Source organism: Gilvimarinus algae, from assembly GCF_030518215.1.
Lineage (GTDB): Bacteria > Pseudomonadota > Gammaproteobacteria > Pseudomonadales > Cellvibrionaceae > Gilvimarinus > Gilvimarinus algae.
Genome location: NZ_JAULRT010000059.1, coordinates 1 through 57671 on the forward strand (window position 1 = coordinate 1; position 57671 = coordinate 57671).

53 protein-coding genes and 1 other RNA gene (1 of these 54 running past the window's edge) are annotated in these 57671 nt (G+C 54.9%); 40 read left to right on the forward strand and 14 right to left on the reverse strand.

Going from position 1 to position 57671, the window contains the following annotated elements:
• Nucleotides 1–474: 474 nt before the first annotated feature.
• Genes otsB through QWI16_RS11335 form a run of 3 tightly spaced genes read left to right on the forward strand, consistent with a single transcriptional unit; the run spans nt 475 to nt 4404 of the window.
• Entirely contained in the window at nt 475–1245 is a 771-nt protein-coding gene (otsB, locus tag QWI16_RS11325) for a trehalose-phosphatase (RefSeq protein ID WP_302713234.1), read from the forward strand.
• Nucleotides 1208–3004 (forward strand): glycoside hydrolase family 15 protein, encoded by a 1797-nt coding sequence (locus QWI16_RS11330; RefSeq protein ID WP_302713236.1) that lies wholly within the window; start codon nt 1208–1210, stop codon nt 3002–3004. Before otsB ends, QWI16_RS11330 begins: the two co-directional genes overlap by 38 nt.
• Nucleotides 3001–4404 carry an alpha,alpha-trehalose-phosphate synthase (UDP-forming) gene (locus tag QWI16_RS11335; protein ID WP_302713237.1) on the forward strand — a complete coding sequence of 468 codons (1404 nt, stop codon included), beginning with the start codon at nt 3001–3003 and terminating at the stop codon, nt 4402–4404. Before QWI16_RS11330 ends, QWI16_RS11335 begins: the two co-directional genes overlap by 4 nt.
• An 18-nt stretch (nt 4405–4422) precedes the next feature.
• On the opposite strand, the gene QWI16_RS11340 is transcribed toward QWI16_RS11335, so the two are convergent.
• From QWI16_RS11340 to QWI16_RS11360, 5 genes are all read right to left on the reverse strand, one after another.
• Nucleotides 4423–4947 carry a response regulator transcription factor gene (locus QWI16_RS11340; RefSeq protein WP_302713238.1) on the reverse strand — a complete coding sequence of 175 codons (525 nt, stop codon included), beginning with the start codon at nt 4945–4947 and terminating at the stop codon, nt 4423–4425.
• Complete coding sequence (locus QWI16_RS11345; protein WP_302713240.1) at nt 4940–6217, reverse strand: ATP-binding protein; 1278 nt, start codon at nt 6215–6217, stop codon at nt 4940–4942. The genes QWI16_RS11340 and QWI16_RS11345 overlap by 8 nt, the downstream gene beginning before the upstream one ends.
• 70 nt (nt 6218–6287) lie before the next feature.
• Entirely contained in the window at nt 6288–6791 is a 504-nt protein-coding gene (gene rimI, locus QWI16_RS11350) for a ribosomal protein S18-alanine N-acetyltransferase (RefSeq protein WP_302713242.1), read from the reverse strand.
• Complete coding sequence (locus QWI16_RS11355) at nt 6781–7560, reverse strand: hypothetical protein (protein WP_302713244.1); 780 nt, start codon at nt 7558–7560, stop codon at nt 6781–6783. The genes rimI and QWI16_RS11355 overlap by 11 nt, the downstream gene beginning before the upstream one ends.
• 4 nt (nt 7561–7564) lie before the next feature.
• On the reverse strand, nt 7565–9112 hold the full coding sequence (locus QWI16_RS11360; RefSeq protein ID WP_302713245.1) for a 2-isopropylmalate synthase: 1548 nt from the start codon (nt 9110–9112) through the stop codon (nt 7565–7567).
• Nucleotides 9113–9331: 219 nt separating this feature from the next.
• Between QWI16_RS11360 and QWI16_RS11365 the strand changes: the two genes are divergently transcribed.
• The 15 genes from QWI16_RS11365 (at nt 9332) to QWI16_RS11435 (ending at nt 25532) form a co-directional block, all read left to right on the forward strand.
• Nucleotides 9332–10672, forward strand: coding sequence for an MATE family efflux transporter (locus tag QWI16_RS11365; protein WP_302713246.1), 1341 nt, complete (start codon nt 9332–9334; stop codon nt 10670–10672).
• 33 nt (nt 10673–10705) lie between these two features.
• Nucleotides 10706–11323, forward strand: coding sequence for an adenylyl-sulfate kinase (cysC, locus tag QWI16_RS11370; RefSeq protein WP_302713247.1), 618 nt, complete (start codon nt 10706–10708; stop codon nt 11321–11323).
• Between the two features lie 20 nt (nt 11324–11343).
• Entirely contained in the window at nt 11344–12138 is a 795-nt protein-coding gene (cysQ, locus tag QWI16_RS11375; protein ID WP_302713248.1) for a 3'(2'),5'-bisphosphate nucleotidase CysQ, read from the forward strand.
• A gap of 671 nt (nt 12139–12809) precedes the next feature.
• Complete coding sequence (locus QWI16_RS11380) at nt 12810–13487, forward strand: methyl-accepting chemotaxis protein (RefSeq protein WP_302713642.1); 678 nt, start codon at nt 12810–12812, stop codon at nt 13485–13487.
• A 9-nt stretch (nt 13488–13496) separates the two neighbouring features.
• Nucleotides 13497–13778, forward strand: a complete 282-nt coding sequence (locus tag QWI16_RS11385; protein ID WP_302713249.1) for an STAS domain-containing protein — start codon at nt 13497–13499, stop codon at nt 13776–13778.
• Between the two features lie 5 nt (nt 13779–13783).
• Complete coding sequence (locus tag QWI16_RS11390) at nt 13784–15472, forward strand: ATP-binding SpoIIE family protein phosphatase (protein ID WP_302713251.1); 1689 nt, start codon at nt 13784–13786, stop codon at nt 15470–15472.
• Complete coding sequence (locus QWI16_RS11395) at nt 15469–15834, forward strand: response regulator (RefSeq protein ID WP_302713253.1); 366 nt, start codon at nt 15469–15471, stop codon at nt 15832–15834. Before QWI16_RS11390 ends, QWI16_RS11395 begins: the two co-directional genes overlap by 4 nt.
• A 21-nt stretch (nt 15835–15855) precedes the next feature.
• The gene (locus QWI16_RS11400) at nt 15856–17805 is read left to right on the forward strand and encodes a chemotaxis protein CheA (RefSeq protein WP_302713255.1); all 1950 of its coding nucleotides are present in this window, start codon (nt 15856–15858) and stop codon (nt 17803–17805) included.
• The gene (locus QWI16_RS11405; RefSeq protein WP_302713257.1) at nt 17802–18293 is read left to right on the forward strand and encodes a chemotaxis protein CheW; all 492 of its coding nucleotides are present in this window, start codon (nt 17802–17804) and stop codon (nt 18291–18293) included. The genes QWI16_RS11400 and QWI16_RS11405 overlap by 4 nt, the downstream gene beginning before the upstream one ends.
• 42 nt (nt 18294–18335) lie before the next feature.
• The gene (locus tag QWI16_RS11410) at nt 18336–20684 is read left to right on the forward strand and encodes a methyl-accepting chemotaxis protein (protein ID WP_302713259.1); all 2349 of its coding nucleotides are present in this window, start codon (nt 18336–18338) and stop codon (nt 20682–20684) included.
• 3 nt (nt 20685–20687) lie between these two features.
• Nucleotides 20688–21542 carry a CheR family methyltransferase gene (locus QWI16_RS11415; protein ID WP_302713260.1) on the forward strand — a complete coding sequence of 285 codons (855 nt, stop codon included), beginning with the start codon at nt 20688–20690 and terminating at the stop codon, nt 21540–21542.
• Nucleotides 21539–22147 (forward strand): chemoreceptor glutamine deamidase CheD, encoded by a 609-nt coding sequence (gene cheD, locus QWI16_RS11420; RefSeq protein ID WP_302713261.1) that lies wholly within the window; start codon nt 21539–21541, stop codon nt 22145–22147. Before QWI16_RS11415 ends, cheD begins: the two co-directional genes overlap by 4 nt.
• Before the next feature lie 2 nt (nt 22148–22149).
• On the forward strand, nt 22150–23199 hold the full coding sequence (locus tag QWI16_RS11425; protein WP_302713644.1) for a protein-glutamate methylesterase/protein-glutamine glutaminase: 1050 nt from the start codon (nt 22150–22152) through the stop codon (nt 23197–23199).
• A 71-nt stretch (nt 23200–23270) separates the two neighbouring features.
• Complete coding sequence (prfC, locus tag QWI16_RS11430) at nt 23271–24854, forward strand: peptide chain release factor 3 (protein WP_302713646.1); 1584 nt, start codon at nt 23271–23273, stop codon at nt 24852–24854.
• A 126-nt stretch (nt 24855–24980) separates the two neighbouring features.
• Nucleotides 24981–25532: a hypothetical protein gene (locus QWI16_RS11435; protein WP_302713263.1), complete on the forward strand. Its 552-nt coding sequence runs from the start codon at nt 24981–24983 to the stop codon at nt 25530–25532.
• A gap of 27 nt (nt 25533–25559) precedes the next feature.
• On the opposite strand, the gene QWI16_RS11440 is transcribed toward QWI16_RS11435, so the two are convergent.
• Complete coding sequence (locus QWI16_RS11440) at nt 25560–26687, reverse strand: TonB family protein (protein WP_302713264.1); 1128 nt, start codon at nt 26685–26687, stop codon at nt 25560–25562.
• 384 nt (nt 26688–27071) lie between these two features.
• On the opposite strand from QWI16_RS11440, the gene QWI16_RS11445 reads away from it, so the two are divergent.
• The 3 genes from QWI16_RS11445 to QWI16_RS11455 all read left to right on the forward strand — a co-directional run bounded on the left by QWI16_RS11445 (nt 27072) and on the right by QWI16_RS11455 (nt 29473).
• On the forward strand, nt 27072–27764 hold the full coding sequence (locus tag QWI16_RS11445) for a cyclic nucleotide-binding domain-containing protein (RefSeq protein WP_302713266.1): 693 nt from the start codon (nt 27072–27074) through the stop codon (nt 27762–27764).
• A gap of 154 nt (nt 27765–27918) precedes the next feature.
• A complete protein-coding gene (locus tag QWI16_RS11450) occupies nt 27919–28623 on the forward strand; it encodes a flagellar brake protein (protein ID WP_302713268.1) in 705 nt (234 codons plus the stop codon).
• Complete coding sequence (locus tag QWI16_RS11455; protein ID WP_302713270.1) at nt 28610–29473, forward strand: hypothetical protein; 864 nt, start codon at nt 28610–28612, stop codon at nt 29471–29473. Before QWI16_RS11450 ends, QWI16_RS11455 begins: the two co-directional genes overlap by 14 nt.
• Nucleotides 29474–29543: 70 nt before the next feature.
• On the opposite strand, the gene QWI16_RS11460 is transcribed toward QWI16_RS11455, so the two are convergent.
• Nucleotides 29544–30311 carry a hypothetical protein gene (locus QWI16_RS11460; protein WP_302713272.1) on the reverse strand — a complete coding sequence of 256 codons (768 nt, stop codon included), beginning with the start codon at nt 30309–30311 and terminating at the stop codon, nt 29544–29546.
• A gap of 298 nt (nt 30312–30609) precedes the next feature.
• Between QWI16_RS11460 and dinB the strand changes: the two genes are divergently transcribed.
• Together dinB and QWI16_RS11470 are read left to right on the forward strand one after the other, a co-directional pair.
• Nucleotides 30610–31671, forward strand: coding sequence for a DNA polymerase IV (gene dinB / locus QWI16_RS11465; protein ID WP_302713274.1), 1062 nt, complete (start codon nt 30610–30612; stop codon nt 31669–31671).
• A 212-nt stretch (nt 31672–31883) separates the two neighbouring features.
• Nucleotides 31884–32312, forward strand: a complete 429-nt coding sequence (locus QWI16_RS11470; protein ID WP_302713276.1) for an ExbD/TolR family protein — start codon at nt 31884–31886, stop codon at nt 32310–32312.
• A 130-nt stretch (nt 32313–32442) separates the two neighbouring features.
• Here QWI16_RS11470 and QWI16_RS11475 read toward each other — a convergent pair whose 3' ends face one another.
• The 7 genes from QWI16_RS11475 to QWI16_RS11505 all read right to left on the reverse strand — a co-directional run bounded on the left by QWI16_RS11475 (nt 32443) and on the right by QWI16_RS11505 (nt 39958).
• Nucleotides 32443–33720, reverse strand: coding sequence for an aspartate aminotransferase type Ic (locus QWI16_RS11475; protein WP_302713277.1), 1278 nt, complete (start codon nt 33718–33720; stop codon nt 32443–32445).
• A gap of 61 nt (nt 33721–33781) precedes the next feature.
• Nucleotides 33782–35728, reverse strand: coding sequence for a M48 family metallopeptidase (locus tag QWI16_RS11480; RefSeq protein WP_302713278.1), 1947 nt, complete (start codon nt 35726–35728; stop codon nt 33782–33784).
• A gap of 87 nt (nt 35729–35815) precedes the next feature.
• On the reverse strand, nt 35816–36412 hold the full coding sequence (locus tag QWI16_RS11485) for a LemA family protein (protein ID WP_302713279.1): 597 nt from the start codon (nt 36410–36412) through the stop codon (nt 35816–35818).
• Between the two features lie 23 nt (nt 36413–36435).
• Nucleotides 36436–37014: a BON domain-containing protein gene (locus QWI16_RS11490; protein WP_302713281.1), complete on the reverse strand. Its 579-nt coding sequence runs from the start codon at nt 37012–37014 to the stop codon at nt 36436–36438.
• Nucleotides 37014–37601: an SIS domain-containing protein gene (locus QWI16_RS11495; protein ID WP_302713282.1), complete on the reverse strand. Its 588-nt coding sequence runs from the start codon at nt 37599–37601 to the stop codon at nt 37014–37016. Before QWI16_RS11495 ends, QWI16_RS11490 begins: the two co-directional genes overlap by 1 nt.
• 15 nt (nt 37602–37616) lie before the next feature.
• Entirely contained in the window at nt 37617–38000 is a 384-nt protein-coding gene (locus tag QWI16_RS11500) for a YraN family protein (RefSeq protein ID WP_302713283.1), read from the reverse strand.
• Nucleotides 37997–39958, reverse strand: coding sequence for a penicillin-binding protein activator (locus QWI16_RS11505; RefSeq protein WP_302713284.1), 1962 nt, complete (start codon nt 39956–39958; stop codon nt 37997–37999). The genes QWI16_RS11500 and QWI16_RS11505 overlap by 4 nt, the downstream gene beginning before the upstream one ends.
• A gap of 76 nt (nt 39959–40034) precedes the next feature.
• On the opposite strand from QWI16_RS11505, the gene rsmI reads away from it, so the two are divergent.
• The 17 genes from rsmI to ftsZ all read left to right on the forward strand — a co-directional run.
• A complete protein-coding gene (gene rsmI, locus QWI16_RS11510) occupies nt 40035–40874 on the forward strand; it encodes a 16S rRNA (cytidine(1402)-2'-O)-methyltransferase (protein WP_302713285.1) in 840 nt (279 codons plus the stop codon).
• Between the two features lie 46 nt (nt 40875–40920).
• Nucleotides 40921–41265, forward strand: an RNA gene (gene rnpB / locus QWI16_RS11515) — RNase P RNA component class A.
• A 318-nt stretch (nt 41266–41583) separates the two neighbouring features.
• Nucleotides 41584–42024 carry a division/cell wall cluster transcriptional repressor MraZ gene (mraZ, locus tag QWI16_RS11520; protein WP_302713287.1) on the forward strand — a complete coding sequence of 147 codons (441 nt, stop codon included), beginning with the start codon at nt 41584–41586 and terminating at the stop codon, nt 42022–42024.
• An 8-nt stretch (nt 42025–42032) separates the two neighbouring features.
• Nucleotides 42033–42965 carry a 16S rRNA (cytosine(1402)-N(4))-methyltransferase RsmH gene (gene rsmH / locus QWI16_RS11525; protein ID WP_302713288.1) on the forward strand — a complete coding sequence of 311 codons (933 nt, stop codon included), beginning with the start codon at nt 42033–42035 and terminating at the stop codon, nt 42963–42965.
• Nucleotides 42966–42967: 2 nt separating this feature from the next.
• Entirely contained in the window at nt 42968–43255 is a 288-nt protein-coding gene (gene ftsL / locus QWI16_RS11530) for a cell division protein FtsL (RefSeq protein ID WP_302713289.1), read from the forward strand.
• Nucleotides 43256–43322: 67 nt separating this feature from the next.
• On the forward strand, nt 43323–45017 hold the full coding sequence (locus QWI16_RS11535; RefSeq protein ID WP_302713648.1) for a peptidoglycan D,D-transpeptidase FtsI family protein: 1695 nt from the start codon (nt 43323–43325) through the stop codon (nt 45015–45017).
• The gene (locus QWI16_RS11540; protein WP_302713650.1) at nt 45017–46525 is read left to right on the forward strand and encodes a UDP-N-acetylmuramoyl-L-alanyl-D-glutamate--2,6-diaminopimelate ligase; all 1509 of its coding nucleotides are present in this window, start codon (nt 45017–45019) and stop codon (nt 46523–46525) included. The genes QWI16_RS11535 and QWI16_RS11540 overlap by 1 nt, the downstream gene beginning before the upstream one ends.
• On the forward strand, nt 46522–47898 hold the full coding sequence (locus tag QWI16_RS11545) for a UDP-N-acetylmuramoyl-tripeptide--D-alanyl-D-alanine ligase (protein ID WP_302713290.1): 1377 nt from the start codon (nt 46522–46524) through the stop codon (nt 47896–47898). The genes QWI16_RS11540 and QWI16_RS11545 overlap by 4 nt, the downstream gene beginning before the upstream one ends.
• Nucleotides 47899–48981, forward strand: a complete 1083-nt coding sequence (mraY, locus tag QWI16_RS11550) for a phospho-N-acetylmuramoyl-pentapeptide-transferase (protein WP_302713291.1) — start codon at nt 47899–47901, stop codon at nt 48979–48981.
• A 34-nt stretch (nt 48982–49015) separates the two neighbouring features.
• Entirely contained in the window at nt 49016–50338 is a 1323-nt protein-coding gene (murD, locus tag QWI16_RS11555) for a UDP-N-acetylmuramoyl-L-alanine--D-glutamate ligase (RefSeq protein ID WP_302713293.1), read from the forward strand.
• Nucleotides 50331–51533 carry a putative lipid II flippase FtsW gene (ftsW, locus tag QWI16_RS11560; protein WP_302713295.1) on the forward strand — a complete coding sequence of 401 codons (1203 nt, stop codon included), beginning with the start codon at nt 50331–50333 and terminating at the stop codon, nt 51531–51533. Before murD ends, ftsW begins: the two co-directional genes overlap by 8 nt.
• Nucleotides 51530–52600: an undecaprenyldiphospho-muramoylpentapeptide beta-N-acetylglucosaminyltransferase gene (gene murG / locus QWI16_RS11565; protein ID WP_302713296.1), complete on the forward strand. Its 1071-nt coding sequence runs from the start codon at nt 51530–51532 to the stop codon at nt 52598–52600. Before ftsW ends, murG begins: the two co-directional genes overlap by 4 nt.
• Nucleotides 52593–54020 carry a UDP-N-acetylmuramate--L-alanine ligase gene (gene murC, locus QWI16_RS11570; RefSeq protein WP_302713298.1) on the forward strand — a complete coding sequence of 476 codons (1428 nt, stop codon included), beginning with the start codon at nt 52593–52595 and terminating at the stop codon, nt 54018–54020. The genes murG and murC overlap by 8 nt, the downstream gene beginning before the upstream one ends.
• Before the next feature lie 32 nt (nt 54021–54052).
• A complete protein-coding gene (locus tag QWI16_RS11575) occupies nt 54053–54967 on the forward strand; it encodes a D-alanine--D-alanine ligase (protein WP_302713299.1) in 915 nt (304 codons plus the stop codon).
• Entirely contained in the window at nt 54967–55785 is an 819-nt protein-coding gene (locus QWI16_RS11580; protein WP_302713301.1) for a cell division protein FtsQ/DivIB, read from the forward strand. The genes QWI16_RS11575 and QWI16_RS11580 overlap by 1 nt, the downstream gene beginning before the upstream one ends.
• A 45-nt stretch (nt 55786–55830) precedes the next feature.
• On the forward strand, nt 55831–57066 hold the full coding sequence (gene ftsA / locus QWI16_RS11585) for a cell division protein FtsA (RefSeq protein ID WP_302713302.1): 1236 nt from the start codon (nt 55831–55833) through the stop codon (nt 57064–57066).
• A gap of 39 nt (nt 57067–57105) precedes the next feature.
• Nucleotides 57106–57671 carry the beginning of a cell division protein FtsZ gene (gene ftsZ / locus QWI16_RS11590; RefSeq protein WP_302713303.1) on the forward strand. The gene runs 592 nt beyond the window's last position, so the window shows 566 of its 1158 coding nt (coding positions 1–566); the start codon lies at nt 57106–57108; its stop codon lies off the right edge, out of view.

The following is a 57671-nucleotide window of genomic DNA, read 5'->3' on the forward strand; positions in this document are numbered from 1 at the left end:
CCAGCACATTGGTCAAGCTTCTAATTGAAACGCCCTGTAGGTAATTACTCGCTCATCCCTGAGCTCGGCCTTCGGTCAGCTACCGCTGCGCTAATCGGCTCCCGGCCGATTAGTCCTGCAGGGCGTTTTTCTTGTGGGTTATTGTCCACGCTAGGGGGGGCTTGCCGATGACAGATAACCGCTCCTGCGTAGTTCTACTACGCCACATCCATGTAGTTAACCGTGTATCAGGGGCGTCCTACTCTTGACCCTACGGAGCGCGAAGCTGCGCCAACCTTTTCCTGAAGGATTGGTCGAGTAGCCTACGGCTATCCCAATTTGTTCCGCAGACCTCGGTCAAGCTTTTAAATAAATAAGGCTATCCTAAATAGGATGGCCTTATTTATTTAAAAGGCTCTGCGCAATTCGTGAATTTTCGTCATTGGTGAGCTCCTGTTATAGTTAATGCTCAAATGGCAGGAGACTATTTTCCCTATGCACATCAGCAATCCAGAAAAATTAGCATTATTTTTGGACTTTGACGGCACCCTGGTCGATTTTGCCTCTACACCTGAGGGCGTCGTGGTGTCGCACGAGTTGAGGCGGCTACTGGGAGAGTTGGCCTTGCAGCTTGAAGGTGCACTTGCCCTAGTCTCTGGGCGGTCTATAGGTTCTCTTAGTGAGTTGGTAAAACTGCCTCTGACAATGGCCGGAAGTCATGGCGCTGAGTGGCGCTACCGGGACGGGCCATTGAACCACGCGGATATAGCCTTTGGAGAATTCAATAATATCAAGTCCAGGTTGTTAGAGTTCGCCGAGCTTCAGAGCTTGATCGCCGAAGATAAAGGGCATGCTGTGGCGTTGCACTACCGCGGCCAGGAAGACAAAAAGTCTATACTGGATGCACTGATTGACGATGAGCTGATGCTGGGAGCGCGTACGGACGTTCGCGTGATCCGCGGCAACTGTGTGCGGGAAATTCAGCCGGTGGGTGTTGATAAAGGGGGCGCCATTGCACAGTTTATGAGCAGAGAACCCTTCGCGGGTCGGCAACCCGTCTATATTGGTGACGATACCACCGATGAGGACGCATTCGCCTGGGTCAATGATCATGGGGGGGTGTCCATCAAGGTGGGTGAGGGGGATACCTGTGCAGGGGTGCGTTTTACAGACACTGGCGAGGTTCTTGCATTTTTGCAGTTACAACTGGATAAGTTGAGGCAATTGAATGAAAGAACGCAATTTGGAACTGGCGCTGATCGGTAACTGCGTTATCGGTGCTCTGGTCGATAAGAAAGCGGAAGTTGTTTGGTGCTGCTTACCGCGATTTGATGGGGAACCTGTATTTTGCTCGCTACTGAAAACAGATGGTCCTGAAACTCTGATGGGGACCTTTGCCATTGATTTGGATGGGTTTAGCCACAGCGAGCAGCACTACGAAAAAAATACAGCCATTTTGAAGACGACACTCTATGACGACCGTGGCAACGGTGTGGTCGTCACTGACTTTGTCCCCCGTTTTACCCAATACGGCCGGATGTTTCGGCCAATGATGCTCAATCGGAAGCTCAAGCCCATTGGATCGCCCAAAATACGTGTGCGTGCTCGCCCGGCTTGTGACGATGGCGCTCAAGGCTATAACAAAATTCAGGGCAGCAATCATATTCGCTACATTGGCAGTGATAAGGCGTTGCGCCTCACGACCGGGTTGTCCGTGACCGCCGTGATGGACGAAACCTGGTTTATCCTCGATGGTGAACACCACCTGGTCTTTGGGGATGACAAATCGATTAAAGAACCAATAAAGCAGCTCAATGATCGGTTCTTGGCCGAAACGGAGTCCTATTGGCTCGAATGGTCACGCTATCTTGCGATTCCCTTTGAGTGGCAGGATGCAGTGATTCGTGCTGCGATCACTTTGAAGCTCAGCGCTTATGAAGATACCGGCGCGATTATTGCGGCCATGACAACGTCTATCCCGGAAGCGAGTGATACCCAGCGTAACTGGGATTACCGTTTCTGCTGGCTGAGAGACAGTTATTTCACCGTCCATGCGCTCAATCGTCTGGGGACGACGCGCACTATGGAGCAATATTTACAATATCTTGTAAATATCGTCGCCGATATGAAGGAGGAGCACCTTCAACCCGTATTCTGCATAAACGGTACCAAGCAGATGACGGAGCGCATCGCCCACAGCTTGCCAGGGTACCGCGGTATGGGGCCAGTGCGCTTTGGCAACCAGGCCGCTGAGCAAATTCAGCACGATGTATACGGAGCGATTGTCCTGTCCGCTACGCAGATGTTCTTTGATGAGCGCATACGCCGCCCCGGTAGCAAAGAACTGTTTGAGCTGCTGGAAACCATCGGCGATAAGGCTTTCTCCTATTACAATCAGCCAGACGCGGGGCTTTGGGAGTTGAGGGGCTCGCAGCATGTTCACACTTTTTCCAGCATGATGTGCTGGGCTGCGGCCGATCGCTTGGCAAAAATTGCCCGCAAGCTCAATCTAACCGATCGTTACCACTATTGGCATGAGGCATCCCACACCATTCGCGAGGCTATTGAAGAGCGAGGGTTTAACGCCGAGCTGAACGCCTATACCGCTACTTGGGATGGCGACACCATGGATGCCAGCTTGCTGCTTGCCTGTGAGCTGGGCTTTGTGAATGGTAAAGATCCCCGCTTCCTGGGCACGATTGCCCAGATAGAGGACAAGTTGATGCCGGAGGGCAGTAAATATTTGTTCCGCTATGTTGTGGAAGATGATTTTGGCACGCCGGAAAATGCCTTTACGATTTGTTCCTTCTGGTACATCGACGCACTGGCATCGGCTGGGCGGACGGATGAGGCTCGGGAATTGTTTGAAGAGTTGTTGGCAAAGCGCAATCATCTGGGTCTGATGTCTGAGGACTTGGACCCGAAAACCGGTGAGCTGTGGGGCAATTTTCCGCAAACCTACTCCATGGTGGGTATTATCAACAGTGCACGTGTTTTGAGTAAGAAGTGGGAGCAAGAACTATGAGCCGATTAATTGTCGTGTCAAACAGGGTGGCGAAAAGTGACGGCACCAGCAAAGGCTCAGAGGGTGGGCTGGCCGTCGGTGTCATGGCGGCAATGGAAAAAGACGGCGGCATATGGTTTGGTTGGAGTGGTAAAGTCGATAACAAAGGCGAAGCGCCTAAGCGAGAAACGCGCGGCAACATCGAATACATCACCGTGAATCTCAAACAGTCGGAATACAACCAGTATTATAAGGGTTACGCCAATAGCGTGCTCTGGCCGCTCTTTCACCAACGCCCCGAGTTGATGCAATACAGTGACGCAGATTTAAGCGGCTATTTGCAGGCCAACCGGAAATTTGCCGACGAGCTGCTCAACGTTATCCAGCCTGGCGATACCATATGGATTCATGACTATCACCTGATCCCGCTTGGGAAAATGCTGCGCGATGCCGGTATTCGCAATGCAATTGGTTTTTTTCTGCACACGCCCTTTCCCTCCCTCGATCTTCTTCGTACAGTTCCTGGGTACCAGAAGATTCTAAAGGCGCTTTTGCACTATGATCTGGTTGGTTTCCAGACCATTGCCGATCATATGGGTTTTTGTATGGGCGTATCTCAGGGCCTTGGCGGTGAGATACTGAAAAATGATCGCCTGCGTCTCGGTGATCGACACTGCACGGCGAGAGTGTATCCAATCAGCGTCGAGACCAGTGCGCTCGCTGGAGTGGCCCAAGCCGGAGAAAACACTCAGGAGTACAAGCGACTCTACAGTAGCCTGAACGATAGGAAGCTGATTATCGGAGTCGACCGGCTGGATTACTCCAAAGGGTTAGTGCAGCGGTTTCAGGCCTATGATCGCTTACTGGGTCATTACGAAGAGTTCATTCGTCAAGTTGTCTATCTGCAAATTTCACCCACCTCGCGCGGTGATGTTCAAGCTTACGGAAATTTGGCAAAGCGTATAGATCGCGAGGCCGGCCATATCATTGGCACTTACGCCGACTTTGACTGGATGCCATTGCGTTATCTCAACCGGGGCTTTCGTCGGCGTACAGTGTTGGCAATGTACAGGCTTGCCAACGTGGGCCTAGTCACACCGCTTAAAGACGGTATGAATTTGGTGGCAAAGGAGTATGTCGCCGCGCAAAATCCTGAAAATCCGGGTGTGTTGGTGCTCTCTGAAATGGCCGGAGCAGCCGATGAGCTGGACGCTGCAGTGATTGTGAACCCTTACGATGTAGGGGCCATTACAGGCGGCTTGGCGAAAGCCTTAAACATGCCTTTGGACGAGCGCATTGATCGTTGGCGCAAAATGATGGATGTTCTTGAGCAGCACGACATCCACTCCTGGCAGAGTCAGTTTCTCGAAGATCTGAACTTTGTGACGGCCCCCAAACTGGCCACGGCTGTTAATGACTAAAGCCCGTTCGTGCGCGGTTCACTGGCGCACCGGGCGCTTGTTTAGTTTTCGTTGCAGGGTACGCCTGTGCATGCCGAGAGCCCGCGCCGTGGCAGATATATTGCCATCGTGCGCGGCCAGGACTTTCTGAATATGCTCCCAAGCCATACGATCTACCGATAGCGGCTGATCCGGTATCGCCATGGGCTGCGGCCTGTCCTCGGCAAAAGCAGCGAGAATTTCGTCGGCGTCAGCCGGTTTGCACAGGTAATTGCGCGCACCTGCTTTGATGGCCTGTACAGCGGTGGCGATGCTTGAGTAACCGGTCAACACCACCACCTCAAGGTCCGCCTGGCGCGCTAGCAACTCGGCGACGACGTTCAGACCCGACTCACTGCCAATTTTAAGATCCACAATGGCTTTTTCGTAGTGATTGTTTTCCACCTGTTGGTAGGCCTGAGAACTGTTGTTGGCGACATCCGCCGTAAAGCCCCGGCGTATTAATGAGCGCTGCAATATTTCACAGAATGTCAGGTCGTCATCCACAATCAAAAAATTACTCATCGTTGCTCTCCAGAGGAAGGGCGATGGTTGTCAGGGTACCGCCTTGCTCACCGGGGGCGATATTGACCCTCCCACCATAGCGCTGAATGCTGGCGTGGGTGAGAAACAGACCTATACCCAAGCCGTCAGGCTTGGTGGTAATCGGTCGCTTCCCCAAGACTGCCGAGGTGCTTGGGGGAATCCCAGCGCCGCTATCGGCAATGAACCAGACCAGCTCACTGCCTTCGCAGCAAACCCTAACCCGTAAGTGCTGTTCACTGGCATCGGCGGCGTTATTCAATACATTGATGATGGCTTGTTCAACAGTTGGATGCAGGCGTACTTTACGGTGCGCCAGCTTATCGTCCAGCTCAATCAGTGTGCGCGCCTCCGGGCGCAACAGCTGCCAGCGCTCCAGCAGTTGTTCACAGTAGGTTTTGGCCCCTACCAGTGCTGGCCGGGTCAGCTGATCAATGTCGGCGCGTAGGCGCAGGCGCTGTAAAATGCTCGCACATTCGTTTACCTGATTCTTTAGCAGGGTGAGATCATCACCCAGGAGTTCACGCGTCTTTGCGTCCTGCGCCAGGTCGGTGAGCAGTACTTTTATGGTGGAAAGCGGCGTGCCCAGCTCGTGGGCGGTACCGGCTGCCTGGGTCGCTACTGCGAGTAATTGTTCATCGCGCAGATCGTCTTCGCGCCTAGCGTTCAGTTCATCTTGCTGTTGACGAACGGCGGCCGCCATTTTCACGACAAAATAGCTGATCAAAGTAGTGCTTAGAGCAAAGTTGAGCCACATACCGAGCACATGCAGGTTCACCCCAGGGCTGTGGTGAGCGTGCTCATGGGCGGGAGGTGCCAGAAGGTTGAGCGGTTCGTGCCAGATGAGCAAGAGGCCGTAAAGGCAAACGGCGACCAGGCTCAAACCCCAGGCATGAATGCCTGGTAGTACGGCGGCGGCTATACAGACGGGTACCAGGGTATAAGATAAAAACGGGTTGGTAGCTCCGCCGGTGAAATAGGCGATAGCCGCGACAGCCAGTATGTCCACCAAAAGTTGTGCGGCCAGCTCCTGGCTGCCGACTGACAGCGGCCAACGCAGGCGCAATGCAGACAGACCGTTGACGATAACCAGTACCAGAATGATGGCGCTGACTGGTGCAAGGGGGTAGCTGGCAATCATGTCTGTGAGCCAGGCGCCTACAGACAGCGCTGTAATCAGCAGCGTGCGAATAACAATGAGCTGGCGCAGATGGCCTGAAGGTGCTTTGAGCGTGGTAATGTGGCTGGTCATAGCCCGGATTATATCGGATATCCCAGACGCGAGATGCGACATTTGGTCGCAGCGAGTTGTACCCTGCGAATTATTCTGTCTCTAAAGTGTAGGCCATGATCACCGCATCCTCCCGCCCGCCATTTGCCGGGTAGTAGCCTGTCCTGAGGCCGACCTCGACGAAACCGATATGATCGTAGAGGGCGATGGCGCGGGTATTGGATTCGCGCACCTCGAGGTAGAGGGTATCGGCAATCCCGGTTAGCTTGGTAATTAAGTGTTCCAGGGCGCTTCGGGCTATGCCCCGGCGTTGAAAGGCGGGGCTGATGGCGATGTTGAGAAGCTCGGCATTGCCCGCCGCCGCGCAGACAATCAAGTAGCCGGCGATATCGTCGCCGTGCTTAACCACCAGGCAAGACTGGCGGCTACCGATACAGTCCTCAAACAGCGCTCGACTCCAGGGGTGTGACTGAACACTGCGCTCAATGCCCCATACGCTATCTACAAGCTCTGCCTCTAGGGGCACTAACTCATACGGCCCTGTGCTTTGGAGATAGCCGCTCAGGTCTTCGATCCTGAGGGGTTTAAAGGCCATTGAGTGCTTTCCACATAGGCCGCTTTAGCGCTGGCTGCTCAAGCATGTCCGTCAGGCTCGGGGCGATCAGCGCTTTTACTGCTGGTGAGTGGGCGCTGAGCGAGAGCTGGGGCCAGGTGAACCTGACTTCCAAGGGATTGTTATCTGGCGGGATGAAGCAACGCGCGAGCTCCCCGCCCATCAGCCAAAGCTCAGTCTCGGGCTGTTGCGCCAGTGCTTCAGCGAGCCAGGCCTGCAACTCTTCGCGCAGGTCTGCGTGACTGTAGATCTGTGCGAGTTGGTCGTTGAGGGGGCAGCGCATCCGCTCTGCCGCCCCAAGTGGCTTTTGTTGCGAACGGCAGGCAAGCAAAATGTTGAATAACAATGTCTCTGTCGGTAGGGCAGAGCCCGGTTTGTGCTCATCCAGTATCAGAAGGTTGGATTCTGTGCGCCACACATGCAGGTGCAGGGGCGTGACTCCCTGACGCGCCTTGGGCGCCGCAAGACTCACTGGGACTTTTCTGACCGGTTTGCTCGAAGCGGGGATGCCCATATCGCCGAGTACATCACCCACCGATGCTGAGGCCCCGGCCGCCTTTACGTGCCTTTTCGCGGGGGCGTTATCGAGTGGCGTGTCGCTCAGGCGCGGGCGGTTTGCGGTATGAGCTTCTTCAATAATCTCGGGTAGGGGGCAAAGCCTCGGTTGTGGGGCCCACGGCAAGATCACCCTCGGAACGAAGCTGTCGATTCCGAGAGCAGACAGATATTTCTGACGCGCGCGCTCATTCATGCGCTCAAATGCCCTCTCGCTGCGGATGTGAACGGCCGGGTGCGCTGAGTAGGTTGAGTGCATGCAGGTAGGCTTTGGCAGAGGCAACCACTATGTCGGTATCCGCCCCCACACCGTTGACGATATGGCCGTCTTTTTCCAGGCGCACGGTGACATCGCCCTGAGAGTCTGTGCCCTGCGTGATGGCATTGACCGAATAGAGCTTCAGGGTTGCGCCGCTATTAACCGCGCTTTCGATGGCTTTATAGGTTGCATCCACCGGGCCACTGCCCGTCGCAGAGCAGGTGTGACGGCGACCGTCGATGCCGAGCTCGAGCGTGGCTGAGGGGGCCTGTCCGGTACGACATAGAATTTCCATGGTGCCCAGCTCGTAGACTTCGGGAGCTTCGTGCGCGACCACATCGCTGACCAGCGCCTGCAGGTCTTCGTCGAAGATTTCATGTTTTTTATCAGCGAGGTCTTTAAACCGTTCGAAGGCAGCGTTGAGACTTTCTGGGGAGTCGAAGGTGATGCCCAGAGCTTCAAACCGCGCCTTCACCGCCGCTCTGCCGGAGTGCTTACCCAGCACCAGCTTGTTGGTGTGCCAGCCGACATCCTCGGCGCGCATAATCTCGTAGGTCTCGCGGTGTTTGAGCACGCCGTCTTGGTGAATGCCGGATTCGTGAGCAAAGGCGTTGGCCCCGACAATAGCCTTATTGGGCTGCACCGGAAACCCGGTGATGCTGGAGACCAGTCGCGAGGTGGGGACAATGTGCGAGGCATCAATGCCCGTTTGCACCGGGAATACGTCCTGGCGCGTGCTCACTGCCATAACAATTTCTTCCAGAGCCGCGTTGCCGGCGCGCTCACCCAGGCCGTTAATGGTGCACTCCACCTGACGGGCGCCGTGCATGACCGCGGACAGTGAGTTTGCCACAGCAAGGCCCAGGTCATTGTGGCAGTGCGTCGAAAAAATAGCTCTGTCGGCATTGGGAATAGCGTTGATCAGCCGGCCGAAGAGAGCTCCGTACTCGCCGGGTTCGCCGTAGCCCACGGTGTCAGGCAGGTTGATGGTACCGGCACCGGCCTCAATGACGGCCTCAATGATTTTGCACATGAAGTCGAACTCGCTGCGGCTGGCATCTTCCAGCGAGAACTCCACATCGTCAGTATAATTTCGCGCCAGCTTTACCGCTGCTACCGCCTGCTCCAGCACTCTAGGGGGCTCCATCTTCAGTTTGTACTGCATGTGGATGGGGCTGGTGGCGATAAAGGTGTGAATGCGACCCCGGTTAGCGGGTTTGATCGCCTCGGCGGCTCTTTCTATGTCGCCGGGAACGGCTCGGGCCAGGGAACAAATAGTGCTGTCTTTGACGGCTTTGGCGATGGCTTGAATGGACTCAAAATCCCCTTTGCTGGCAATGGCAAAGCCGGCCTCGATAATGTCGACCCGCATTTTCTCCAGCATCTTGGCGATGCGGATTTTCTCGTCCCGGGTCATAGAGGCGCCGGGGCTTTGCTCACCGTCGCGCAAAGTGGTATCAAAAATATAAAGCTTGTCTTTGTCTGTCATGGTCTTGCTCAGGGAGTAAAGCGCCCACTGAGTGAATAGGCGGTTAAGGGTAAAGCGATAGTATAAAGTTTAGCGCTCCAAGAGGACACACCCACAGGTGCATTTGCCGGGCTGAGCCCTGTCCGCTCCCGAGTGGCCCATCTGGTATAATGCGGACCCCGCCGTATGGCGCCATCCACCCGCACAAAGGTTGTGTTCATGCCTCCCATGCAGGCGACAATGACAGAAGGGCACGTGCCGGCCCAATTGCGAGTTTTGGCGCTGCCCATGGTGTGGGGGCTGATGGCGACCATGTCCTTCAATGTGGTGGACACCTTCTTCGTCGCGCAGCTTGGCAATACAGCGCTTGCGGCCATGAGTTTTACTTTCCCTGTGGTTATGGTGTTAACCAGCATTGGTATTGGCCTGGGGGCGGGGACTTCCTCAGCGGTAGCGCGAGGCATTGGCGCCGGCGACTCTCAACGGGCTCGCCGTCTGGCGACCGACTCGGTGACGCTGACACTGTTGATCTCGGTGACCGTTTGCCTGATCGGCTGGTTCACGATTGACCCTTTGTTTACGCTGCTCGGGGCATCCCGTGAGCTGATCCCGCTCATTCACGAGTACATGAGCATTTGGTACTTCAGTGCCCCTTGTCTGCTGGTGCCTATGGTCGCGCTGGCGTCCCTGAGGGCCATGGGTATGAGCCAGGTGCAGGGCACTTTGATGAGTGTTGCGGCTGTGTTTAATGCTCTACTCGATCCAGTGCTGATTTTTGGCCTTCTGGGGGCGCCCGAGTTGGGGTTGGCTGGCGCCGCCTGGGCAACGCTGATTACCCGCGGTCTTACCCTCTTGGTGGCTCTGTATATTTTAAAAGCCAGGGTCGGGTTATTGGTGAGCCCGTTGGCGCCCCTGCGGCGTATTTGGCGCTCTTGGCAGGCGATTGTTCATGTTGGCCTGCCCGCCATGGCGTCCAATGTGATTATTCCGCTGGCCAGTGGCATCGTGGTCATGATGGTTGCCAGCTACGGCAATGACGCGGTGGCGGGGCTGGGTGTGGCCGTGAGGATCGAGCCGCTCGCCTTGATCGCCTTCTACGCGCTTTCAGGCGTGATTGGCCCGTTTTTTGGTCAGAACCACAGCGCCTGTTTATACCCCCGCCTGCACGAAGCGGTGCGCGTAATTGCTGTCTTTTGCCTCGGATTCGGTGTCATTCTAACGCTGATCATGTGGCTCTTTGCTGAATCCATCGCCGGGGTGTTCAGTGAGCATGCGGAGGTGGTCGCCGTTGCGGTCCGCTACTTGAGTATTGTGCCCCTAAGCTATGGTGCGTATGGCCTGGTAATGTCAGTGAACGCGGCGTTTAATGGCTTGGGACGACCATTACCGGCCATGTTGTTGTCCGTCAGCCGGGTGCTACTGGTGTTTTTGCCTCTGGCCTGGGGCTTTCAGTGGTTCTGGGGGCTCGACGGTTTGTTTGCCGCCACAGCACTGACCAATCTGGTTGTGGGGGGGTGGGCTTGGTGGTGGCTTCGCAGGCAGGTCGCCGCCAGCGAGCTTGGAGACTCGCCAGCCCCATAGGGTACAATGCCCGCTGAGACGGAGACAGACGCAATGAGCAAATCCCCTTACGAGTTAAAAGACATTGACCTTCCTTCCAATGCGGTGTGGCACCGCTGCACGGTCAGCAGCGCTGACAGGGCGGAGCTTATGCAGCAGACGCCGCGGTGTATCTGGTTGACTGGCTTGTCCGGTGCGGGTAAGTCGACCATTGCAAATGCTCTGGATGCGACGCTCCATGCCAATGGCATCAAGTCCTTTCTGCTGGATGGCGATAATGTGCGTCACGGTTTGAACAAGGACCTTGGAATGACCGAATCCGACCGCGCGGAAAATATTCGCCGGGTCGGTGAAGTAGCGAAGTTAATGGTGGACGCCGGTTTGGTGGTGATTTGCGCATTCATTTCACCCTACAAGCGCGACCGGCAAATGGTGCGCTCTGTGTTTGATCACGGCCAGTTTATCGAGGCTTATCTGGACACGCCCTTGTCGGTTTGCGAAAACCGCGACCCCAAGGGGCTCTATAAAAAAGCACGCGCCGGAATGATCAAGCAGTTCACAGGTATCAGTGACCCCTATGAAGTACCTGAGAACCCTGAAGTGGTTCTCGATACCAGCAAAAACTCCGTGGCAGAGAGCGTGAAAGTAATATTGGGCGCACTGTCGCACTGACAGGAACCGTGAGACTTATAATGAGTGATAAGACTATTCCCCACCGCGAGGTCGTTGAGGTCGCACGCCAGGCCGGCGACCGAATCATGGATATCTATCAGCGTGACTTTGCCGTTGAGGAAAAAGCCGATAGAAGTCCGCTGACTGAGGCGGATCTGGCGGCCCACCAGCACATTCAACAATCCCTCTCAGCACTGACCCCTCATATACCGATTTTGTCCGAGGAAAGCGGTGGTATCGACTGGGAGACTCGACGTCACTGGAGCGAATACTGGCTGGTCGACCCACTGGATGGCACTAAGGAGTTCATCAAAAAAAACGGTGAATTTACGGTAAACATTGCCCTTGTCAAAAACGGGCAGCCCATATGGGGCGTGGTTTTGGCGCCGGCGCTTGGCTGGGCTTACTTCGGCGGAACGGCCGTGGGCGGCAGCGTTAAGCAAGCTGCCGGAGTTGAGCAGGCCATAAGTGTGGCCGTTTTGCCAAAGAGCAAAAATGGCTGGTGCATCATTGGCAGCCGGTCGCACCAAAGTGATGCTTTCTCCGCCTTCATCAGCCAGTTCGATCAGCCCGAAATCACCGCCATGGGAAGCTCACTGAAGATCTGTTTGATCGCCGAAGGCCGCGCTCATCTGTATCCGAGACTGGGGCCTACCTGCGAGTGGGACACCGCCGCTGCTCACGCTGTGCTAAACGGCGCGGGCGGTAAAATTGTCAGCGCTGACGATCACCGGGTGCTCAGGTACAACGCTCAGGAGAGCTTGCTTAACCCCTTCTTTATCGCCGCTCCGCGCGATTACGCTCCGGCTGACTGATTAGGCCGCCTAAAGGTGCTCGCTTAGGGCGGAGGGCTAAGCTCTCCGTCAATCTGACTTTTCCGGCAGCTCTGCTTTTTCCTATTTGTCGTGGCGCGTTTTGCATTACGTAAAACCTGGTCTACGCTTTTGGTGTACAAGACCATTACGGCAATATGGATATGAGCCCAAGCCTCAAGCCCTACACACCATTATTTATAGCCCTTTTGCTGCTGATTTTGTTGATTTCGGCGTCAGCATCCTATTGGGTGAATCCCTATGTGGGGTTGATTCTGGCCTTGGGGGCGACGACCTTTCTGCATACCTGGTCGGCCAAAATGGCTCGCCTCGCCGGCACTAGCCGCTCAGCAATGCTGGAGGCCGAGCAGCAGGAGAAGCGGGAGCGCTTTAAACAGTTGATGGGGCAGCTAGGCCAGTTGCTTGAGCGGGAGCACACCTTTCTTCATTCCCAGCTTTTGGATATGAACGGTGTCCAGCAAGATGCCGTCGAGACGCTTGAGCGTGCGTTTTCCAATATTCAGTCGCTGCTGCGCAGCCAGCAAGAGAACATTGGCCACATACTCGCGTTTGAGGAAGACGATGCCCAAATGAGTATGGAGCAATTTGCGCACGACACCTCAGGTATGCTAGACAGCTTTGTCAAAACCACAGTGACGATCAGTACCGAAACCATGGAGCTGGTGGACAAGGTCAGCGCCATTGATCAGAAAATGCCTCAGGTGATGAAAGCCTTAAAGGAAATTGACTCCATCGCTGAGCAAACCAATCTACTGGCGTTAAATGCGGCTATAGAAGCGGCCAGAGCCGGTGAGGCCGGGCGCGGTTTTGCCGTTGTAGCGGATGAAGTTCGCGCGCTGTCAAATCGCTCCACGGGGTTCAGTAACGATATTCAGTCGCAGTTAAATCAGATTGACGCCGCCATCAAGGCACTTAACAAACAAATTGGCAGTGTCGCCGCCACGGATATGACCTATATCTTAAAAGCCAAATCAGAAGTGGAGGCCGCCATCAATCACCTTGCGAAAAAAGCTGAAAGTGACAAGGTAACAACAGTACAAATTGACGAAATTGCGTCCTCCTTGGTCGATGCATCCAACACTGCCGTTCGTGGGTTGCAATTCGGTGATATCAGTCGGCAAGCCATTGAGTATCAACAGGAGCGATTGCGGTTGCTGGAGCCTCTAGTAAGTGTTTTGCAATCGCTATCAGCCGAAAGAGGGGCCATCGAAGGCTCCACACTCGAGCTTGTCGAGAAGGCGGTTGTTAGCGCCGAGAATTCGATTTCGCAGTATAGGCATAACCCGGTAAGCGCAACATCTATGGGGCGTGGCGAAGTTGAGCTATTTTAAGGTGAGAGCATGAGTACTTTTCAAGTAAAGCTACCCGGGCGATTTGACTTTAGCTTTCACGGGAGCTTTAGCGAGCAGAGCAAGGCTGGGCTGGAAAACGATAGCTACAAGCTTCTGGTATTGGACTTTGCGAGCGTTGCCTACTTAGACAGTTCCGCGCTAGGAATGATAATAATGTTGCAGAAAAAATGTAACAAGTCGGGGAAATCACTAAAAATTATTAATGCCCACGGAACGGCAGATGCGTTACTGAGGTTGGCAAACATTGATCAAATGGTCGTCATTGAGTAGCGATTATGTACCGCTTGCAAAAACCTGAATATCGCATACTTGTGATTGACGACGATGAGATGCTTCTGGCTCTGTTCGAAGACGTGCTCCGAGAAAATGGCTTTCTGGTGACAACCTGCGCTTGTGTGGATGAGGCAGAAAAAGCCCTATTCTCTACCGACAAATTTGATTTAATTGTATTGGATCAATACTTGGATGATGGGTTGGGAACCGATTTTTTGCGTATAAAACAAGATTACACTCATCTTAAAGCTATTCCGGTTCTTATGGTTGGCGTTGACGATGACGTTGAACTTCTAGAGGAGTGTTTTGATCTGGGGGTGGCTGACTACATTGTTAAACCCGTCCACTGGAACCTTCTCGTTCTCAAAGTTGAAAGATTGCTGAACGAGCAGCGGATGGCTAGAGAGCTTGAAAACAATAACTCTCGTCTGGAAAAGTTGATACATAGCACAGATCAAGATCAAGAGATGGCCCATTTTGTGTATGAGCACCTTCAGCAGCGCTATCACCAGCAGTTGCCTGGAGTGAAATTCAAAATCATTCCTCACTCGGTCTTCTCTGGAGATATCGTGCTGACTGTTCAATCTCCAAACGGTAATACTCTGGCAATCGTAGCGGATGCCACAGGCCATGGATTGGCAGCCGCGTTGTCAATGATTCCTGTTATCCCCACTTTTGCCAGTATGGCGAGAAAAGGCATTACGCTTCCCCTTATTGTACAGGAGTTAAATCAAAAGCTACTGCTGGAAGTCCCGGATAATAGGTTTGTAGCCGCAATATTGGTTGAGTTGGATGTTCATAGGCGATGTTTGAGGGTTTGGAATGGTGGTATGCCGAATGCATATTGGATTCCTGATGGCGATCATAGACCTATAAAATTTCCCTCAGTTCATATGCCTCTTGGCGTTTTGGAGGTTGAGGATTTCAGCTCTGCAGGCGAGGTTCTTAGAGATATAGGCGCTGGAGAGTTGTTGTTAATGAGTGATGGGTTGACGGATTTATTGCACCCCGAGCTAGAAAAATCCTTGAGCTCAATAGAGTCTGTCTTAAACAGTTCTAACGTTGGTGATCGCTTTGATGACATTCTCGGGCTGGTTGAGGCTGCGCCCGCCGAGCCTCATGACGATGTCAGTATATTCTCTCTCATATTTGATCCGGAAAGATCGTATCCTTTCATTGAGGATGTACAGAACTTGGCAGGCATATCCCCTTTTGAGTTCACAGTTAGTCAAAAGGGTGAAAACCTCAAAAACAATTCTTTGATTGGATCTGTCGTAACGCTTCTTGCGAATGCAAATCTTCCACCTGACAAGCAACAGGTGGTTTTTACAGTTCTAACAGAGCTGGTTACCAACAGCCTGGATCATGGGTTGCTGAAGTTAAGCTCAAACTTGAAAGAAAAGCCTGAAAATTTTGACTTATACATACTAGAGCGAGACAGGGCCCTAAAAGGTGTGACGGATCGCGATAAAATTCAAGTCAACGTTGTTCTTGAGTCGCACAAACTAACAATTACTGTGAAGGATACAGGGCCTGGCTATAGCGTCCATCAAACTGATGTGAGCAATGAGAAATTGTCAGGTCGTGGGATTATGCTAATTGAAAAGCTTGTGGACAAGTTTTCGGTAACGCCTCCTGGAAATGAAGCCAAAGCCGAGATTATTCTGAATAGAAAACAGGAGCTAAAATGAGCAAGCATGTACTGGTTGTCGATGACTCAGCATCCATTCGGCAAATGGTTGAGTTTACCTTAAAAGGGGCCGGCTATTCTGTGACCGCCGCTAGGGACGGCGAGGAGGCGCTGTCTCTATGTAAAAGTAACACCTATGACTGTGTGCTGACTGATCAAAACATGCCCAAAATGGACGGCATTACTCTGATTAAGTCCTTAAGAACTTTACCTGCCTACTCACGCAAACCAATTCTTGTGCTAACGACAGAGGCGGGCGACGCCATGAAGGCACAAGGGAGGGCAGCTGGTGCTACAGGATGGATGGTCAAGCCGTTCGATCCGAAAAGCCTATTGGATGTGGCTGCCAAGGTAATGGCCTAACGCTAAGTTCGGAGAGGCGCTATGAGTGTCGATCTAAAGCAGTTCCACCAAGTTTTCTTTGAGGAAAGTCAAGAGCATCTTGACACTATGGAACAGCTCCTGATGACTCTAGATCTTCAGCAGCCAGACGCTGAGGAGCTTAATAGTATTTTCCGGGCAGCACACTCTATTAAAGGTGGTAGCGGTATCTTCGGCTTTGACGCGCTTGGAAGCGTGACTCATGTTATGGAGAATCTGCTCGATCGCTTGCGCAAAGGGCTGCAACAGCCAGATACAGAGTTAGTGGATGGTTTGCTGAAGGCGGTAGATCATCTTGGAGTCCTTTTGCTGCAATATCGGCAAGATGAAGTGATTGACTGGAACTTTGTTGCGCAGGCGACAAGCCACGTGGAAACGCTTTTGGCCGACGGAGTTTCCCAAGGTTCGGATAAAGATAAAAGTGCGCCTTATGGGCTATTTGAAGATCCCGTTCTGCCTGACAGGGCAGAAGAAAAATGGGGTTTGTTTGAGGGTATTGAGTCCGGGCCTGAAAAATCTGAAGCTTTTGGGTTTTTTGAACCTTTGCCAGGGGCGATTGATGGCGCGAAAGAATCAGCTGAGTCAGAGGCGGGCGACTCTGCTTTTGGCTTTTTTGACGAGCCAGCTTCTGGTGTTGTCGCTGAAGAACTTGGCTCGAGTTCCGGCGAGAAGAGTGGTCTAGTCGCCGCTCCCGGAAAGCCACCAGCTCCGAAATCCGTGGCTGGAAAGAAGATGCCTGGTGTTTCGCCCACAAAGATGGTGGCAACAGAGAGTACCTCGATACGAGTGGACGTAGATAAGGTTGATAAGCTCATCAATCTGGTTGGTGAGTTAGTAATCACTCAGTCAATGCTTGCAGTACTAGGCAAGGATCTGGATGAGCAGCAGGCAGAGCGCATGCAGAATGTTCTCGGAGAACTCGAGCGCAACACGAGAGAAATTCAGGAGTCGGTGATGTCCATAAGAATGTTGCCGGTCTCCTTTGTGTTCAATCGTTTTCCTCGGGTAGTGAGAGATTTATCGGCAAAGTTGGGAAAGGATATTGACCTCCACATTGAAGGCGGCAACACCGAGCTGGATAAAAGCCTGATCGAGAAACTCGTAGATCCACTGACTCATCTAGTGCGCAACAGTATTGATCACGGTATAGAGTCACCAAAAGCAAGAGCCGCTGCCGGTAAGCCAGCCACGGGCCGGGTGACTCTTACGGCCGCTCAGCAAGGAGGCAATATCATTATTGGTATCCACGATGATGGGGGTGGACTTAATCGCGACAGGATCCTTTCTAAGGCCGAAGAAAATGGCCTTTCTGCATCAGATACCATGAGTGATGAAGATGTTTGGGCATTGATTTTTCAGCCCGGCTTTTCAACGGCTGAAGTGGTTACCGATGTCTCAGGTCGGGGGGTTGGTATGGATGTTGTTCGTCGCAACATTAGCTCATTAGGTGGCCGTATTGAAGTATCTTCAACGCCCGGTCAAGGCTCAGTGTTCACAATTGTATTGCCACTAACCTTGGCTATAGTTGATGGAATGGGCGTTCGCGTGGGCGATCAGACCTACATTATACCCTTGGTGAATATTGTCGAGTCCATGCAGCCGCCTGAAAAAAGCGTGAAAACGCTTGGTAAGGACGTGCTCTTACATGTGAGAGACTACTACTGGCCAGTGTTACCCTTGTACCAGAAAATGAATGTCAAGCCCGATTGCGTTGATCCAGAAAAAGCTATAGTGGTTCTGGTGGAGACCAGTAAAAGGCGTTTTGGGTTGATGGTCGATGAGCTCGTAGGACAGCAACAAGTTGTTATCAAAAGCCTGGAAAAACACTATCGACGCATACCGGGTGTCGCAGGAGCAACTATTATGGGAGATGGCAGTGTGGCCCTCATATTGGATGTGGAGTCGCTGGCATCGTCCGTTGTGGATCCTGTGAATTTGGAGGAAATCGCGTGACATCAGAATCTTTTGGCGGCCAGGAGAAAGAATTTCTATCATTTACTCTGGGTGATGAGCACTACGCCGTAGATATTATGCAGGTTCAGGAAATTCGGGGCTGGGAAAAGGCGACTAAAATTGCAAATGCTCCCGATTTTATTAAGGGGGTAATCAACCTACGTGGAGATATAGTCCCGGTTGTGGATTTGCGTATCAAGTTCAATGTGGGAAAGCCTGTCTACAATGAGTTTACGATTGTTATCGTTCTACAGATACGCCAACGTGTGGTGGGTATTGTGGTCGATAGTGTCTCTGACGTCATTCGACTAACGCCTGACATGATCCGACCCGCTCCAGAGTTCGGCGTTGCTTTTGACAGTCGCTACTTGAAAGGGCTTTCAAATGTTGAGGATCATATGGTCATCCTGGTGGATATTGACGAGTTGATCACCAGTAAGGAATTGGCGCTCTTTGATCAGGCCGATAATAAAAGCATAGATCATTAAATATTTTGGGATATCGTAGCCGCTCGCACGGAGGAGCTGGACATGTTGGATTTTTTGAAAAGTAAATCCGCCTTAAAAGAGTTGCAGGATAAGTTCGATGCTGTCAGTAAGGCCCAAGCGGTAATTGAGTTCAAACCCGACGGAACCATTTTGCACGCTAATGGAAATTTTCTTTCGGTAATGGGTTACTCCCTTGATGAAATTGTAGGTCGTCATCACAGCATGTTCGTGGATGACAAGGACAAAAACAGTGGAGAGTATCAGGAGTTCTGGCGATCTCTCAATCGTGGGGAGCACTTTGTCAATGAATATCGGCGCTTGGGTAAGGGGGGGAAGGAGGTCTGGATACACGGTTCCTATAATCCACTCAAGAATGAAGAAGGAAGTGTTTATAAGGTTATAAAATTCGCTACAGATGTAACGCAGAAGCGACTTAAGGAGTTTTTCAATGCAGCGCTTAATGGTGCTGTGAAAAGCACCAGTGCCAATATTATGGTGGCCGATCCCGACCGTAATATTATTTATATGAACGAGGCTGTAACTAAGCTTTTATCGGATGCAGAGTCCGATATTCGAAAGGACTTACCCCATTTTTCAGTAAGAAATGTGGTCGGCAGCTGCATGGATGTATTCCATAAGAATCCAGGCCATCAAATGCGGCTCCTCGATGAGCTTAAAAGCACTTATCGCGCTGAGATCAGTGTTGGTGGAAGAGTGTTCGGACTTATTGCAAACCCGGTATTCGAGGCGGAGCGACGGCTCGGAACTGTGGTTGAGTGGCTGGATCTCACCAAAGAGAAGGCGGCCGAAGAAATCGCCGAAAAGGCAAGAAAAACAGCGATTTTTAATACGATTATTAAAGAGGCTGTAGACAATACCTCAACCAATATCATGATTGCCGACGCCGATCGTGTGGTTATATACATGAATAAAGCAGTAAAAGGAATGCTTCGGCGAGCGGAAAGCGATTTACGAAAAGCTCTGCCAGACTTTTCAGTCGATACAGTGCTGGGAAGCTGCATAGATAGGTTCCATAAGAATCCTGCCCACCAGATGGGGCTATTGGATAAACTCACCACAACTTACAGAGCTCAAATTGTAGTCGGAGGCCGGACTTTTGGGTTGGTGGCGAATCCGATATTTTCTGAGGAAGGAAATCGTCTTGGATCCATTGTCGAGTGGATTGATCGAACCGACGAATTGGCTACCGGACGCGATGTCACAAAATTGGTTGAGGCTGCTGGGCAGGGGGATTTTTCAGCTCGAATTGCGACAGATGGAAAAGAAGGGTTTTTCCTCGAGCTTGCCGAAGGGTTGAACTCGCTGGTGCAGACTTCAGAGAAGGGGCTTAATGATGTGGCTCGCGTATTGAGCGCCATGGCGGATGGTAACTTGACTGAGCGTATCGATGATGACTATCAGGGGACTTTTGACGAGATTAAGAATTACTGTAATAAAACCACTGACAGTTTGACATCAATGATCGGCGATATACGAAATGCTGCTGATACTATTTTTACTGCATCGAGCGAAATTGCCTCCGGAAACGCTGACCTGTCGGGTCGAACAGAGCAGCAAGCATCCAGCCTGGAGGAAACCGCTTCCAGTATGGAAGAGCTCACCTCTACGGTTCGAACAAATTCAGACAATGCTAAACAGGCGAATGTTCTGGCCGATCAGGCGACAACAATGGCGAGTCAAGGCGGTGATTTGATCAAGCAAGTGGTCAACACTATGGCGGCTATTAACGAGTCTGCGAAGAAAATTGAGGATATCATCGGTGTCATTGATGGAATCGCGTTCCAAACCAATATTCTCGCGCTCAATGCGGCGGTAGAAGCTGCTCGCGCTGGCGAGCAGGGGCGTGGCTTTGCGGTAGTGGCGTCGGAGGTTCGTACTTTGGCCCAGCGATCAGCAAATGCAGCTAAGGATATTAAAGCTCTGATTTCCGATTCGGTTAGCAAAATTGAAAGCGGAAACTCCCTTGTGGGCCAGTCGGGCGAGGCTATGGGCGATATCGTCACCGCAATCAAGCGAGTAAATGACATTATGGCTGAAATTGCAGCTGCCTCTGTTGAGCAGTCTTCCGGCATTGAGGAGGTTTCTAATGCTGTTAGTCAAATGGATGAAATGACGCAGCAAAACGCCGCGCTCGTGGAGCAGGCGGCAGCAGCGGCAGAGAGCTTGCAGTCGCAGGCTGATCAACTTAATAGATTTGTCAGTCTTTTCAAACTCAGCGAAGAGGCTTCATCAGTCCTGCAGCCTTCAACCCCTGCCAAAGCGCCGCAGAGAGACAAGTTGGAGTTGCCAAGCCGCTTTGCTAAAGAGAAGCCCTCTAGTAGGCTCGCCAAGCCTAGTGCCTCGGATGAAGATGATTGGGAAACATTTTAATTTATGGCCTCAGGAGGAGTTGTACGAGAATTTGAATATACCGATAACGATTTTGAGAAAATTCGTCGGTTAATCTATGACGCTGCAGGGATTCGTCTGCAAGACAGTAAGCGTCAGTTAGTGTATAGCCGCATCGCACGGCGTATTCGAGCGCTAAATCTCAAGCGATTTAGCGAATACTTAGTGTACTTGGAAGGTCATGATAACGAACTTGAGCAGTTTATTAATGCGTTAACAACGAACTTGACGTCTTTTTTTCGGGAGTCGCATCATTTCGATTACTTGAAAGCCTATTTCAGGAAGAATCACCTTTCCGGAAAAACATTTAAGATCTGGTGTGCCGCTGCGAGCACGGGAGAGGAGCCCTATACGCTAGCAATAACCGCGATGGAAGCGTTTGATACATTAAAGCCTCCAGTAGAGATTGTGGGAACAGATATCGATAGCCAGGTTTTGTCCCAGGCGAGGATCGGAGTGTATAGCGAAGAGCGTATTGAGCGTTTGGAGGCTGCCAGAAAAAAGAGGTTTTTTCTCAAGGGAAAGGGGGCAAATTTAGGGAAGGTGAAGGTAAGGCCTGAGGTCAAGGCGCTCGTTACGTTTGAACAACTTAACTTGTTGAGCCAGAGCTGGAACCTTTCTCCCCCCTATGATGCAATTTTTTGCCGAAACGTAATGATTTACTTTGATAAGCCCACCCAATATCGATTGCTGGAGCGGATGCTCCCTCTATTGGGCCCGAATGGTATTTACGTGGCGGGTCATTCAGAAAGCTTTAGCGAGGCCAGTGGGTTGTTGCGGTCGCTTGGGCGAACCATCTTTTGTCGTGCCGAGAGCACTTTAGCTCGGTGGCGAATGTGAGTTACGACGCAGATGTACACTTGGCCCCCAATACATACTTTGATCGCCATTTCGGTTGTCAGGCAGTCAAAATTCTACCAGGAGAGTACTTTGTAACAGCCAAGGACCAGCTGATTGTAACGGTTCTCGGTTCATGTGTCGCTGCTTGTGTTTTTGACGCAGACCGGGAGATTGGCGGAATGAATCATTTTTTGTTGCCCAACGACGGCGCGGTAGATGCAGGAATGGTAAATGAATCTGCCCGCTACGGCGTCTACGCCATGGAGTTGCTGATCAACCACTTGCTTAAGCTGGGTGCTCGTCGGAGCCGATTGGCAGCCAAGGTCTTCGGCGGTGGTAACGTGTTGCAGGGTATTACCTATACTAACGTTGGTGAGCGTAATGCTGAGTTTGTACTGGAGTTTTTACGCAATGAGCGAATTCCCTTGCTTGCTCAAGATTTGCTTGATCGCTTTCCACGCAAGGTTTACTACTTTCCAAGCACCAGCAAGGTAATGGTTAGAAAGCTCAAAAATATGCACAATACCACCATCATTGACCGCGAGAGTGAGTACCGTATGCGGATGAAGGCCGCCCCCAAATCTGGCGAGGTGGATCTGTTTTGACGATGAGCATCTCGGTGCTGGTGGTGGATGATTCGGCGCTAATCCGTACCCTGCTGAGCGAAATAGTGACAGGTGCACCCGATATGCGGCTTGTGGGGGCAGCGCCCGATGCTTATGTGGCAAGGGATTTAATCAACCAGCACTCGCCGGATGTAGTGACGCTGGACATTGAAATGCCACGTATGGATGGGCTGACGTTTCTCGATAAAATGATGCGCGCCCGCCCGACGCCAACGATTATGATCTCCACTTTGACGGAGGAGGGCGCCGAGGCCACACTCCGCGCCCTTGAGCTAGGAGCAGTGGATTTTGTGCCCAAGCCCAAGCTGGGTATTCGCGAGGGTATGGCAGAATACAGTGCTCTGATTTTGGAAAAAATCAGGGTGGCTGCCAAGGCACGCGTCCGGAAACCGCCGGCGGCAGGCCAAAGGCCCACGGCCGGGTCTTTACAGATCTCTGGAACCGAGCAGTTACTGGCAATAGGCGCCTCAACGGGTGGCACAGAGGCCATTAAAGAGCTGCTGATGCAGCTGCCAATTAATACCCCAGGGACGGTCATTACTCAGCATATGCCAGCGGGATTTACCAGTTCCTATGCTCAGCGTCTGGACCGGCTCTGTGCCATGCGGGTGCAGGAGGCGAGAGGCGGAGAGCGTATTCTGCCCGGTCATGCCTATCTGGCTCCCGGCAATTGGCACCTTCTGGTGGAGCGCCATGGCTCGGACTATGTGACGCGCTTGTCCGACGCTGAGCCAGTGCAGCGGCATCGGCCCTCTGTCGATGTCATGTTTCAGTCCGTAGCCCGCGCAGTAGGAGCCAATGCCTCAGCGGTCATTTTAACGGGCATGGGCAAAGATGGCGCTGAGGGAATGTTGTCCATTCGCACAGTGGGCGGTCATACCCTCGCGCAGGATGAGCAAAGCTGTGTGGTGTTTGGCATGCCTAAGGAGGCTATAGGGCGTGGTGGCGTGCAGACCGTTGCCCCCTTATCAGAGCTGGGGGGGCACCTGCTGGATCACTTCCAACGGCGCGGCCGAGATAACCGGGTTTAAGCGGGCTGTGATTGTGAAAGCGGGTCTTTTCATGGACAATAGCGCCTGCATCAAACCGGTTAAGCCTGAAAATTATGTCCTCTGCTCTGTCTAAAAATATCGACAAACGTCGTACTTTTGCCATTATTTCGCACCCGGATGCGGGTAAAACCACCATCACAGAGAAATTGCTGTTGTTCGGCAATGCCATTCAGGTGGGGGGCTCGGTCAAGGGTAAGCGAGGCCCTCATGCCAAGTCGGACTGGATGAGCATGGAGCAGGAGCGCGGTATTTCCGTTACCTCCTCGGTGATGCAGTTTCCCTACAAGGGCCGCATCGTCAACCTGTTGGACACTCCTGGGCACGAAGATTTCTCCGAGGACACTTACCGCACCCTGACCGCCGTGGATTCCGTGCTGATGGTCATTGACGGCGCCAAGGGTGTGGAAGACCGCACCATCAAGTTGATGGATGTCTGCCGCTTAAGAGATACACCGATTCTGTCTTTTATCAACAAGATGGACCGCGATAGCCGCGATCCGATTGAGGTGATGGACGAAATTGAAGACGTTCTCAAAATTTCTGCGGCGCCGATCAACTGGCCGCTGGGAATGGGTAAGCACTTTAAAGGCGTGTACAACCTCTACACTGATACCATCCACGTCTATCGCTCTGGCCAAGGGCATACCATTCCTGAAGACGAGCAGATCAAAGGCCTGGACAGTCCGGAGGCGGCAGCCCTGTTGGGCTCTGATGTGGATGATATCCGCGAAGAGATTGATCTGGTGCGTGGAGCCACCAACGAGTTTTCTCTGGATGAGTACCTGGCCGGTCGTATGACACCCGTGTTTTTTGGTACTGCGCTGGGCAATTTTGGTGTGCGGGAAATGCTCGATGGGTTTGTCGAGTGGGCGCCCAAGCCTATGGGGCGGGACACTAGCGAGCGCTTTGTCGAGGCCAGTGACGGCGCCTTTTCTGGATTCGTTTTTAAAATTCAGGCGAATATGGACCCCAAGCACCGCGATCGCATCGCCTTTATGCGGGTCTGCTCTGGGCTCTATACCAAGGGCATGAAAATGCGGCATGTTCGCATTGGCAAGGATGTGAAAATCTCCGATGCTGTGACGTTTATGGCCGGTGATCGCGAGTCAGTGGAAGAGGCTGTGGCTGGTGACATTATTGGCCTGCACAACCATGGCACCATTCAGATTGGAGATACCTTTACCGACGGTGAGTCGCTGAAATTTACCGGTATTCCCCACTTTGCCCCTGAGCTGTTTCGCCGCATTCGCTTGAAGGACCCGTTAAAAACCAAAGCGCTGCAAAAAGGGCTACAACAGCTCTCGGAAGAGGGGTCCACTCAGGTGTTTTTTCCCCTCGCCAATAACGATATCGTGGTCGGCGCAGTGGGTGTGCTCCAGTTCGAGGTGGTGGCCTACCGGCTGAAGGACGAGTATAAGGTTGAGGCCATTTACGAGCCGGTCAATGTGGCTACGGCCCGTTGGGTGGAGTGTGATGATGCGAAGAAGTTTGAGGAATTCAAGCGTAAGTGCAATGACAACCTCTGCATCGATGGCGGCGGGCACTTAACTTACCTGGCCCCGACTCGGGTGAATTTATCGCTGGCCGAAGAGCGCTACCCCGACGTTCGCTTCCGGGCGACCAGAGAGCACTGATGGTCTCAGTGCGGATTTGCTGACCGAGTCCGCGAGCAAACTCTTGAGCCCCGGGCCTTCAGGGCTTCATCTTGCCCCGGTGCCACTCTGAGGTATACTGGAGCGAGAGGGGACAGGGGAGCCGGTGTGGATCTAGCCAACGATAATAAAGACTTAGTCTGGGATCTGGATGCGTTTAATCAGCGTCAGCGAGCCGTTTCGTTTGTGATGGGCTTTGAAAACAAGTTGTGCGTCTACTCCCACTCCGTAGAGCAGCTCTACACCAACTACAATATCTTTTTTCCCAAAGAGGAGTCACGCAAGCTCGTGATTCTTCCCAACCCATTTGCACCTCACGATACCTTCAATGGCATTCCTGCAAATTCGGTGACGGCGACGGGCTTGAATATCATCCCAGCCGAGGATGGTTCCTTGCAGATGACTTTGCCCTTAAAGCGCGGTGAAAAGGCCTACCGTAAGGTGCCCTTGCGTGTTGGGTTACGAATGGTGGATCAGCGCCTGCCGGAGGGAAAGGTCTTTTTGCCGGTGCTGGTCAAGGGGGATCTGCGCGAGTTGGACGCCTCAACGCCTTGCTTGCACCTGCACTTTATTCATTTGGACCGTTTGGAGGATCACTCGGTGCTCGAGCGCAACGGTATCCGCAAGGTCATCGAGACTCACCTCAACGGCCTTTGCTAGCTCGCTGAGGTGGTCTGCACAAGCGTTTTACTGCTCGAGAGCGAAGGTGATCGGGATAGTGAATTCGTGGGTCAGGCCGCCGATAACGCCGGGTATTTCCGCAAAGGGCGCCGCGTCCTCCACCGATTCCATGGCCTCATCGTTGAGTATGCCGTGTTCCGACTCTTCAAGCATTTCTGCCCCTAACAGGTTGCCGCTTCGATCCAAAGTGACGGCAATACGGATAAAGCCTTCGTAGCCGCGCTGCAGGGCGCGCCGCGGATACTTGATCTCTAGTTGAACTTTGCGCACCAGCGTGGAAAAGTAGCGCTGGCTCGCCAGCAGAGACTCGGCCGTGAATGTGGGCACATAGTCCTCGTCGGTCTCATCTTCAGGCTCGGGCTCCGGGGCAGGCAGTGGAGCCGAACTGCTTGCAGCGGCGACGGAGCTGCTTTGGGCACTGGATGTCGTGCTTAGCGGCTCGGGCTCGTCGGCTACAGCGGAGGCGACACTGCTGGATGCGGCTGGGGGCAGCTCAATTTTGGGCGGTTCAATGACTGGCGCGGCAACCGCCACGTTTGGTTCATCAGAGACGGTGGGCTCAGGTTCGGGCTCTTGGGTAACGGCAGGCGCTGGCTCCGGCGCTGGTGGCGGTGCAGTCCACGCTGCCACCTGATCCTTACGTTCGGGGGAAGGCTGAATGGATTGGTAGCGGGCTACCAATGATTCAGTGACCTCACCGGCGGCCAGCAATTGATCGCGGAAGCTGGATGATAGCGGTACTCTCCCCACCCAGGTACTGACAAGCAGTGAGAAAAACTCATCGTCATCAATTTGCCCCAGTTCAATACCGTTCACACTAATGGCAACGCCTTCTCCGGGCGTCAGCGCAAAGACCACCCGGTCATTCTCTAGCAGCCGCTCTTTGAACATGTTGGTGAAATCCACCATGTTGTCCGCCTGCGCGGTCAGGGCATCGGAGCGGATGTTGATAGCCATCCCCTCAATCCACATGCGGCTGAAGCGTCGGGCGGCCATGCCGCGGTCAGCGGTTATCTTCATTTCCATGCGCATTGGAATATCCGCAGCGAGCAGCACACCGGCATCGCTGGTCAGCGTTTCACTGTATATCGCGCCGATAAAGCGGTCTTTGCCGAGCTCCTGATGAACCGCCATACCATTGAGGAGGGGGGCGGCCTGAGCAGCGGCTGACAGGCACAACAGACATGTGGTAAAAAGCGCCAAGCATGATCGGACAGGTAAAAGGGCTCGCATAAGTGGCTTCGCTTTGGTGTTAGAGTTATGGGCATTATGACCTAAGGTGCTGAGTACAGCCCTTTGTCGGTTGTTTTTTTACTATGACTCTTTACTCTACCGAAAAAATGTGCCTCGGAAAAGTGAGTTAACCTTTAATTTATCAGACAATTAGGAAAAAACGGGCAAATTTGCCCTGAGCTGCCTGACCGGCTATAAAGTGTAAAGAACTGCTATGATGTCCGGTGTCTTGAGTTTGGCTTAAGCCAGCCAGATAGATTCTGACAATAAACGAGTTGGCGTGGTATGGAAATAAAACTGATCGAGAAATTTCAACGGCAAACCATCGAGCAACTGCTCTCTGCCATACCCTTTTTTAAGGCGGTAAAACAACTCGATCCGGCGCAGTTTGACACTCTCCTGCAGTATTCGCGCATTATTACCTATCGACCGGGTGAGGTGGTTTTGCACCGAGGAGACGGAGATCAGTGTCTTTATTTCCTGCTGAAGGGGCGTCTGGCGGTTTACCCCAGTGAAGCGCTGACCGGCGAGCCGGTCAATTATGTGACCCCCGGAGAGGTCTTTGGCGATCTCGCGCGGCTTATGCACAGCCCGCGTTCAGCGACCATAGTCGCGGATACGAGTAGCCGCGAAATCATGGTCTTTTCGGCTGATTTCAGTGCATTTGGGGAGCTGGAGTCCACACACCCCATTAGCCTGCCGACTAAGCTGCTGTACTATCGCAACACGGTACACAACTTGCGCTGGAAGTTAGAGGTCTATCGCTCCCTTCATCCCAAGGACGAGCTGGCCAACCGCCACAGGGCGGTCAAGCTGTACCTGGGCCCAAAGGACACCCTCGAGGAGTTACGCTCTCTACACGAGCAGGCGCGCACGCTGGCGAGCCTTCTGGTCGCCTGGAATGATCGCTTTGGCTCTATCGCCCCCTCCTCGGGACAATCACCCGACCGCGAGTTGCTCAAGGCCCTTGAACACTGACGCAGTGCTGAGGCCACGGCGCCTGCTGTTTGCGCCTTGCAGTTGTCAGTGAAGAGCATCTCTTGCGATACTTCTTACGGCTACCGCCTTTTCCAATCCCTTCAGGCCAATCTTGGATAGAGAATGCCAGCGCGGGCGCGGAGACTAAAACAACTTGATTGGGCTGTCAGAGTCTATGGAGTTTGAAGATTTAAAATTGCCGCAGGGCACGGCCTTGCAGCTTCAAGTGACCAACAGTGCCGGTCAGCCCGAGCGCTTCTCCTGTCGGTTTGTCGGTGCCGTGCCCGGTCGCAGCCTGATTTTCTCCGTGCCTCGCAGTAGCGGTAAGCTTGCCCGTTTTCGCCCGGGCCAGAAAATGGCGGTTCGCTTGATGGTGGCCAACGGTATTGGCTTGTTTGCCTCGGTGGTAGAGGCTCAGGGCACTGAGCCCTACCCACTGCTGTACGTCAGTTATCCCGAGAGTGTCACTTTCAAGGGTATACGCAGTGCAACCCGCGTCGCCATTGATCAGCCGGTTGAGGCGGAAAACACGAGCTCTCTGCATGGCTCTCAAACCAGCGGTATAATTGCTGATATCAGCATTACGGGCGCCCGTCTAGAGCTGCGTGACGCCATCGCCGAAATCGGCGATCAGCTAACCTTGAGCGCGCGCGTGCGGATTGTGGATATCGAACTCGATCTTGTGGTGGCGGCGGTGGTTCGTTCTCGTGTGGAGAGAAGCACTCAGGAACAAAACCAGCAGTTACCGGCCATTTATGGAGTGGAATTCACGGAGCGCAACCCGGAGGCCGTACTGGTGCTTTATGCCTATGTGTTTTCGCAAATTGTCGAAGAGCAGACGCCTGGTGAGTCTGCCTAGTCGCTTATTCCTGCTCGGCCTCCTCTCGGCTCAGGTTCAGGCCGTGCAGCTCGACCAGCTGGAAGTGCCGCGTACCTACCTGCGTTACCTGCCACAGCTGCTCGATGGCGCCAAATTGATGGCCGCGAGTGAACAGTGTGTAGTGTTTATTTCAGGCAAGGTCAAGGTAGATGACAGCCGCGAAGATCAGCCCGTGTTCAGCTACACCTGCCGCGATGCCCAATCTATGACGTATCGCTGGCGGGTGGATGGTTTGACCCTGGAAATACTGGATGAGACCCGCCCCGAGGGGCGGATTAGCTTTGCGCAATTGCAGGCTGAGATTGACGCGCGGCGCGAACGTGAGCGCGAGCTGGAAGCGCAGCGCCAAGCGCAGATCGCGCAGATTCAGGCGCAGCGGGCGCAAGTGGAGCAACAGCGAGAAGCCGAACGCCAGCGCAAAGCAGAAGAAGAGGCCCGGCGGCGGGAAGCGCAGCGCCGCGAGCGCTTGTGGGGCGTTTGCCAAGAGACACTGCAGCGCCAGACTCGCACCATGAATGACTTGGTTTGGGTTACGACAGAGCAACCCGAAGCGCTCGAGCTCGAGCTAGCAGCGCTTCCCTCGCCCGATCCAGGGGCGCTGGAGCAAGAGTCAGGGAGTATGCCGCCTTCACAAGAGGAGCAAGGAGAGGGGGCAGAGGCCGCTGAAATGCTCCAGCCCTTGCGCTTTACCATCGACTTTAATGCGTCGGATTATTTTGGTGAGGCGCTCGAGTATCGTGCCTATTGCGATATCGACGAGCAGGAAGTGGTGCAGGTCAGTATTCACCCCCGCCGTTTGGAAGAGGCTGAAGCGCCAATTGCGCCTTGATGTCTTTACGTCATAAAAAACCGCCGCAACTTTCGTTGCGGCGGTTTTTGTTTTCTGGCCTGAGCCGGATTTACTTAGCCTTTGGCTTACGACCGCGCTTGGCAGGAGCTTTCTTGGCCGCAGCACGCTTGGCGGGAGCTTTGCGTTTAGCGGTGGTTGCTTTGGCCTTGCGTGGAGTAGAGGCTTTTTTTGCCTTGGTTTTCGCTTTGGCTTTGGCGGCGGCTTTCTTAGCAGCGGCGCGGGCTTTAGCAGCGGCTTTCTTCTCGGCGGCTTTTTGCTTGGCAGCGGCCTTTTTGGCAGCAGCTTTGGCTTTGGCAGCAGCTTTCTTGGCCGCTAGCTTTGCTTTAGCAGCGGCTTTTTTCTCGGCGGCTTTTTGCTTGACGGCAGCCTTTTTAGCAGCGGCTTTGGCTTTTGCAGCCGCTTTGCGATCAGCGATTTTCTGCTTTTTGGCCAGCTCACGCTGAGCTTTGCTCATGGCTGCATCGTGCTGGCTAGCCACTTTGTTGGCAGACTTGATGGCAGCAAGCTGCTGCTTGGCTTCAGCCAGAGCGGCACGGGCGCCGGTCACTTCAGTCTGCGCTTTACGCACAGCGGCATTGGCTGCCGTTACTTGCTTGGCGGCAGCAGGGGTTTTCTTCTTCTTCGCAGCGGCCAGCTTGGTTCTGGCTGCTTGCAGAGTTTTTGTGGCTTTGGTTACAGCTTTCTGTTGGGTGTCAACGGTCTTCGCAGCGTCTTTCTCTTCCGCAGTGCGAGCCTTGCTCAATTGATCCTGCAACTGAGACAGTTGTTTTTCCAACTGAGCAACTGTATTTACAGCTTTGGTTTTACGAGCAGCCATGGTGAGCTTCCTTTATTGTTGTGAACAAAAAAGTAAACGGATTAGATCCGGCGGTTAATACGTTAAAACTTTACCGGCGAATTTCAAGCATTTTACGACATTTTTATTGAAAAAAACGCGCTTTTTAGAAAAAACATAGAAAAATCCCACCGTTTTTTCAGCTATCGCCACATTTTTAGCGAAAAAAATCCGTTAGGCACATTAAAAAGAATTTTTGTTGGGAAACTTTTCTGTTCCCTGTGCCTACATTATACTGACTGTATATACAGTATTTATTGGCTTGAGCGGAGGGTTTGTTTTGTCGCGCATCATTATGCATGTCGATGCAGACTGTTTTTTTGCCGCGGTGGAAATGCGTGAGCAACCCCTCTTTCGTCATCGCCCCATGGCCGTGGGCGGTAGTGCGGACAGACGAGGCGTGATTTCAACCTGCAATTATCCGGCGCGTGTGTTTGGTGTACGTTCTGCCATGGCAAGCGCTCATGCGTTGCGGTTGTGTCCCGGGCTTACGATTTTGCCACACAGGATGAATCTTTACCGCGAGACATCCAGCCGCATGATGGACGTTTTTCAGCGCTACACCGATCGTTTTGAGCCGCTGTCGCTTGATGAAGCCTATTTGGATTTGACCGGGATTTGCAGTGATGAAGCTCAGGCTGTTGAACTTGCAGCCCGTATTCGCGCCGAGGTAACCGCTGAGCTCGGTATTACGGTGTCGGTGGGTCTCGCGCCCAATAAGTTTCTTGCAAAAGTCGCCAGCGAATGGGAAAAGCCAGATGGTCTTTTTTTTGTGCGCGCCCATCAGGCCGACACCTTTGTTAGAGGTTTGAGCGTCACCCAAATACCGGGGGTTGGTCGTGTTACCGCAGAGCAACTGCAGTTCATGGGAATCGGGCGTTGCGATCAGTTGCAGGCTTGGCCGCTCGACGCATTGACTGAGCGCTTTGGTCGCTTTGGTCATCGACTGTATTGGTTTAGCCGCGGTGTGGATGAGCGCGAAGTTCAAGTCACTCGTGAGCGCAAATCCATTAGTGTTGAGCAAACTTATTCTCGGGACTTAACCGGAGAGTCGGCCTGCTTGCAACAGCTACCTGAGTTACTGTCCCGGCTCGAAGAACGACTTGCCAAACTGACCGGCAAACCCCAGGTTCGCAAAGGCTTTGTCAAAGTAAAGTTTGGTGATTTTAGCAGTACCACCATTGAAAGGCCCGGTGAGCACTGGCGATTGTCGGATTATCAACCGTTGCTGAGTCAGGCGCTGACGCGCGGTCCGGCTCGTGTTCGGCTATTGGGTCTGGGTGTTCGGCTGGCACCTCCCGCGACGCCAGAGGAGGTTGAACAGATGCCCTTGTTCCATTAGGCGCCAAAGTCGACTTGCTTCATTTTGGTGCGGGCAGGCTCTGGCGACCGCGAGTTTTGGTGAAAAAACAGTCAGAAAGCCCGGTTGGCGGGGGGTTTACGAATATTTGCCCTGAAAAACACAGCAAATAATTAGTCAGCGTCGGTACAAGCTGGTAGTATTGCCATTCTGAAATTTTGCCATCCACTAGCATAATAACGGGAGTGTGTACGGTGAGTCGTAGAAAGAAAAACCGTAGCTCTGAGGACAGCAACGATATCGATCTGACGCCAATGCTTGACGTCGTCTTCATCATGTTGATCTTCTTTATTGTAACGGCGTCCTTTGTTAAGGAAATTGGCCTTGATGTCAATGTTCCGGAAGAGAACGACGAGCCGCCACCGCCGAATGCTGACCCTAACATTCTGGTTCAAATTACCGCCGACAACCAAATCTGGATGTTTGGCGACAATGGCCTGCGCCGTATTGATGAGGCCTCTGTACGGTCTAACATCGCGCAAATGCGCGCTGAGCTGCCAAAAGCCGCCGTAATCATTCAGGCCAACCATGAAGCAGACGCCGGTGTTTATGTCGCCGTCGCTGATGCAGCCCGCGCCGCCAAGGCGCCTAGCGTTGTATTGGTTCCGGTCGAGAAGAACTGAGCGCTTCTCGCTCCTGCTAAAAAGGCCGCCTTAGGGTGGCCTTTTTTGTTGCTTAGGATTGCCAAAAGACCAATAAAAAGCCGCCGAGGCGCTGAGCCTCGGCGGCTTTTTGCTTTTGTGCTTTGACGAATTAGCGTGTCAGAGCCTGACGCACGGATGCGAGTTTGACGCAGGTTACAAAAACCTCCATGGCACCGACGACCTCGTCGACGGAAGGCACCGAAGGCGCGATGCGAATATTGCGATCCTCAGGGTCTTTGCCATAGGGAAAAGTCGCTCCGGCAGGGGTCAGCTTGACCCCCGCTTCTGCGGCCAGCCGCACGGTTTCCTTGGCGCAGCCAGGACGGGTGTCGAAGGAGACAAAGTAACCACCTTCGGGGGTTTCCCAGTTGCCGAGATCAGTGCCGTCAAAAGCGCTGGACAGCGCGCTGAGTACTGCATCAAAGCGCGGCTGGAGCAAGGCTGCGTGCTTTGCCATATGGCCCATCAGAGCATCGCGGTTGGGCAAAAAGCGCGCATGGCGTAGTTGATTAACCTTGTCCGGGCCGATAGTGCAGGCGCCGAGGAAGGCTTTCAGGCCATTAAGGTTGGTGGTGCTGGCAGCGACAAACGCTACGCCGGCACCGGCGTGAGTAATTTTTGAGGTGGAGGCAAATTGCACCACAGAGTCGGCGGTGCCGTGTTTGTTGCACAAATCAAACACGCTGGCCAGGGTGGCCGGGCTCTTCACCAGATCGTGTACCGCGTAGGCGTTGTCCCAGAAAACCCGGAAGTCAGCGTGCGCAATCAGCCCCAACTTGGCAATCCGCTCTACGGTCTCATCGGTGTAGACAACGCCAGTCGGGTTGGAATACTTGGGGACACACCACATGCCGCGAATACGGCTGTCGCTTTTAACCAGCGTCTCAACGGCGTCCATGTCAGGGCCGGTGGCGGTCATGGGGACGGTGACCATCTCAATACCGAGCTGCTCGCAGACTGTAAAGTGGCGATCATAACCGGGGACCGGGCAGATAACTTTAGGGGCATCGATATTTTTCCAGGCGCTGTCGGCGCCGCTCAAGCCAAAGTAGTAGGCCGTGAGCATGGTTTGGTGCATCAGCGTAAGGCTGGAGTTGCCGCCCACCAGTATATTGTCCGCCGGCACGCTCATTAGGTCAGAACCCAGACGCTTCGCTTCCGGGATGCCGTCGATGCCGCCGTAGTTGCGGGTGTCGGTACCGTTAGCGGCGACATAGTTGCCGTCGAGTATGCCATCGAGGGCGTCGGAGAGATCGAGTTGATCGGCAGAGGGCTTACCGCGGGTGACATCAAGGTTGAGCTTCTTACCGACGATGGCGTCGTATTCTTGGCTCAGTTGACTTTCCCATTCGCGCAGTTGTTCGGGAGTGGCTTGGTCCAGTAACAAGGGGTCACCTCAAAAGTTGGTTTACAGGGCGCGCCCATTATAGCCTCACAGAGCACAAGATTTAAGGGTGGTGATCGGCTCTCAGCGGCGGTACGGGGCAGTTGAGACTGTCGGCGACGGCGCGAAACAGCTCGGCTTCTGCGGCACTGACTTGGCCGTCGTGCTCAATGCAGGCGATCATGGCTTTGAGCAGCTGCGGCTTCTGTAGTGGCTTGACGCGATTGAGCTTTGTCAGCGCCCGATCAAGCAGCGCTGTGTCCAGCTGGGCCAGCCCCAGAGGCTCACAAGGGGGTAGCCCTAGTGTCTTGCAGGCGGCGGCAAAGCTTTTATGGGTTTGTGCCCCATCTTGCCCACCAGCGTAGGCGAGAAACGACAGGAGCACGACCGACTCCTGGTGGAGTTGGCGCAGATTGAGCGTGCCGCTGCGCTCGGACGCGGCAGCCAACTGGTGCGAAAGAATGCGTCGAATGGCCCACTCCATCAAGTTCACCTTATGATCGGCATTGATAAGCGTGTCCATGGCCTTAAAAAACGTGTTCCGCTGGGAGGCGGTGAGCTCTTTGAGCGCGGGCATGCACAGTTCAATTAAAGGCAAGCGGTGCAGATCGTGCACCTGCGCGCTGGCGCGGGCGATGTCAGCGAGTTGATTGAGCTCGGCGTTGGGGTAGTGCCCGCTCAGTGCTCGCCATTGCTGCGCGCGTGCCTGGCGATCCCGGTCCAGCAGCAACCCGAAAATCAGTCCCCGGGCAGAGAAGGTCTCGTGTGCAGCTTCGCGTAAGTGCACCGGCATCTGCTCCAGAGCGGAGCGTGCGCTATCGATATCCTGGCGCTGCGGCTGGCCAATGTGATCCACCGCCGTCGCCACTGCAGCGGTCTTGAAGGCGGCAACCGGGTCTGCACTAAAACCTTTGGCCTGCTGCGCGCTGCCGGCTGTTGTTTTGCTCGCTTGTGGCTCGGTGGACAGAGTGGGAAAGGTGCCGTTCCAGTTGGGCTCAACGCGGCGGATGCGCTCGTCGAGTGGTGGGTGCGTGGCCATTAAGCTATTGAACGCGGTGCTGACCCCCTGGCCGAAATACATGTGGCTGAATTCAGCGCTGTGCTCAGCTTGCAGTTTACTGCCGGCGGGGAGCGCGCCGATTTTTTTGAGGGCGCCGGCAATGCCTGTATTATCGCGGGTAAACTGCACGGCCGAGGCGTCGGCCAAAAACTCCCGCTGACGACTCACTGCAGCTTTTATAAGATTGCCAAAGAAGGTACCTGCATAGCCAATAATCATTAAGCCAATGCCAATACCCACGATGGCCCCCTGGCTATTGTTTTTGCTCGAGCGCCCCAAGCTGCGATAGGCCGACCCGCGCACCAGAAAGTGACCGATAAGCCCCAATAACATTATGCCATTCAGCAATGCCACCAAGCGCATATTCAGGCGCATATCACCGTGGAAAATATGGCTGAATTCGTGGGCTACAACGCCTTGGAGTTCGTCGCGGTTCAGTGTTTCTATGCAGCCGCGCGTGACGCCAATAACGGCATCTTGCGGCGTGTGACCCGCGGCGAAGGCATTGATTGAGGGCTCTTCCATCAGGTAAACCGGCGGTACGGGCGTGCCCGAGGCGATGGCCATTTCCTCCACGACGTTTAACAGCTGGCGTTCGTTGAAGTCTTGGGTATTGGTATTGAGCAGTCGCCCGCCGAGCGCTTCTGCGACCGCGCGTCCGCCGCGGCTGAGTTGGAAGTACTTGTACAGACCGCCGAGAAAGACCACGGTCAAGACCACCAGTGCGATACCGCTGACGGTTTGCCAGCTCACCACAGTGGCGAGCTTTTGCCAAAAACTCATGCCGGCGGTTTGTGCATGAAACATGCTGTTGCCGGTTTCTAGGTGAGCCATAACACCGGCAAAAAGGGCTGTGGTTACGGCGATAAGCGAGGCGATGGCTAGCCCCAGCAAGATGATCAGCTTGCGGGTGTTGCGGCGGGCGATATCCTGCTGCTCAAAAAAGTTCATGCTGACTCCCGGCGGCCTGGCTCGGCCTGAGACTGGCGCAAAGCGCGAAGGTGCCTCAAGCGCGGGCCTGGCGTAAAAGCTTGCTGTTTAAAATTGTACCTTGGGAGCCGCCTGAATCTCGGCGCTGTCTTCAAATTCCAGCAGGCTGGCGTCTTCGCTGTGGCCAAACAGGCCGGCGAGAACCACCTGTGGGAAGCTCTGTTTGTAGGTGTTGTAGGTCATTACCGAATCGTTAAAGGCCTGGCGGGCAAACGCGATACGGTTTTCGGTGCTGGTCAGCTCCTCAGACACTTGCTGCATATTGCTTGAGGCTTTCAGGTCCGGGTAGGCCTCCATTACCATGTTGAGGCGTCCTAGCGCACCCGCCAAAGCGCCTTCCGCGCCCGCCAATTGCCCCATGGCAGCAGCGTCGCCCGGTGCGGCGGCGGCCGCCTGTAGGCCGGCCATGGCTTGATTGCGCGCCTGGGTGACCGCCTCAAGGGTTTCTCTTTCGTGCTTGATATAAGCTTTGGCCGTTTCCACCAGATTGGGAATCAGGTCGTAGCGTCGTTTCAGTTGCACTTCAATCTGGGCAAAGGCGTTTTTGAAACGGTTCTTCAGGCTGACCAGTTGGTTGTAGATGCTGATGGCGTAGATCACCAGCGCCGCGAGTATCACCAGTACCACGATGGTTGTAATGTCCATACACAATGTCCTGTTGTTAGGGGTTAATCAATGTACTCGAAGACTCTGACAACTTTTTGTACGCCGCCTGTGTGCCTGGCAACGTCCGTGACCGTTTCCGCCTCGGCGTGAGTGACCAGGCCCATCAGGAAAACGGTGTTGTTTTCCGTCACTATATGCAGCCGGCCGCTATCGATATCGCGATTGGTGAGCAGCTTGGATTTGATTTTGGTGGTCAACCAGCTGTCGTTGGCTCCTGCCAGTAATGACAGCGGCGCCTGTACCTGCAGCTCATTGTGTACCTGACGAACGTTAGGCAATTTCTTCACAGTATTACCGGCGAGTTCGCGCAGCTCGTTGGTGGGCACCTGGCCAACCAGCAGAACCACAGCGTTAAAGCTATGCACACTCACCGGCGCGCTGTCGAGCTGCGGGTGAGCTTTGTCAATATTCACTGAAGCCACGGTTTCGATTTGCTGATCGTCTATCTTAACGCCCAGTGATCGCTTGCCCGGGTCTATGGTGATGGGCTCATCCGTAGTAGCGCTGATGATGCTGGTGCAGGCTGAACCGGCGATACAGAACAGAACAATAAGGCAAGCCTGGGCAAACCGTGAAACCATTATTCGTGACTCCCGAACAGTTGTTGCTCAATAAGATCGCACAGGCAGAAGAGCGTCAGCAAGTGTACTTCATGAATGCGCGCATAGGGGGCGTCCGGACCGCGCAGTTCGACGTCGCGATTATCCAGCAAGGCGACGATGTCACCACTGTCCCTGCCGGTGAGGGCGATCACAGGCATATCCCGGTCGTGGGCGGCGCTGATGGCCTGTAAAAGATTGCTGGCACTGCCCGAGGCGCTCAGCACGACCAGCACATCGCCGGGTTGCCCCAGGGCGCGAATTTGCTTGGCGTATACCTCGTTGTAGGTGTAATCGTGGGCGATGGCCGATTGCAGGACCGGGTCGGCGCCTATGTGCAGTGCAGGAAGGCTGGGGCGCTCGTGTTCGAAGCGGTTGATCATCATGGCGGCAAAGGCCTGTGCCAGGGAAGCGCTTGCGCCGTTTGCGCAGGTGAGAATTTTGCCGCCGTGCAACAGACTCTCAACCATTAACTCGCTGCTGTGAGCAATCAGCGGGGCCAGCTGTTCGCCGGCCTGCATCTTGGCTTCAATACTTTCGTGAAATAGGGTGATAACCCGCTGTTCCATAATTGACCCTAACGGTTAAGCCGCACCAAAGGCATTGACGATCCACTGCACTGCATTGCTGTCTTCGAGCGAGGACAATGCTACCACATCAAAACGGCAGGGTAGGGCTTCGGTAAGCCCTTGTTGTTGCAAGTAGTATTGGGCTGTTTGTACCAGACGGTGCTGCTTGCGCGCGTCTATGCTTTCACTGGCAGAAGAGAAAGCCGGATGGCTGCGCAGTCGCACCTCCACAAAGACCAGAGTCTGCTCATGGCGCATGATCAGGTCTATCTCCCCACCGGGGCCGCGCACGTTGGCGGCTACAAATGTCAGCCCCTGCCGTTGTAAGTACTGACGGGCCAAGTGCTCGGCGCGAGCCCCCCGGCCCCCGCCTGATTTTTTACGCCAAAGCGGGCTCAAGAGCCCGGCCTTGCCCGTTCGATAGAGCGCGAGCTGACTGGTCGGGCAATGCCATCGTCGAACTCGGCCCAAATGGGCTCGCGCTCAACGCGCCCCTCTCGATTGAGCGTCAGGGAACCGGTGGCCCCGAGCACTCGGGTGTGCGGTAATTTTTGCAGCTGTGGCAGCCGCGGGTAGAGATGATAGGCATCGGCCCCCATGGCGTGCAAACGTCGGTAGGTAGCGGGGGCCTCCGTGTGAGTATCAATGGCCCGAGCCTCAGCGTCTGCGGAGAAAAACCACGGCAAGGTGTTGAAACGGATACCGTTGAGGTCGCGGTCGCCCTTGCCGTTTTCTTCACCGTCGTAAATTTGGCTGGTGGCGAGAACGGGAATATCACCGGCGTAGTGAAACGCCAGAGTGGGTTTAATCTGCCGCGCCTGGCGGGGGTTGGCAATCAGGAAAATCACTTCTACGTCCTGCCGTCTTCTCGGTTCAAACTCACTATTGGTGTAAATGATCTGGCGCAGAGCCTTGTGGCGCTGCTCACTGGCATCGAGTAGCAGGGCGTTTTTGATGACATCGGAATAATCGCCCGCGCCTATGTATCGGCTGTCGGCAACGACTAAGCCATCGAGGCTGCTCCATTCATCGACAAAAGCTTCGACGCTGCGCTCGGCCCAGTCGATGTCCGGGGCGATGATCATGGCGCGGCGGTAGCCCTGCAAGTGCGCGTGGCGGGCGATCTGTCGTGCTTCGTCTTCCGGGGCCAGACCAAACTGGTAGAGCTGGGCCGAGACCGACGGCTGGTTTGTGATCATGCCGGGCACAGGAATCTGGGGGGAGATTTGTTTGCCTTGCATGGGCAGTGGAGTGGCCAGAAGAGCGCTAGTTTGGTTGCTGGCATCGGCTTCACGATAATTGAGCGCGAGCACCGGCACCGCTAGAGAGGGGCGCTCAGCCAGGGCTTCGACGTGCTCCTTGGCTAGCGGGCCGACAATCATTTGCGCACCCTCGGCCACCGCCTGGTCATAGAGGGCATTTATGTCAGCATCACTGCTGTCGTACTGAATAATGGTGGGTTTGAACTCGGCCTCGGCCTGGGCGTAGTAGGCTGCGAGAAAGCCATCGCGCACGGCTGAGGCGGCACCAGCGAGACGCCCGGTCTGCGGCAGCAGCAGGGCGACGGTGCGCGGCTGCTGGTCAATGAGCTGACGCAGCAATTGCAAGTCGCTGGGCAACTCGACACTGGCGGGGTGACCTGGCCAGTTGCGGCGCCAGGCTTCGACGCGGTCCAACTGTTGGCTTAAATTAGCGGCGTTGTTGCGGCTGATCAAGGCCAGTTGCGCCCAGCCCTCGAGTTCGCTTTGTTCATTCTGCCTTGCCAGGCGCTGCAGCTCGTCGGCGGGCAGGCTCATTAAATCCTGCCATATAGCCTCATTATTCATTTGCAGCTCATCGTTGCTCGCGAGCAGACCGCCCAGGCGAATACGCGCGCTCAAGCTCTGTTGATAATCGCCCAGCAGAGAGTCGAGGCGGGCTCGCTGTTCGAGCAGCCGGGTCTGCCGATCCAGTGCAAGGCTGCCCCAAAGAGCTTCAAGGCGCTTTTCAAACAGGGCGTCGCGCGCATCGAAATAGTAGCCGCTGGCGAGCGCCGCTTCGCTGTAGGCCTGAATATAACGCAGATAGGTGTAGTCGCCGAGCCGGTCGGCCTCAATGCTGTTTAGCAGGTTGAAGGCCCACTCGGGTTCGTCTTCTCCCAGCAGCAGTTCGGCCGCCTCCAGCAGGTAGCCTGTGCGCTGGGAGACAGAGGCTTCCCGGGCCTGCTGCACCAGTTCACCGACCCGCCGCTCCAATTGCGCCTGGCTCATCTCGCCCGGGACATGGAGTTGAGTCGATTGGCGCGGCTGGTTGGAGCAGCTGGCAAGGATGGCTGCCAACAGGGTAATGGTGAGGGGGCGTGTCAAACGTTTGTACATGTAGTGCGCTCGTGTTGGGTGGGGCGCCAGACGGCCGGTCGATGTTAAACTGGCGGCTTTTGCCGCGGAGTCAGACATGAACGATCAGTCGGGTGTTCTCTATGTAGTCGCCACACCTATTGGTCATTTGGCCGATATGGTACCGCGTGCCGTCGAGGTGCTCCAGACAGTAAGCCTCATTGCCTGCGAGGATACCCGACACAGCGCACGTCTGCTGCAACATTTTTCCATCGAGACCCGCTGCGTGGCCTATCACGATCATAGCGACGAGCGCCGGGTGGACGAGCTGCTTTCGCATCTTGCCGCCGGGGAATCTCTGGCGCTGATCAGCGATGCCGGCACGCCCCTGGTCTCTGACCCCGGTTATCGCTTGGTGCGCGCTGCCCGCCAGGCGGGTGCCCGGGTGGTGCCGGTCCCCGGAGCCTGCGCGCTGGTTGCGGCGCTCAGTGCGGCCGGGTTGCCCTCCAATCGCTTTGCATTTGAAGGCTTTTTGCCGGCCAAAGCGGGTGCCAGGCAGCGCCAGCTTGCAACTCTTGCAAGCGAAACCCGCACCCTGATCTTCTATGAGGCGCCGCATCGCATTGTCGAGTGCCTTCGGGACATGAGTGAGGCCTTTGGTTCGTCGCGCGAGCTGGTGCTGGCGCGCGAGCTGACCAAAACATTTGAAACCATCAGGGGCGGCACTGCTGCCGAGCTGCTTGACTGGGTGGCCTCAGACAGCAACCAGCAGCGCGGCGAAATCGTGGTCTTGGCGCATGGCGCGCCCGCACGAGAGTTAGGGCTGGATGCGCAGGCCGAGGCCACTATGACCATCTTGCTTGAGGAGCTTCCCGTTAAACAGGCGGCCGCCATCGGTGCCAAGTTGACGGGGCTGCGCAAAAATGAGCTCTACCAATGGGCTTTGGGGCGTGATTAGCCGGTTTTTCTTGACATTTTTGCCGGTCAGTTTATCTTTGGGCCTCGGAGTCGGCTCGGCAGTCGCTGCCCTTAGGGGTGGAGGAAAGTCCGGGCTCCGCAGGGCAGAGCGCCAGGTAACGCCTGGGAAGTGCGAGCTTACGGAAAGTGCAGCAGAGAGTAGACCGCCTAAGCGCGCAAGCGCCGGTAAGGGTGAAAGGGTGCGGTAAGAGCGCACCGCGCGGCTGGTAACAGTCCGTGGCAAGGTAAACCCCGCTCGGAGCAAGACCAAATAGGAATCCATTGGTGTGGCCCGCACTGGATTCGGGTAGGTCGCAAGAGGTGTGTGGCGACACACATCCCAGATGAATGACTGTCCCAGACAGAACCCGGCTTACAGGCCGACTCCGAATTATTCCTCTCCCGATGTTATGCCTCAATCGTCTATCGTGTCTCGACGCTTAATCCCAAAAGATCCCACACTTAAAGTAGTTTCTTAGGTCTCGCCTCTACGTGCCTGTAAATTAACAGGATTATTCACTGCTGCCGTTTGTGTGGAGCACCTGCTTTTTACCAGTTCGCCGATTTTTCTCCCGCTTTTGTGAATTTTACCGTCATTTTCCTACCTGCTTGCTTGACTTTGGCTGCCCCCGATTTATAGTGTGCCAATGTGGAGAAAAGTGGGTAATAGTGGTTTTTTGTGGATCTAGAGCCCCAATAAGTGGTGATTTGTGTTTACTGGTAACTATGCCATCAATATGGACGCCAAAGGGCGTATGGCGGTACCGACCCGGATTCGTGAAGGGTTGGTGGAGCTGTGCGCCGGTCGTCTGGTGGTTACCGCTCACACAGAAGATCCCTGCTTATTGGTGTACCCGGAATCCCGCTGGCTCGAAATTCTGCCGAGCATCCAGGCCCTGCCTGCCATGAACAAGGCCGCCCGACGCGTTCAGCGCCTTCTTATCGGTCATGCTTGCCCGCTGGAGCTCGATGGCAACGGCCGCATCCTGGTGCCGCCGACCTTGAGGGCTCACGCTCAGCTGGACAAAAAGCTGATGTTGGCCGGCTTGGGGGAGAAACTGGAGTTGTGGGATGAGGCGGCCTGGACGGCCCAGATGCAAGAGCCTGGCGACGATCAGTTGCCTGAAGAACTTCAGTCACTGGTTTTATAGGGGGCGCCATGGGAGATCAGCCTCATATTACCGTGCTCGAACAAGAGGCGGTGGACGCCCTCGTGGTGGACGCTGCCGGCTTTTATGTGGACGGCACTTTCGGCCGAGGCGGTCACAGCGCGCGTATTTTGGAGCGCTTGTCGCCGGTTGGCCAACTGTTGGCCTTTGACAAAGATGAGGCAGCGATTGCCGTCGCCCAGCAGCGTTTTGGTCAGGATCAGCGCTTCACAATTGCCCACGAAAGCTTCGCCTGTTTGGAGCAGCGGGTTCATGCACTGGGAAAGGTGGGCCAGGTAAGCGGTATTTTGCTGGACCTTGGTGTGTCATCCCCGCAGCTGGATGAGCCGGAGCGCGGATTCAGTTTTTTGCACGATGGCCCGCTGGATATGCGCATGGATCAAACGCGCGGCATCAGTGCAGCAGATTGGGTCAACAGCGCTGATGAGGCTGAGCTTGCACGGGTAATGAAAGAGTATGGCGAAGAGCGGTTCGCCAGACGCATGGCTCGCGCGTTGGTGCAGGAAAGGCAAAAGGCGCCGATTGTCCGCACCGGTCGTCTGGCGCAAATTCTCAAGGATGCCAACCCGGCATGGGAGAAGGGCAAGCACCCTGCCACCCGCGCATTTCAGGGTATTCGCATACACATTAATGATGAGCTTTCGGATCTGCAGGCGGTGTTGGCACAGGCGCTGGAAATGCTGGCCGTGGGCGGCCGGCTGGTGGTGATCAGTTTTCACTCGCTGGAAGACCGTTTGGTTAAACGGTTTATTCGCCGTTATGAAAAAGGCGATCCGGTACCGCGAGGTCTGCCAGTGTTGGACAGTCAGCTCAACCGTCGGCTGGTGAGCCGCTCTAAGGCTTTAAAGGCGGGAGAGGAAGAGTTGGGCCGCAACCTACGCTCGCGCAGTGCGGTGATGCGGGTAGCGGAAAAAATTGCCTGACCATGGCTGCAGGTGCCGGTGCCAAGAGTGGCCAGTGGGTGTTGGTGGCGTTGCTGTGGTTGGCCTGCCTGATCTCGGCGCTGGCTGTGGTGAGTGTCACTCAGCAGGTGCGCAGGGAAACTGATCGGCTCGAGTCGCTAAGGCGCGAGTCGGCCGAGTTGGAGGTGCAGTGGGGGCAGTACTTGCTCGAACAGAGCACTTGGGCCTCTTACTCAAGGGTGGAAAAGAAGGCACGTGAAGAGCTCGACATGCATGTGCCCGAAGCCGAACACATTATTTTGGTGAAATAAATAAAAGGAACCTTAAGTGCAGCAAACGGCGATACAGCCTTGGCGATTTTACAGCGTAGTGGCCGCTATGCTGGTGCTTGCTGCGCTTTTGCTTTGGCGCATTGCCTCTTTGCAGGTGCTGCCTGACGCCGACCGTGGCTTTGAGTTCCTGCAGGGGCAGGGCGATGCGCGGACGGTACGCACGGAGCCGGTCAGCGCCTATCGCGGCGTTATCACCGATCGCAATGGCGAGCCGCTGGCCGTTAGCACGCCGGTTGAGTCCATCTGGGCGAATCCGCAAATACTCTTGCAAAGTCCGGCCAATTGGAGCCGCCTGGCGCAGGCGCTCGGTTGGGATAAGGCTGAGCTCGAGAGCCGCCTGGCGCGCTACTCAGGCAAAGAGTTTGTCTATCTGGAGCGTCATCTGCCGCCACAGGAAGCGGCGAGTATTCTCGATCTGGGCATCGATGGTGTTTACAGTCAGCGTGAATTTCGCCGTTACTACCCTGCTGGCGAAGTGGCTGCTCATATTGTCGGTATGACGGACATTGATGATCGCGGTCAGGAGGGCATGGAGCTTGCCTACGATGCCTGGCTCGCCGGGGAGAGTGGCGCCAAGCAGGTGCTCAAGGACTTGCGCGGTCGCACCGTTAAAGAGTTGGGCCTGATTCAGGCCGCTCGCAGCGGCAGACCTCTGGCGCTCAGCATTGATTTGCGCCTGCAGTATTTGGCGCACCGCGAGCTGAAAAAAGCGGTACAGCAATTCGGCGCTAAGGCCGGTTCTGTGGTGGTGCTCGATGTCCACACCGGTGAAGTCTTGGCGATGGCCAATCAGCCTTCTTATAACCCCAATGACCGCGCCAATATTCACCCTGCCAGTCTGCGCAACCGCGCGCTGACGGATGTGTTCGAGCCGGGCTCCACCATCAAGCCGCTGGCAGTGATGGCGGCTCTTGAGACGGGTAAGTTCCAACCCTATTCGGTGATCGATACTACGCCCGGCTATGTGCAGGTCGGCAAGAAAACCTTGCTCGACCCCGTCAACTACGGGGAGCTGGATTTAACCCGTATCATTGCCAAGTCCAGTCAGGTGGGCATGACCAAATTGGCTCTGGCTGTCGAGCCGGACACCATCCGCGATATGTACTATCGCCTTGGCCTTGGCCAGGGTACGGGTACAGGCTTTCCCGGCGAAGCGGTGGGAGTGCTGCCTTCTTACACCCGCTGGAGGCCGATTCAGCGGGCTACTTATGCGTTTGGCTACGGGCTGAACCTGACTATTTTACAACTTGCGCAGGCGTACTCAGTGCTCGCCAGCGATGGTGTTCGTCGCCCCGTGTCGCTGCTTCGCAGCGAACAGGCGGCCTCGACAGAGCAGGTGGTGGACGAGCAGTACACTCGCGCGGTCATGAAAATGTTGCGCAAAGTGGTGAGCCTGGAAGGCACGGGCAGCCGCGCCAAAGTAGACGCCTACCCAGTTGCCGGTAAGACGGGCACAGCGCATAAGGCCGATGCAGGCGGTTATGCCGATCATCGTTATATCGGTTCATTTGTGGGGGCTGCGCCGGCTGACAGTCCGGACATTATTGTCGCGGTCATGATCGATGAGCCTCGCGATACCAAATACCACGGTGGCCAGGTGGCAGCGCCGGTGTTCTCCAGCATCACCGAGGGTGCTTTGCGTCTACTGCAGGAGCCACCGCAAACCCAGGCGGCCCGTATCAGTGTGACGCCCCGCAGCGACAACTCGCAGTTGGCGCTCACTCAGGGGGTGCGGTTGTGATGGCGCTGGCCGAATTGACACTGGGTGAAATGCTGGGCTCTGTGGCCCCTGAGCCCCTGCGAGAGCTGATGGTGCAGGGTATGGCATCGGACAGCCGCCGAGTGCGTGCCGGAGATGTCTTTGTGGCTCTGCGTGGACAGCGTGTCGATGGCGCTGACTTTATTGGCGATGCCGCCGAGGCGGGCGCAGTGGCTGTGCTTGTTGATGCGGACGCTATGATCAGTTACACCGGCGGGGTGCCCGTCGTGCGGGTGCGACAACTGGATAAGCAGCTGAGCGAGCTGGCCAGCCGCCTCTACGCCGACCCCAGCGCCTCCTTGGACGTGATCGGCATTACCGGCACCAATGGCAAAACCACCAGCGCTTTGCTGATCGCCCAACTGCTCGCGGCGCTGGGCAGAAAGTCCGCCGTGATGGGAACGCTCGGTGTCGGGTTGATTGGAGATACCTTTACCCCAACTGGGTATACCACACCTGACCCGCTCGCAACTCAGGGCGCTTTGGCGGCCCTTGTCGATCAGGGGGCGGATACTCTGGCAATGGAGGTGTCCTCCCATGCACTCGTTCAACACCGCACCCGGCACGTGCGCATTACCACCGGGGTGTTCACGAATCTAACCCACGATCATCTCGACTTTCACGGTGATCTGAAAGCCTATGGCAAGGCCAAAGCGCGCCTGCTCAAGGCAAGGGGGCTGCGCCACGCGGTGATCAATCGCGACGACCCCTGGTGCAAGTCTCTGAGGAAGAAGTCTGAGCGCGTCGAGCAGGTACTCAGTTATTCCCTGAGCTCGCCAAAGGCCGATGTCTATTACGAGTCTATTGTCTATTCCCGCGACGGGATTAGCGCTGTGGTGTGTGCCGGCGGTGAGAGTGCCAGCATTCGTTCTCGCCTGCTGGGCGATTTTAATGCCGGCAATATGTTGGCAGCTATCAGCGTTGCCTTGCTCCGCGGCTATCGTTTGGGTGAGATTGCGCCTCTCATTTCACAGCTCAAACCGGCACCGGGGCGAATGGAACAAATTGCGCTAGACGCCGGGCAGGATGTTCAAGTAGTGGTGGATTACGCCCACACGCCGGATGCATTGGCGAAGGCCTTGCGGGCCTTGCGCCGGCACGCCGATGGCAGTCTTTGGTGCGTGTTTGGCTGCGGTGGCGACCGGGACGCCGATAAGCGTCCGGTAATGGGGCGGGTGGCAGAAAAAGCCGCTGACTACGTTTTGGTGACCAATGACAATCCACGCCGCGAAAATCCGGCAGACATTGCCGGTCAGATTGTGCGCGGTATGTACACACCTGAACGTTGCCTGGTAATTCCGGAGCGTGATAAAGCGATTGCCCTAGCTGTACAGCAAGCCGCTGCGGGCGATGCGGTATTGATTGCGGGCAAAGGGCATGAGCAGGTGCAAGTTTTTGCCGAGCACGAGCAGCCTTTCAGCGATCGGGAGCAGGCGCTCCAAGCACTGAAAGAGCGTCAGAGAAAGGCCGGCGAGGAGAGTGCGTCATGATTGGCACTATGTCCATTAAGCAGTTGCAGCGTGATTTCTCCCGTTTTTTCACAACACTAATGACAGCAGATTCGGGGCCCTTTACCCGTATCTGCACCGATTCGAGAAAAATTGAACCCGGTGATTTTTTTGTCGCTCTGCGCGGCCCCAATTTTGACGGTCATAACTTCCTCGCTGATGTCGAGCGCGCCGGGGCCGTCGGCGCCCTGGTGGACGCCATTGACAGCGCCTGCCCCCTGGCTCAGTTGCAAGTTGATGACACGATTCTAGGGTTGGGTGAAATAGCCCGCATCAATCGTGCGCGTTTCAACGGCCCCGTGGTTGCGATCACCGGTTCGAGCGGCAAGACCAGTGTGCGCAGCATGGTCCACAATATTTTGCAGTGTGAGGGCCCGGTGCTTGCAACCCAGGGCAATTTTAACAATCACATTGGCGTGCCCCTGACACTGTTGCGGCTTACCGGCGAAGAGCGTTTTGCAGTGATCGAAATGGGCGCCAGTGCTATTGGCGAAATTGCCTATTTGTGTGAGCTGGCGGTGCCCGATGTGGCGCTGGTCAACAATGTGATGCCCGCTCACCTGGAGGGGTTTGGATCGCTTGAGGGCGTGGCCGATGCCAAAGGAGAAATTTATCAAGGAGTAAAGGCCGATGGATGCAGCGTGGTCAATCTCGATGATCAATTCGCTGCCCAGTGGTTGCATCAGCTGCACGATCGCAGTCGTTTGACGTTTTCCCTGAGCAACACCGTGGCTAACTGCTACGCAACGGAGCTTGAGGCTGACGGACACGAGCAGCGCTTTACACTTAATTTGCTGGGGCGCAGTTTGCCAGTGCGTCTTGCTGTCGGTGGGCAGCACAATATTCGCAATGCTCTTGCGGCTGCCTGTTGTGCCCATGCAGTGGGCGCGTCCGATGAGGCAATTGTCAAAGGCTTGGAGGCGTTTGCTCCGGTTGAAGGCCGGCTGACTTTTCGCAAGGGACTTGGTGGCTGCACGGTAATTGATGACAGCTACAACGCCAATCCGGGTTCTGTGCGGGCCGCCATTGATGTGCTCGGTGACATTAAAGGCGCCAACATTCTGGTGTTGGGGGATATGGGCGAACTCGGGGAAGAGGCTTACCTGATGCATGCGGAAATTGGCGACTATGCTTCGCAAAAGAAGCTGCAGGCTGTTTTTACCTTTGGCGTCTTGTCTCAGGCGGTGAGCGATAATTTTTCCGGGCCTTCGCGTCATTTTGAAGATCAGCAGGACCTCATTGAACATCTTTTGACAATTGTTACGGACAGCGATTGCACCGTTTTGATTAAGGGATCACGCAGCGCTCGAATGGATCGAGTGGTTAGGGCTTTAACCGAAGGGGAGAAGACCTGAATGCTGCTCTGGCTTGCAGAACAATTACAAGAATTGAATAGCGGCTTTTTCGTCTTTCAGTATCTGACGCTGCGTGCCATCTTGAGTGTGATGACGGCGCTTGGGATTTCGCTTTTACTCGGCCCATGGATGATACGCAAGTTAAACCAGCTGCAAATTGGCCAGGCGGTGCGCGATGACGGTCCGCAGTCGCACCTGACTAAGTCTGGTACACCGACAATGGGTGGCACCTTGATACTGGCGGCCATTTTTATCAGCAGCCTGTTGTGGTCGGACTTGGCCAATCGTTATGTCTGGGTCGTGCTGGCGGTCACCGCTGTTTTTGGCGCTGTCGGCTGGGTGGATGATTATCGCAAGGTGGTACAGAAGAATTCTCGGGGCTTGCCTGCGCGTTGGAAGTATTTCTGGCAGTCGGTGGCGGGCATTGGAGCCGCAGTATTTTTGTATCTGACGGCAACAACGGCCGTCGAGACCCAGCTTTTCTTGCCATTTTTGAAAAACTTTGCTTTGGAGCTGGGTATTTTCTACATCGTACTCAGTTACTTCGTTGTCGTTGGGGCGAGCAATGCGGTCAACCTAACTGACGGGCTCGACGGCTTGGCAATTATGCCGTCGGTTATGGTGGCAGCGGCGCTCGGTGCCATTGCCTATGTGACTGGGCACTATGAATTTGCCCAGTACCTGCACATTGCTCATGTGCCGGGCAGTGGCGAACTGGTGGTGTTTTGTGCGGCTTTGTGTGGCGCGGGTCTCGGTTTCCTCTGGTTCAACACCTACCCGGCACAGGTGTTTATGGGCGATGTAGGGGCATTGTCCCTGGGGGCAGCCCTGGGAATTATTGCCGTAATTATTCGCCACGAGGTGGTGTTTTTTATTATGGGTGGCGTGTTTGTCATGGAGACGATCTCGGTCATCCTGCAGGTGGGTTCCTACAAGTTGACCGGTCGGAGGATTTTCCGCATGGCACCGCTGCACCATCATTTTGAGTTAAAAGGCTGGCCCGAGCCGAGAGTGATCGTGCGCTTCTGGATTATCACCGTCATGCTGGTGCTCTTTGGCTTGGCAACATTGAAATTGCGTTGAGGTAGCAGTGAGTCACTTGATTGCAACGAGCAAAATGAAAGCGATCGTTGGCACCGGGGTTTCCGGTCTGTCGGCTGCGCGCTTTTTGCAGCGCTGCAATGAACGTTTTGTGCTGTTTGATACCCGAGATCTTCCGCCAAATCGGGCGTTAATTGCGCAGGAATTTCCCGGCGTACACTGCGAGTTTGGCCAATGGGATCAGGCTTTGTTGAACAGCGCCGATGAAATTATCGTCAGTCCTGGTGTGCCCATCTCTATGCCAGCATTGGCAAAGGCCCGCGAAGCCGGCGTGCCCCTGGTGGGGGATGTCGAGGTGTTTTGTCGCCATGCCCGTGCACCGATTGTCGCCATCACTGGCTCCAACGGGAAAAGTACCGTCACTACGCTGGTGGGCAAAATGGCTGAGGCCGCCGGTCGGTGCGTTGCTGTTGGGGGTAATCTGGGCACCGCCGCACTCGATTTGCTCAATGAGAGTGTTGAACTCTATGTGCTGGAGCTATCGAGTTTTCAGCTAGAAACCGTCTCCAAGCTTGGGGCAGAGGTCGCCTGCGTACTGAATATCAGTCCAGACCATATGGACCGCTACGACAGCATGCCGGCATACCATGCGGCCAAACAGCGAATTTACTACGGTGCCAAAAAAGTTGTTGTCAACCGTACCGACCCACTGACGCAACCACCCTTGGCTGCGGATGTTGAGCGTGTCTCCTTTGGTGGCGTGGCCGATTTCAAAAATATGGGGACAGTGGATAAAGACGGCGAACTCTGGCTTGCAGAAGATCTGAAGCCTTTGATCCCCGCCAGTGAGTTGCGAATTGTCGGCCGTCACAATGTCGACAACGCTCTGGCCGCACTGGCTATTGGTAAGGCGGCAGGTTTGCCTATGATTGCGATGCTTGAGGCATTACGTGCATTTAGTGGCCTGCCGCATCGCTGCGAATGGGTTGCCGAGGTGGATGGTGTAGGTTATATCAACGATTCCAAGGGAACCAATGTGGGAGCGACCCTCGCGGCCATTGAAGGGCTCGCCCAAGCGCATGGAAAGCTGGTGTTGCTGCTCGGCGGTGTCGCCAAGGACGATAATTTCCGGCCATTGCTGGAGGCTCTTAAACGCCATGCTCGGGCGGCGGTCGTCTTTGGTCGCGACGCTGCCATTATTGAAAAGTCGCTCGCGGGTTACTCCGCACTTGAGCGAGAGGCAGGCTTGTTGCCCGCGCTGGCCAAGGCGCGCGAGCTGGCATATTCGGGCGACACGGTTTTGTTGAGCCCAGCGTGTGCCAGTTTTGATGAGTTTGATAACTACATGGCCCGCGGTGAGACCTTTAAACACTGGGTAAAGGAGGCCGCCAATGATTAAGTGGCAGCAACCCCTCAGTGCCGGTGTCCAGCCCGATTGGCCCCTGACCTGTCTTTGGCTGGCGCTCTTGTCTATCGGACTTGTGATGGTCGCGTCTGCTTCTGTGGCATTTGCTGGCGCCAATTACGGCGATAGTTGGTATTTCGCTAAGCGTCATCTTGTGTTTTTGCTGATGAGTTTTGCCGTGGCCAGTGTGGTTTTGACCTTGCCGACCGATGTTTGGCGTCGTTTAAGTGTGCCTTTGTTGTTGACGGCTGTGGCTTTGCTGGTTGTTGTATTGATTCCGGGTCTGGGGAAAAAAGTCAATGGCGCGCAGCGCTGGATTAACCTTGGCTTTTTTACCCTGCAGGTTTCCGAGGTGGCAAAGTTTGCCGTGATTGTCTTTTTTGCTCAGTACTTTTCTCTGCGCCCATCGGTTGCCGTCAGCAGCTGGCGAGAGTTCGGTAAGTTACTGGCGATACTGTCCTTGGTATTAGCCTTGCTGGTCTTGGAGCCCGATTTTGGTGGCACCGTGGTCATCGGGGCCACGGTGATTGCAATTATGTTTATTGCCGGGTTGAAGCTTAGATACTTTGTGCCTTTGGCGGTTGGGGGTGTTGGGCTCCTGGCGGCCCTTGCGGTCGCAAGCCCATATCGGCTCAAGCGCTTGGTCACCTTTATGGACCCATGGGCCGATCAATTTAATGCCGGTTACCAATTAACCCAATCGCTCATAGCTTTCGGGCGAGGCGAGTGGCTGGGCATGGGACTCGGAAACAGTGTTCAGAAGTTATTTTATCTTCCCGAGGCGCATACCGATTTTATTTTTGCGATTTTTGCCGAAGAGCTGGGGCTTTTGGGCGGCTTAGTGCTTCTTGGATTGTTTGCTGCGCTGATCCATCGAATTCTGGCGGTTTACCGTACCTGTCGTGCACGTGGTAATGCGTTTCTGACCTACGCGGTGTTTGCAATCGCGGTGCTGTTCAGCTTGCAGGTGTTTATTAACGTTGGCGTAGCCAGCGGGCTTTTGCCAACCAAAGGGCTGACGCTGCCCTTTATTAGCTACGGTGGCAACAGCTTGCTGGTCAGCTGTGCCCTGGTCGCCTTTGTATTGCGCGCTGATATGGAGATGCGCACCGCCCCCGAGCGACATACACCGGTGACCAACCCCTCGCGAGTGCACCGCGAAGGTTCCTTGGCCGGAGGTGCGGCATGAGTCGGGTGCTGATCATGGCGGGCGGAACCGGCGGCCACGTTTTCCCTGCGTTGGAGGTTGCCAAAGTAATGCGCGAGCGCGGCGTCGAGGTGCACTGGCTGGGAACCCAGCGAGGCATTGAGCATCGCCTAGTGCCGGCCCAGAGCATCACTATTGATTATATCCGCGTGGAAGGTGTGCGTGGCCGAGGCGCCGCGGGCATATTGAAAGCGCCGTTTTTGATTGCCCTGGCTGTACTGCAAGCGATCAATGTATTGCGACGCGTCAAGCCCGAGGTGGTGATCGGTTTTGGAGGTTTTGCCTCTGGTCCCGGCGGCTTGGCGGCAAAAATGATGGGCCTGCCGCTGGTTATCCATGAGCAAAATGCGGTGGCGGGTACGACTAATAAGCTCCTCTCCCGGTTGGCCAATCGCATTCTTACCGGTTTTGACGATGTATTTAACAATGGCCGTTGGGTGGGTAACCCGGTGCGGCAGGCGATTCGTCAGCTACCGGAACCTGCCCAGCGGTTTGCGGCAAGGGCTGATGAGCCTTTGCATCTTCTTGTGTTAGGTGGAAGTCTCGGGGCGTTAGCCATCAACGAGCTTGTGCCCCAGGCGCTTGGTCAGCTGAATGCGTCCGAGCGGCCTAAAGTACGGCACCAGTGCGGTGAAAAGCACGCTGAGGTTACGACTGCGAATTACCTCGCATCGCAAGTGGAGGCGAGCGTAGAGCCATTTATTGACAACATGTCTGAGGCCTATGGCTGGGCAGATATCGTGATTTGTCGCGCAGGTGCGCTGACCATTGCGGAGCTCGCTTGTGCGGGTGTCGGGGCCATTTTGATTCCGTTGCCAACAGCGATTGATGATCACCAGACGCATAACGCCGCGGTATTGGCCAGCGCTGGTGCGGCCATCAGTGTACCGCAAGGCGATTTGAGTGCTGAGCGCTTGGCCAAAGTGCTGCGCGAACGCCTGGCGAGTCGCAGTGCTTTGTTGCAAATGGCGGAAATTGCGCGACAAGCCTGCCGCGGTGATGCCGCTGCAAAAGTGGCAGACGAGATTGGGGAACTGATTCATGGATAAAGCAATACAGTATTACGAAGTTCCCGAGATGCGCCGTATCCGCCGGATACATTTTATAGGCATCGGTGGTGCTGGCATGAGCGGCATTGCCGAAGTGCTGCTGAACCAAGGTTATGATATCTCTGGCTCAGACTTGAAAGCATCGACGGTGACCCAGCGCCTCGTCGACAAGGGCGCGACGGTATTTGTTGGCCATAGCGCCGAGAATATTGCCCAGGCCGATGTGGTGGTCAACTCCAGCGCTGTGGATGAAACCAACCCGGAGATGAAGGCCGCACGTGATGCCAGGGTGCCTGTGGTGCGCCGGGCCGAAATGCTAGCGGAACTGATGCGGTACCGCCACGGCATTGCTGTGGCGGGCACTCACGGCAAAACGACCACTACCAGTTTGTTGGCCTCTGTGTTAGCTGCCGCCGACAGGCATCCCACGTTTATTATTGGCGGACTGGTCAACAGTGCCGGCAGTAATGCCCAGCTTGGACAAAGTCGTTACTTGGTGGCCGAAGCTGATGAGAGTGATGCTTCGTTTTTGCATCTGCAGCCGATGGTGGCCATCGTGACCAACATTGACGCGGATCATATGGACACCTATGAGGGTGATTTTTCTCGCCTGAAGCAAACCTTTGTTGAGTTCCTGCACAACTTACCCTTCTACGGTTTGGCTGTGGTGTGCGGAGACGATCCAGTGGTACAGGAGATTTTGCCCGAGGTGTCGCGCGCCGTGACGACATACGGATTTTCCGAGCACTGTGACCTGCGCGCTGAAAATATTCATCAGGAAAAGATGCACTCTGAGTTTGATGTCGTGCACAACGACAGTGACTTGCGCTTGAGAGTGCGCATTAACATTCCCGGCCAGCACAATATTCTAAATGCCTTGGCTGTGATCGCCGTGGCGCGTGACGAAGGTGTAAGCGACGAGGCTATTGTCAAAGGTCTGGCAAGTTTTGCCGGAGTTGGGCGGCGCTTTCAGGTGTATGGCAACTATCCGGTAGCAGGCGGCGAGGCCATGTTGGTGGACGACTACGGGCACCACCCCAGAGAGGTGGCCGCAACCATCAAAGCGATACGCGATGGCTGGCCCGAGCGCCGGCTGGTGATGGTATACCAGCCACATCGATACACTCGTACGCGCGATCTCTACGAAGATTTTGTCGATGTTTTATCGACAGTGGACGGGTTGGTGTTGCTTGAGGTCTACAGCGCTGGCGAAGAGCCAATCCCGGGTGCGGATGGCCGGCATTTGTGCCGCAGCATTCGGGCGCGAGGGCAGGTTGAGCCTATTTTTGTCGAGGGTATCGACGGCGTACCTGCAGTGGTGCGGGACTTGGTTCGCGCCGGCGATATCGTGATTACTCAGGGTGCTGGTAATGTCGGCGCCCTGGCCGCTGAGCTGGCAAAGCGTCAATTGGTGGAATAAATGAGCAAAGGTGGTTGCGGGTGAGTCAGGAAATGATTGCACAGTTTGGGCGCGTGGGCGTGCTTTATGGCGGGCAGTCGGCCGAGCGTGAAATCTCGCTGAAAAGCGGCGCCGCTGTTATGCGGGCGCTGGAAACACTCGGTATCGACTACGTCGGTATCGATATTGGGCGCGACAGTATTGGCGAGCTGCAAAAGGCCGGGCTGGACCGGGCCTTTATCGCTCTGCATGGGCCTGGCGGCGAGGATGGCCGTATCCAAGCTGTGTTGGAGTATTTGTGCATACCTTTTACCGGTTGCGACGTGCAGTCGTCTGCCATTGCGATGGATAAGTTGCGCACTAAACAATTGTGGCGTGGCATTGGTGTGCAGACCCCGGATTTTGAAGTCTTGACGCAAAACAGCGACTGGCCACGAGTGCTTGAGTCGTTGGGCGGCGAGGTTATGGTGAAGCCCGCGCATGAGGGCTCGAGTATCGGCATGGCCAGAGTGGCTACGAGTGCGGAGCTCGAAAGTGCCTATCGTAACGCTGCGGGGTTTGACTCGCTGGTCATTGCGGAGCGGCTGATTCGTGGGGCTGAGTACACCGTGGCGATCCTGGACGATGAAGCGCTGCCGGCCATTCGTCTGGAAACCGATCATCGGTTTTACGACTTTGAGGCCAAATATGTTGCCGGGGACACTCGCTATATCTGTCCTTGCGGGCTCGAGCCGGAGCGCGAGCAAATTCTGCGGCATCGCGCGCTTGAGGCCTTTAGAGCAATAGGCTGTCGTGGCTGGGGGCGCGTCGATGTTATGGCCAATGAGGCGGGCGAGTTTTTTATGCTCGAGGTCAATACCGTGCCCGGAATGACCAGTCATTCACTGGTGCCTATGGCAGCCAAGGCCAGTGGTTTGAGTTTTGAATCTTTAGTCTTGGCCATTTTAACGGAGAGCTTGCGTCGGTAATGCAAAAGCGCAGCCGGGCAAAAGGGTATCGCCAGGCGACGCCGAGAGGCGCCGCAAGGCCCGCTCAGCGATTTCAGTCGCTGCAAAAGGTCGCGCGTGCACTCAAGCAGGTCACGCTCCTGGGTGTGCTCGGCGCGGCTGGCGTTGCGATGTATCACTACGGCGGCATGGCCCTTTCGACGGTGATGCGTCACCCGGTCGAGGAAGTCAAAGTCGAGGGAAGTTTTGTACAGCTGTCGAGAGAAGAGGCAACCGCGCTGATCAGCAGGGCCATTGACCGGGAATTTGTCGAGCTTGATCTCACTGAGCTGAAGCGAGACATCGAACGGCACCCCTGGGTTGAGCGGGCCGTGGTTGCGCGCTCTCTGCCCAGTGCGCTTACTGTGACATTGATTGAGCAGGTGCCCATTGCTCGATGGGGCGAGGTCGGTTTTTTGAATCAGCGTGGCGAGGTTATCCATACGTCGCAAGCGAAAACGCTGGAGCATTTGCCGCAACTGATGGGTCGTGAGTCTGAATCGACGAAGATTATGCAGCAATATCAGGATTTATCGCGGGTGTTGCGCTCGCGCAGTCTGTCCATTACTCGGCTGTGGGTCGATCACCTGGGTACCTGGAGAATCGCCCTGGAAGGCGGCGCTGAGCTGACCCTGGGGAAAGATGAGTTGCCGGAGAAAATACAACGTTTTCTGTGGGTGTACGACGAGCACTTAATTCAGAACTTTGAGGCGGTCGCCCGGGTGGATTTGCGCTACGCCAACGGCCTCGCTGTGGCTTGGTCGGATGAATACGAAGTGAGCATCGAGAAGACGAGCTAAATGAAATTAAACACTTTGCAGGTTTGGGGATAAGAGGTCCAATCAATGGCGGGCTCTAATGACAACAAGATGATCGTAGGACTGGACATAGGCACCTCCAAGGTGGTGGCGATTGTCGGTGCCGTGAATCCGGAGGGAAATCTGGAAATTGTCGGTATCGGCTCTTGCCGCTCCAGCGGCCTAAAAAAAGGCGTGGTGGTGAATATCGAGTCTACGGTGCACTCCATTCAGCGCGCGGTTGAAGAGGCGGAGCTGATGGCCGGCTGTCAAATACACTCCGTCTACGCGGGTATTGCCGGCAGCCACATCCGCAGCCTCAACTCGCACGGCATAGTGGCGATTAAAGATCGAGAGGTGTTCACTCAGGATGTCGAGCGGGTAATTGACGCGGCCCAGGCGGTAGCGATACCGGCGGACCAGAAGATTCTGCACATACTGCCCCAGGAGTTTCTGATCGATGATCAGGAGGGAGTGAAGGAACCGCTGGGGATGAGTGGCGTTCGCCTTGAGGCCAAAGTGCATCTGGTGACCTGTGCGGTCAATGCGGCGCAGAACATCGAGAAATGTATCCGTCGCTGTGGGCTCGAGGTAGAGGACATTATTCTCGAGCAACTCGCTTCTAATTACTCGGTGTTGACCGATGATGAGCGCGAGCTGGGTGTGTGCATCGTGGATATCGGTGGCGGGACGACCGACATCGCTATTTTTACCGATGGGGCCATTCGGCACACAGGTGTAATTCCGATTGCCGGTGATCAGGTGACTAATGATATTGCTATGGCGCTGCGCACGCCGACGCAAAACGCCGAGGAAATAAAAATTAAATACGCCTGTGCGCTGGCCAAGCTCACAGGCCCGGATGAAACCATTAAGGTGCCAAGTGTCGGTGATCGGGCTTCGCGTAATCTCTCACGTCAGGCATTGGCCGAGGTGGTTGAGCCGCGCTATGACGAGCTTTTCACGCTCGTGCAAGCTGAAATTCGACGCAGTGGTTACGAGGATATGTTGCCGGCCGGCATTGTTTTGACCGGCGGCACGGCAAAAATGGAAGGTGTAGTGGAATTGGCTGAAGAGATTTTCCACATGCCCGTCAGGCTAGGAGCGCCACAGAATATTTCGGGGTTGTCTGACATTGTCAATAACCCGATTTACTCCACCGGTGTGGGGCTATTGCAATATGCCCTGAAACAACGTCAGGGCGATCATTACGCGACACCGGCCAGCGATGGTGAGCCCGGGTGGCTCGCCAGGCTGAAAAAAATGTTTCAAGGTGAATTTTGATTGTTAACTTTTTGATTTACGGACGAGAGGGGAAACGTCATGTTTGAGCTAGTAGACAGCATGCCACAAAATGCAGTAATCAAAGTGATCGGTGTCGGCGGCGGCGGTGGCAACGCCGTTAAACACATGATCTCCAACAATGTAGAAGGCGTGGAATTCATTTGCGCCAACACAGATGCTCAGGCCTTGAAAGATGTTGATGCGAGGGTTGCTTTGCAGCTCGGTAACAGCATGACCAAGGGCTTGGGTGCGGGTGCCAACCCTGAGGTGGGGCGCCATGCCGCCATGGAAGATCGCGAGCGCATAGCCGAGGTCCTCTCTGGGGCAGATATGGTCTTTATCGCTGCAGGTATGGGTGGCGGTACGGGAACTGGTGCCGCTCCGATTGTCGCGGAAGTCGCTCGGGACATGGACATTCTTACGGTTGCCGTTGTGACCAAGCCCTTTCCCTTTGAAGGGCGCAAGCGCATGCAGGTGGCCGATGCGGGTATCAAGGAGCTCCAGGAGCGCGTCGACTCCCTGATTACGATTCCCAACGAGAAGCTCTTGTCGGTATTGGGAAAAACCACCAGCCTGCTCGATGCCTTTAAAGCCGCCAACAGCGT

Bases quoted from the DNA above. Each gene is read 5' to 3' on its own strand.
- otsB (WP_302713234.1), top strand. From the start codon at position 475: ATGCACATCAGCAATCCAGAAAAATTAGCATTATTTTTGGACTTTGAC.
- QWI16_RS11330 (WP_302713236.1), top strand. From the start codon at position 1,208: ATGAAAGAACGCAATTTGGAACTGGCGCTGATCGGTAACTGCGTTATC.
- QWI16_RS11335 (WP_302713237.1), top strand. From the start codon at position 3,001: ATGAGCCGATTAATTGTCGTGTCAAACAGGGTGGCGAAAAGTGACGGC.
- QWI16_RS11340 (WP_302713238.1), bottom strand. From the start codon at position 4,947: ATGAGTAATTTTTTGATTGTGGATGACGACCTGACATTCTGTGAAATA.
- QWI16_RS11345 (WP_302713240.1), bottom strand. From the start codon at position 6,217: ATGACCAGCCACATTACCACGCTCAAAGCACCTTCAGGCCATCTGCGC.
- rimI (WP_302713242.1), bottom strand. From the start codon at position 6,791: ATGGCCTTTAAACCCCTCAGGATCGAAGACCTGAGCGGCTATCTCCAA.
- QWI16_RS11355 (WP_302713244.1), bottom strand. From the start codon at position 7,560: ATGAATGAGCGCGCGCGTCAGAAATATCTGTCTGCTCTCGGAATCGAC.
- QWI16_RS11360 (WP_302713245.1), bottom strand. From the start codon at position 9,112: ATGACAGACAAAGACAAGCTTTATATTTTTGATACCACTTTGCGCGAC.
- QWI16_RS11365 (WP_302713246.1), top strand. From the start codon at position 9,332: ATGACAGAAGGGCACGTGCCGGCCCAATTGCGAGTTTTGGCGCTGCCC.
- cysC (WP_302713247.1), top strand. From the start codon at position 10,706: ATGAGCAAATCCCCTTACGAGTTAAAAGACATTGACCTTCCTTCCAAT.
- cysQ (WP_302713248.1), top strand. From the start codon at position 11,344: ATGAGTGATAAGACTATTCCCCACCGCGAGGTCGTTGAGGTCGCACGC.
- QWI16_RS11380 (WP_302713642.1), top strand. From the start codon at position 12,810: ATGGAGCTGGTGGACAAGGTCAGCGCCATTGATCAGAAAATGCCTCAG.
- QWI16_RS11385 (WP_302713249.1), top strand. From the start codon at position 13,497: ATGAGTACTTTTCAAGTAAAGCTACCCGGGCGATTTGACTTTAGCTTT.
- QWI16_RS11390 (WP_302713251.1), top strand. From the start codon at position 13,784: ATGTACCGCTTGCAAAAACCTGAATATCGCATACTTGTGATTGACGAC.
- QWI16_RS11395 (WP_302713253.1), top strand. From the start codon at position 15,469: ATGAGCAAGCATGTACTGGTTGTCGATGACTCAGCATCCATTCGGCAA.
- QWI16_RS11400 (WP_302713255.1), top strand. From the start codon at position 15,856: ATGAGTGTCGATCTAAAGCAGTTCCACCAAGTTTTCTTTGAGGAAAGT.
- QWI16_RS11410 (WP_302713259.1), top strand. From the start codon at position 18,336: ATGTTGGATTTTTTGAAAAGTAAATCCGCCTTAAAAGAGTTGCAGGAT.
- QWI16_RS11415 (WP_302713260.1), top strand. From the start codon at position 20,688: ATGGCCTCAGGAGGAGTTGTACGAGAATTTGAATATACCGATAACGAT.
- QWI16_RS11425 (WP_302713644.1), top strand. From the start codon at position 22,150: ATGAGCATCTCGGTGCTGGTGGTGGATGATTCGGCGCTAATCCGTACC.
- QWI16_RS11440 (WP_302713264.1), bottom strand. From the start codon at position 26,687: ATGGCGGTTCATCAGGAGCTCGGCAAAGACCGCTTTATCGGCGCGATA.
- QWI16_RS11445 (WP_302713266.1), top strand. From the start codon at position 27,072: ATGGAAATAAAACTGATCGAGAAATTTCAACGGCAAACCATCGAGCAA.
- QWI16_RS11460 (WP_302713272.1), bottom strand. From the start codon at position 30,311: ATGGCTGCTCGTAAAACCAAAGCTGTAAATACAGTTGCTCAGTTGGAA.
- QWI16_RS11480 (WP_302713278.1), bottom strand. From the start codon at position 35,728: ATGAACTTTTTTGAGCAGCAGGATATCGCCCGCCGCAACACCCGCAAG.
- QWI16_RS11485 (WP_302713279.1), bottom strand. From the start codon at position 36,412: ATGGACATTACAACCATCGTGGTACTGGTGATACTCGCGGCGCTGGTG.
- QWI16_RS11490 (WP_302713281.1), bottom strand. From the start codon at position 37,014: ATGGTTTCACGGTTTGCCCAGGCTTGCCTTATTGTTCTGTTCTGTATC.
- QWI16_RS11495 (WP_302713282.1), bottom strand. From the start codon at position 37,601: ATGGAACAGCGGGTTATCACCCTATTTCACGAAAGTATTGAAGCCAAG.
- QWI16_RS11505 (WP_302713284.1), bottom strand. From the start codon at position 39,958: ATGTACAAACGTTTGACACGCCCCCTCACCATTACCCTGTTGGCAGCC.
- rsmI (WP_302713285.1), top strand. From the start codon at position 40,035: ATGAACGATCAGTCGGGTGTTCTCTATGTAGTCGCCACACCTATTGGT.
- rsmH (WP_302713288.1), top strand. From the start codon at position 42,033: ATGGGAGATCAGCCTCATATTACCGTGCTCGAACAAGAGGCGGTGGAC.
- ftsL (WP_302713289.1), top strand. From the start codon at position 42,968: ATGGCTGCAGGTGCCGGTGCCAAGAGTGGCCAGTGGGTGTTGGTGGCG.
- QWI16_RS11535 (WP_302713648.1), top strand. From the start codon at position 43,323: ATGCTGGTGCTTGCTGCGCTTTTGCTTTGGCGCATTGCCTCTTTGCAG.
- QWI16_RS11540 (WP_302713650.1), top strand. From the start codon at position 45,017: ATGGCGCTGGCCGAATTGACACTGGGTGAAATGCTGGGCTCTGTGGCC.
- QWI16_RS11545 (WP_302713290.1), top strand. From the start codon at position 46,522: ATGATTGGCACTATGTCCATTAAGCAGTTGCAGCGTGATTTCTCCCGT.
- mraY (WP_302713291.1), top strand. From the start codon at position 47,899: ATGCTGCTCTGGCTTGCAGAACAATTACAAGAATTGAATAGCGGCTTT.
- murD (WP_302713293.1), top strand. From the start codon at position 49,016: ATGAAAGCGATCGTTGGCACCGGGGTTTCCGGTCTGTCGGCTGCGCGC.
- ftsW (WP_302713295.1), top strand. From the start codon at position 50,331: ATGATTAAGTGGCAGCAACCCCTCAGTGCCGGTGTCCAGCCCGATTGG.
- murG (WP_302713296.1), top strand. From the start codon at position 51,530: ATGAGTCGGGTGCTGATCATGGCGGGCGGAACCGGCGGCCACGTTTTC.
- murC (WP_302713298.1), top strand. From the start codon at position 52,593: ATGGATAAAGCAATACAGTATTACGAAGTTCCCGAGATGCGCCGTATC.
- QWI16_RS11575 (WP_302713299.1), top strand. From the start codon at position 54,053: ATGATTGCACAGTTTGGGCGCGTGGGCGTGCTTTATGGCGGGCAGTCG.
- QWI16_RS11580 (WP_302713301.1), top strand. From the start codon at position 54,967: ATGCAAAAGCGCAGCCGGGCAAAAGGGTATCGCCAGGCGACGCCGAGA.
- ftsA (WP_302713302.1), top strand. From the start codon at position 55,831: ATGGCGGGCTCTAATGACAACAAGATGATCGTAGGACTGGACATAGGC.